We start from the raw sequence: 57,318 nt of genomic DNA on the forward strand, positions 1-57,318 counted from the left end.
GCTATGAGGTCGCGGCCTATGCGCCCGGCCAGTGGGTGCGCTTCGCCTTCAGCGGGCCGCGGGGCTTCCACGGCTTCCACTCGTACACCGTCCACCCCGGCCAGGAGGGCAGCACGACGGTCCTGCGCCACACCCTCGCCATGACCGCGCGCGGCCCAGCCCGCCTCACCTGGCCGCTGCTCTACCGCCCCCTCCACGACGCCGTCATCGAGGACAGCCTCGACCGCGCCGAGCGCGCCTGCACGGGCGACGTCGCGAGCTCAGCCCGCTGGAGTCCGTACGTACGGCTGCTGCGCCGGCTGGTCCGGCTCCTCCCGGCTGCCCCGCAGGTCAGACCCCATGCATAAGCATCGCTTGGGGAATTCCGTCAAAGATAAGCGATGGACGGGGAGATCGCCGGGGCCCATAGTGAAGGGCATGGAGAAGAGCCTCGGCGGCGCGGAGTTCGCGCCGCAGACGACGTATCTCAACACCGCCTCCAGCGGGCTCATCCCCGCCCGTTCCGTCACCGCCATGCGCGCCGCCGTCGAGGACGCGGCCGCAGGCAAGCCGCAGGAGGGCTTCGAGGCCGTCGAGGCCTCTCGCGCCACGTACGCCCGCCTCGCCGGGGTGCCGGTCACCCGCGTGGCCGCCGGGGCCTCGGTCGCCGTGTACGCCGGGCTGATCGCGACCTCGCTGCCCTCCGGCGCGGAAGTCCTCGTCGCCGACGGCGACTTCAGCTCCCTCGTCAACCCCTTCGCCGTCCGCCGCGACCTCACCGTGCGCAGCGCGCCGCTCGAGGACCTGGCCGATGCCGTACGCCCGTCCACCGCGCTCGTCGCCGTCAGCGCCGCCCAGTCGGCGGACGGCCGGATCGCGGACCTGGAGGCCGTACGGACCGCGGCCCGCGCCCACGGGGCCCGCACGCTCGTCGACGCCTCCCAGGCGGCGGGCTGGCTGCCGCTCACCGCCGCCGACTTCGACTACACCGTGGCCGTGGCCTTCAAGTGGCTGATGTGCCCGCGGGGCGTCACCTTCCTCACCGTCCCCGAGGACCTCGGCGGGCTCACGCCCGTCTTCGCGGGGTGGGTCGCGGGCGAGGAGCCCTGGGACAGCTGCTACGGACCGGTCGGGCAACTCGCCCAATCCGCCCGCCGCTTCGACGAGAGCCCCAGCCTCTTCTCGTACGTGGCCGCCCGGCACTCCCTCGAGCTCGTCGAGGAGCTCGGGCCGGAGACGATTCACGCCCACGACGCTGCTCTCGCCGACCGGTTCCGCACCGGCCTCGCCGGACTCGGACCGGGGCTCGGGCACGAGCCCGTGCCGGCGCCGGGGTCGCCGATCGTCGCGGTGCCCGGCCTCGGCCACGCCGCAGAGCGTCTCGCCGAGGCCGGGGTGTACGTCTCCGCCCGCGCCGGGAACCTCCGCGCCGCCTTCCACCTCTACAACACCTCGGCCGACGTGGACCGCCTGCTCGACGTGCTGTCCGGCGTCCGCCCCTGAAAGGGCAAGAGCGCCCCTGAACGAACGGAGCGCCCCTGAACGAACGGGAGCCCCGTCCGGCTGACGCACCCACGGCCGGACGGGGCTCCCGCGTTCCACGCGGCGCTGTGGCGCTGTGGCGCTATGGCCTCACTTCGCGGTCACCGCAGTCACCGCAGTCACCGCAGTCACCGCAATCACCACGTCGCGCTCACTTCACCCTCACTTCACGGGCGTGAAGTCGCGCGCTCCGATGAACTCCGGGCGCCGGATCGGCGCCGCGAACGGCTCCACGGCCTCGTTCTCCACGCTGTTGAAGACGATGAAGACGTTGCTGCGCGGGAAGGGCGTGATGTTGTCGCCCGAGCCGTGCATGCAGTTGCAGTCGAACCAGGTCGCGGAGCCCGCCTTGCCCGTGAACAGCTTGATGCCGTGCCGGCTCGCGAAGCCCGTCAGCGCCTCGTCCGACGGCGTGCCCGCGTCCTGCATCTGCAGCGACTTCTTGTAGTTGTCCTTCGGCGTGGCCCCCGCGCAGCCGAGGAACGTCCGGTGCGACCCGGGCATGATCATCAAGCCGCCGTTGGTGTCGTAGTTCTCGGTCAGCGCGATCGAGACGGACACCGTGCGCATCCGGGGCAGGCCGTCCTCGGCGTGCCAGGTCTCGAAGTCCGAGTGCCAGTAGAAGCCCGAGGCGCCGAAGCCCGGCTTGACGTTGATCCGGCTCTGGTGGACGTACACGTCGGAGCCGAGGATCTGGCGGGCCCGGCCGACCACCCTCGGGTCGCGCACGAGCTCCGCGAACACCTCGCTGATCCTGTGCACCTCGAAGACCGACCGCACATCCTGCGACTTCGGCTCGATGATGGAGCGCTCGTCGGCCCGGATGGCGGGGTCGGAGATCAGCCGGTTGAGCTCGGCGGCGTACGTCGCGACCTCGTCGGGGGTGATCAGCTGATCGATCGCGAGGAAGCCGTCGTGGTCGAAGTCGCGCAGCTCGGACGGCTGGATGGGGCCAGGGGCCCCCGGCTCCGACCAGACGACCGGGTCCAGACGCGGGGTGCTGACCTCTGTCGCGCCACGCGTCGGATAGAGATCGGCCGTTCGCTCGGGTGCGATGGTCATGGTGGTGCTCCTTCTCCTCTCGTACCGGCCCTGTCTTTCTGCTCCCCACGAGGGGATCTCTTGGTTCCCCAAGGGGAAGTTCAGTTGTCCGCGGGCTCGGTGAGCAGCGGGTACACGCCGTTCTCGTCGTGGTCCTCGCGGCCCGTGACCGGCGGGTTGAAGACACAGAGGCAGCGGAAGTCCTGCTTGATCCGCATCGTGTGCTTCTCGTGCCCGTCGAGCAGGTACATGGTGCCCGGCGTGATGATGTGCTTCTCGCCGGTCTCGTCGTTGGTGAGCTCGGCCTCGCCCTCGACGCAGACCACGGCCTCGATGTGGTTGGCGTACCACATGGAGGTCTCCGTACCCGCGTACAGGACGGTCTCGTGCAGGGAGAAGCCGACGCGCTCCTTGGCGAGGATGATGCGCTTGCTCTCCCAGGTGCCCGACGCGGACTTGACATGCCGGTCGGTGCCCTCGATGTCCTTGAAGGACCGGACGATCACGGTGATGGTGCCTTTCTGTCTCTACGGTCGGCGGTACGGGGCCGGCGGTCAAGGACGGCGTTACCTGGCCGCCGGCCAAGGGCCGTCAGGCCGTCTCGCGCACCGCACGGGCGAGGGTGCGCAGCCCCTCGTCCAGCTCCTCCGGGCTGATGGTCAGCGCGGGGAGCAGCTTGACGACCTCGCTCTCGGGACCCGAGGTCTCGATGAGCAGGCCGAGTTCGAAGGCGCGGGCCGCGATGGCGCTCGCGCGCGCCTTGTCGGCGAACTCGATGCCCCAGACCAGGCCCCGGCCGCGGTACTCGGCCTCCTCCGGGAGTTCGTCGACGATGGCGCGCAGGGCCTGCTCGACCTGCTCGCCGCGGGCGAGGGTCTGCTTCTCCATCTGGCCGTCGGCCCAGTACGTGTCGAGGGTCGCGGCGGCCGTGACGAAGGCCGGGTTGTTGCCGCGGAAGGTGCCGTTGTGCTCGCCCGGCTCCCAGATGTCCAGCTCCGGCTTGAACAGGGTGAGCGCCATCGGCAGCCCGTAGCCGCTGATGGACTTCGAGACGGTCACGATGTCCGGCACGATGCCCGCCTCCTCGAAGGAGAAGAAGGCGCCGGTGCGGCCGCAACCCATCTGGATGTCGTCGACGATCAGCAGCATGTCGCGGCGCTTGCACAGGTCGGCCAGCTCGCGCAGCCACTCCGCGCGTGCGACGTTGATGCCGCCCTCGCCCTGGACCGTCTCGACGATGACGGCGGCCGGCTGGTTCAGGCCGGAGCCCTGGTCCTCCAGCAGGCGCTCGAACCACAGGAAGTCCGGCACCTGGCCGTCGAGGTAGTGGTCGAACGGCATCGGGGTGCCGTGCACCAGCGGGATGCCGGCGCCCGCGCGCTTGAAGGCGTTGCCGGTGACGGCGAGCGAGCCGAGCGACATGCCGTGGAAGGCGTTGGTGAACGAGACGATCGCCTCGCGGCCCTTGACCTTACGGGCCAGCTTCAGCGCCGACTCGACGGCGTTGGTGCCGGTCGGGCCGGGGAACATGACCTTGTACGGGAGGTCCCGCGGCCGCAGGATGATGTTCTGGAAGGCCTCGAGGAAGGCCCGCTTGGCCGTGGTGGACATGTCCAGGCCGTGGGTGACGCCGTCGCGCTCGATGTAGTCGATCAGAGCGCGTTTCAGCACCGGGTTGTTGTGGCCGTAGTTGAGGGATCCCGCGCCGGCGAAGAAGTCGAGGTACGTGTGGCCGTCCTCGTCGTACATGTAGCTGCCCTGTGCGCGGTCGAAGACGGTGGGCCAGCCGCGGCAGTAGCTGCGCACCTCCGACTCCAGGGTCTCGAAGACACTCAGGTCGGGCTGGGTGATGGTCACAGCATGCTCCTGGGAGATGAGTGGGGGAGAAGAAGAAGTCTCGGGATGGCTCGGAAGTCTGGGGACCGGGAAGTCCGGGGAGGTCAGCGCTGGGGCGCTGGAGCCGCGATGGGGCCGATCCGGTACAGCACCTCGGGCTCGTGGCCGCCGTCGGGGAACAGCCCGCCGTCGAACAGCACCTCGCGGTCCACCTGGGCGCCGTGCCGCTCTGCATACGAGGTGAACAGGCGGTTCGACGCGGTGTTGTCGGGCGTGATCGTGGTCTCGACGCGGCGAACGCCCAGCTGCTGGGTGACCCGGGTGGTCAGCCCGTCGAGAAGCGCGGCGGCCAGACCGCGGCCGCGCTGCGCGTGATCGACGGCGACCTGCCAGACGACGAGGGTCTGCGGGCGCTCGGGACGTATGTAGCCGGTGACGAACCCGACGGGTTCGTCACCCTCGCCACGGGCCACCACCGACGTGGCCGCGAAGTCGCGACACCACAGGAGGTAGCTGTACGAGGAGTTGAGGTCGAGCACCTGGGAGTCACGGGCGATGCGCCAGATCGCGGCTCCGTCCTCGACCCGCGGGGTGTCGATCACGATCCCCTCCGGCATTTCGAGGAATTCACTATGGGCGCCTGCAAGGTCTGCTTGTGCGGCGGTCATGCAGATTCAATTTACCCAGTGCAATTGGAAAATGCATCGCCAGGCGGGGTTCCGCTACGCGCTGGTCTGTGGTATCGCGCGGGGGCGCGCGTGCGCGCTGAGCAGTTGCGAATCGTGGCGGTTTGCCCTGTAATTCTGGGGCGAAGCGGACACCTTGTGAAGTGTGTCACGCGTCTGTAACGGCTGCGAGATCCGCCCGAATTACGGTGCTTCACGCTAGTGAAAGTTTGGTGTTTGGGTTGCGGAAAAGCGGGCAGAAGAATACGGGAAGCTACGCTTCTGAGGAATTGGAATTGCGTCCGGAGAAGATATCCGGATTTCCGGTTGCGGGGAAGACCCGGTGGACTGGTGACCGGCGGCGGTGACTCAGCGCCGCCCAGCGCCCCGGCGCCCCGGGTGGCCCGGTGCCGCGCCGGGCAGGGGGCTCGTACAGTGCGTGCCATGAGCGAGAGCGCGGTGCTGCACATCAAGGGGCGGGTGCTGGTCGGCCCCGAAGAGGTCCGGGACGAGCTGTGGGTCGTGGACGGGAGGGTCTCGTACGAGCGGCCCACCCGCGCGCGGGAAGTACGGGCGACTTCAGGCTGGGTACTGCCGGGGCTGGTCGACGCACACTGTCACGTCGGCCTGGACGCCCATGGCGCCGTCGACGAATCGACCAGCGAGAAGCAGGCGTTGACCGACCGGGACGCGGGCGCCCTTCTGCTGCGCGACGCCGGATCCCCCGCCGACACCCACTGGATCGACAACCGCGAGGACCTTCCGCGCATCATCCGTGCCGGGCGCCACATCGCCCGCACCAGGCGCTACATCCGCAACTACGCGCACGAGATCGAGCCGGAGGACCTGGTCACCTACGTCGCGCAGGAGGCACGGCGCGGCGACGGCTGGGTCAAGCTCGTGGGGGACTGGATCGACCGCGGCACCGGTGACCTGAGCGCCTGCTGGCCGCGCGGGGCGGTTGAGGCGGCCATCGCCGAGGCCCACCGGCTCGGCGCCCGGGTCACCGCGCACTGCTTCGCCGAGGAGTCCCTCGCCGACCTGGTGGAGGCGGGCATCGACTGCATCGAGCACGCCACAGGGCTGACCGAGGAGACCATTCCACTGTTCGCGGAGCGGGGCGTCGCGATCGTCCCGACCCTCGTCAACATCGCCACGTTCCCCGCGCTCGCGGACGGCGGCGCGGCGAAGTACCCGCGCTGGGCCGACCACATGCGACGGCTCCACGCCCGCCGCTACGACACCGTGCGCGCCGCGTACGACGCCGGAATCCCGGTCTACACGGGCACGGACGCGGGCGGCTCGCTCCCGCACGGCCTCGTCGGATCCGAGGTCGAGGAGCTCGTCAAGGCCGGTATTCCGGTCACCGCGGCGCTGTCGGCGGCGACCTGGGGCGCCAGGGAGTGGCTGGGACGGCCGGGGCTGACCGAGGGGGCGCCGGCCGACCTCGTGGTTTACGAGACCGACCCGCGCGCGGACGTACGGGTGCTGACCGCTCCGCGGCACATCGTGCTGCGGGGGCGAGTGATCAGCTGAGGGGGCTCGGGGAGGGCGGTGGGTCGGGGGCAGTTCGTGGGTCGGGGGCCCGGGCGGGCCCGGAGGCCGGGTCCGGGGGCCGGGCCCGGAGGCCGGGTCCGGGGGCCGGTCCCGGCCGGTCCGGGGGCCGAGTCGGGGGGCCGGTCTCCGGGGCTGGGTCCGAGGGCCCGACGGGCAGTTGACGGAGCGTTACTCGGCTGGGGCGCGCGTCGTTTTTCTTGTTTGCGGTTGGGGGTCCGCTTTGTGTTGCAGGGGTGACGCACGGGAACGTCTGTGGCCTCGGATTCGAATATCAGGTGCGGAAACCACCCTTTGTGATGAACTCACGTCAGGTGGATGCCTGTTCACCCTCAGTGCGTGAGGATGGCGGGCACCGAGGCCGTCGGCGCTCTTGGTGTCCCCCATTGGCGGCGCCGCCGGCTCCATGTCTCTTGTGGGGGTTTTCTCACCGTGAACAGCTCTGCCTTCAGCATGCCCGTGCGCCGTGCCGCCGCCGTGCTGACCGCCACCGCCCTGGCCGCAGGCCCCGCGGCCCTTCTCGGCGCCGTGCCCGCGCACGCCACCGACGGGGACGGCGGCGACGGAAAGGCCGGTGCGGTCGTGCTCCGCACCGGTCTGGACGTCAACTTGCAAAACAAGACGGTCAACGTCCCGCTGAACGCCTCGCTCAACGAGGTGCGCGCGCCCGAGAGCGCGGAGAAGACCGCGCTGTCCGTGACGCTCGACGGAGTCGACCAGGGCAGGCCGGTCAGCGTGCTGCGCGCCGATGTGGCCACCGCCCGCGCCACGACGGACCGGCACAAGGCCGAGGGCTATGCCAATCTCGTCCACGCCAAGGTCCATGTGCCGGGTCTGCCGCTGCTGTCGCTGATCGAGGTCCAGCAGGTCACATCGAAGGCGGTGTGCGAGGCCGGCAAGCAGCCCACGGCGGAGTCGAACGTGCTCGGCACCGTGCTCGTGCTCGGCAAGAAGGTGACGCTCAAGGCGTCCGGTACGACCAGGGTCGATGTGCCCAACGTGGGCGAGGTGCAGCTCGACCTGTCGAAGACCGCGACCACTTCGCGTACGGCCGCGGCCACAGCCCTGGAACTGTCGGTCTCCGTCGACCCGCTGAAGCAGAACGTCGCCGAGGTCGACGGCCGGGTCACGCTCGTCCAGGCCACCTGCGAGAGCCCCGCCGCCGCTCCCGGTGAGGCGCAACCGCAGGAGCCGAAGCCCGAGGAGCCGCAGCCCGGGGGCGAGAAGCCGCAGGAGGAGAAGCCCGGCGTCAGCACCCAGACCAGCGAGGTCAAGGAGAAGGACAACCTCGCCGAGACCGGCGGCAGTTCCATGACTCCGTATCTCGCGGGCGGCGCGGCCGTGCTGATCGCCGCGGGCGGCGGAGCGCTGATTCTGACCCGCCGGAGCCGCCGGAGCTGATGCCGCTGGGCCCGATCCGGTGTCGGACGGGCCGGGTTCGCGGCCCGGGGGCCGGGCCCCGTCCCCGGGCCGGGGGTCCAGTCCCGGACCGGGTCTCGAGCCCGGGTCCCTGTCCCCGTCCCGGGCCCGGGTCCCGCCCCCGGGCCGCGCCTCCGCTCAGCGTTGGGCGAGGACCTTCGCCAGGGCCTCGGCGAAACGGTCGGTCGTGTCGCGGTCGCGCACGGCCACCCGCAGCCAGTCGGGGCCCAGGCCCGGGAACGTGTCGCCGCGGCGGACCGCGAACCCCACGTCGCGCAGCCGGTTCCGTACGTCATCCGCGCCCGCCAGCCGTATCAGGACGAACGGCCCGGCGGCGGGCTCGCACGCGTACAGGCCGTCGAACTCGGCCAGCCGGGACAGCAGATGGGCCCGGTCGGCGGCGATGCGGTGCGCGGCGTGCGCGGCCTCGGCGAGCGCCGGGGGCGCACTGCACGCCACCGCGGCGGTCAGCGCGGGAGCGGACACCGGCCACAGCGGCTGGTTCCGCTCCAGTGCGGCGATCAGCTCGGGTTCGGCCAGGACGTAGCCGATGCGCAGCCCCGCCAGGCCCCAGGTCTTGGTGAGGCTGCGCAGCACGACCAGGCCCGGCAGGTCCGCGCGCGAGGCCAGGGACTCGCGCTCGTCCGGCACCGCGTCGATGAAGGCCTCGTCCACGACGAGGACGCGCCCGGGGCGGGCCAGCCGGGCGAGTTCGTCCGCCGGGTGCAGTACGGAGGTGGGGTTGGTGGGGTTGCCGACCACGACGAGGTCGGCGTCCTCCGGGACCGTGTCCGGGCGCAGCCGGAAGCCGTCCCGCACGTCCAGGAGCACCCGCTCCACCCGGTGGCCCCCATCCCGCAGGGCGGCCTCCGGCTCTGTGAACTGCGGGTGCACGACGACCGGTCTGCGGGTCCGGAAGGCCCGTGCCACCAGCACGAACGCCTCCGCAGCCCCGGCCGTCAGCAGCACACGGTCCACCGGCAGCCCATGCCGTACGGCCACGGCCTGGCGCGCCGACCTCGGGTCCGGATAGACGGCGAGCTCGTCCAGAGACGAGGCGATCCGGGCCTTGAGCCAGGCCGGTGGGGTGCCGGCCCGGACGTTGACCGCGAGATCGGTCAGTCCGGCGCCGGCATCCCGTATTTCCGCGTCGCCGTGATGGCGCAGGTCGGGTGCGGGCGCGTCCGCCCGCACCCGGTGCGGGTCAGTGGGCGTGGGCATGGCCGTCGTGGTGATGGTGCTGGGTGCCGTGTCCGTGCCCGTGCGCATGTCCGTGTTCTCCGTGGACGTGACCGTCGCCGGCCGGGTCGTCGGGGTGGTGGTGCGGCTGCTGCGGCAGGCCCACCTTGCCCTCGAAGCCGGGCAGTGCGATGCGGTAGACGCAGGAGTCGCAGTTCATCCGCAGGTCGCCCTCGACCGCCTCCCGGTAGCGCTCCATGACCAGGTTCAGCAACTCGTCCGTCGGCCCGATGACATCGGCCGACAGCACCTCGATCTCGGGGTGCGCCGACGCCCAGCCCTCCGTCTGCATCCGCACCCGGTCGGGCAGGATGCCGGTGAACAGGAAGTACGGCAGCACGACGATGCGGCGCGCGCCGAGCTTCTGGCAGCGGTCGAGCCCTGACGGCACGTCGGGCGCGGCCAGCGACACGAAGGCGGTCTCCACGCCCGCGAAGCCGCGGCCTTCCCAGAGGAGTCGGGCGGCCTTGTGCACCTCGGCATTGGCGTCCGGGTCGGTCGAGCCGCGGCCCACCAGCAGTACGGTCGTCTCCGCCCGGTCCGCGGGCGTACGCGGCTGCGCGCCCAGTGCCTCGTCGAGCCGCCGCTCCAGGACCTTCAGCAGGCTCGGGTGGGGGCCGAGCGGGCGGCCGTACTGGTACGAGATCGCGGGGTGCCGCTCCTTCTCACGGGCGAGCGCGGCCGGGATGTCGCCCTTCGCGTGCCCGGCCGACACCAGCATCAGCGGCACGGCCGCGAGGTGGTGCACACCCTGCTCGACGAACTCGGCCACCGCGTCCGCGAGGGGCGGCGAGGACAGCTCGATGAACCCGCCCGCGACGGGCAGTCCGGGGTTGCGCCGGCCCAGCTCGCGTACGAAGTCGCGGAAGGCCTCGGCTCCCGCTTCGTCACGGGTTCCGTGGCCGGCGATGAGCAGCGCGGGCGGGGTGGTCACGAGTTCTCCTTGGTCGTGCGGGTGGTCTTACGGGTGGTCGTAGGGACGGGGCTGACCGATCTGGTGGGTTCCGTGTACAGCAGCGCATTGAGGGCGGCCGCCGCGACCGCGGAACCACCCTTCTCCGAGACGTTACTGACGGCGGGCAGACCACTCGCACGCAGGGCCGCCTTGCTTTCCGCCGCCCCGACGAAACCGACCGGCAGGCCGATGACCAGCGTGGGGTCGGCGCCGAGCAGGAGCAGCTCCTCGAGGGCCGTCGGGGCACAGCCGATCACCCAGAGCGCCCCGGGTCCCACCCTCTCGTACGCCAGGCGCACGGCGTGGGCGGATCGCGTAAGGCCGGGGCCGGACTTCGCCTCGCCCAGTCGGCAGACCGCCTTACGGGCGGTGATGCCCGCCGCCACCATCTCGACGTCGGCGACGACCGGGGCCCCGGCGTGCAGCGCGGCATGCGCGGCCTCGAGGGATCGCTCGTCGCAGACCAGGTCCGTGGCGTACTCGAGATCGGCGCTCGAGTGGATGACCCGCTCGACGACGGCCCGGGTGAGCGGCGGCAAGTGGCTGGTGTCGAGCCGCGACCGCAGGATGCGGAACGACTTCTCTTCGATGGGGTGGACGGTGCGGGTCACGGGGTGGTCCTCCTCCGGAGGGGACGGCGGGAGCGGGAGCGGGTGCGGCGAGGGCGGGTGCGCCGCGAACGCAGCGCGGACTCCCGGCGGAGCGCCGCCCCCGCCGCGGCGCTCTGCGCCCCCCGGCCTTTCCACTCGCGCCCGCCCCTGAAAGGCGCCAACGGGTGGAAGACCGCGCCGGAGGCGCGGGGAGGCCGCCAGGAGGCAGGAGCGCGCCGTGACCGACTGAAGGCTCGGGGAAGGGGCAATGCCGCTGGCTGGGCTGAGCGGGGCGGGCGGGTTGAGCGGGCTGGGCTGAGCGCGGGATGAGCTGAGCTGGGCGGGCTGGGCTGCCTGAGCGGGTGCTGAGCTGGGCGGGCTGGGCTGCCTGAGCGGTGCTGAGCTGGGCTCGGCTGTACGGTGCCTCGCGGTGGCTGACGGCCTCGCGCGCCGTCGGCCTTGCTGGGGGGCGCCGCCGCCTCTTCCTGGGGCAGGTCGTGCTCCTGGCCGCTGCCCGTCGGCGGGCGTCACGTCTGCCACCGGTAGCCGCGTGGGGTCACCATGCGGCCCGCCACCTCGCGGGCCGCGGTGTTGCCGACGACCACGACGGTCATCATGTCGACGGTCGCCGGGTCCAGTTCGGCGAGCGTCGTCAGGCGGCTGCTCTCGTCCACCCGTGACGCGTTCCGCACGATGCCGACCGGCGTCGCCGGCGCGCGGTGCTCGGCCAGGATGCCGAGCGCCTTCGGCAGCTGCCAGTCGCGGCCGCGGCTGCGCGGGTTGTAGAACGTCACCACGATGTCGGACTCGGCCGCGGCCCGTACCCGGCGCTCGATGACCTCCCACGGCGTGTGCAGGTCGGACAGGCTGATCGACACGTGGTCGTGGCCCAGCGGTGCGCCCAGGATCGCGGCCGCGGCGAGAGCCGCCGTCACGCCCGGCACACCGACGACGTCGATGTCGTCGGACGCCTCCGCGAGCGCGGGCGAGGCCATCGCGTACACGCCCGCGTCACCGCTGCCGATCAGCGCGACGGCGCGGCCGGCGCGCGCCTCGGCGACCGCCGTACGCGCCCGCTCCTCCTCGGCGCCGAGCCCGGACTCGAGGACGCGGGTGCCGGGACGCAGCAGGTCGCGGATCTGGTCCACGTACTGGTCGAGGCCGACGACCGTCGAGGCGCGGCGCAGCTCCTCGCGGGCCCGCGGCGTGAGCAGATCCCGGGCCCCCGGACCGAGACCGACGACGGCGAGCCTGCCGCGTGGGCGGCGGCGGGCCACGGCCGCCGTGGCCATGGCCGGGCGGTTCTCCGGCGCGGACTTCCGCTTGGGCACGAGGAGTTCGGCGCCTTGGCCCGCGGCCAGCAGCGCGGCGGCCTCGGCGACGCTGGGCGTGCCGATGGCGGCGAGCGGGGCGCCGGAAGGGTTGGGTACGTCGACGGCGGACAGCGCGTCGGCCGCGTACGTCCGCAGTGGCACGCCGAGCCGCTGCGCCGCCTCGACGAGCCCGGCCTCGTCCGCCTTCGCGTCGGCGGTCGCCAACTCGGCGACGGACCGCGCCGACAGCCCGGCCTCCGTCAGCGCTTCCCGGATCAGCCCCAGCACTTCCTCGGCCCCGACGCCGCGGCTGGCCCCGACCCCGACGGCCAGCGACGCCGGCCGCAGCACGGCGGCCCGCTCCCCGAGCGGGACGGTGCGGTCCGTGACCCACAGGACGGCGGTGCTGGTGGCGTCGGCGGTACGGGAGGCAGGGGCCGCGCCGGTCGCCCGGGCCGAGGCAGTACCGGCGACGACGGTGGTATCAGCGGTTACTGCGGTAACTGCCGCGCTGGTTGTGTCGGCCGCACCCGTGGTGTCGACGGCGGGGGCACTGTCCGCAGCGAGTCCGTCAGCTGCGCCGGGCGCATCGGACCCTGGACCGGCGACTGTGGCAACGGGGGTCGGCTGCTCCGCCTGGGGCGGGGGCGACACATCCCCCGGGGTGCCCGAGCCGGGGCCCGGCGCAGGATCGGTCGCCGCCGGGCGGACATGGGGCGGCAGGGCGGGCAGCGGCCACGGGGCGTCGGCGTGGAGGGCGACCGGGTCGCCGTCGAGAATCGCGCGGGTCACGGCCGCGACCGCGCCCTCGACGGGCCAACCCAGCGTGTCCAGGCCGGGGATACCGGCCGCGTCGGTCGCCGTCGTCACCACCGGGCGGCAGCCCGGCAGCGCGTCGGAGACGGCGCGCGCCAGCGCGTTCGCGCCCCCGCCGTGCCCGCCCAGCAGGGCCACCGCGTGCTGCTGGGCCTCGTCGACACACACCACGCCCGGGTCGACGGCCTTGTTGGCGAGCAGCGGAGCGACCAGTCGTACAACCGCACCGGTAGCGAGGAAGCACACCAGCTGCTCGCACTCCTCGAAGGCGCGCTCCACGGCTTCCCGCACCGGGCCTTCGTAGACCCGCGTGCGGTCCGGCCAGGCGGCCGCCAGCCGGTCGCGCGCGGCGGTGCCCGCCGCGGTGGCAGAAATGAGGCCGATCACGTTGGTGCTCCTTCGACAGCGATGCCCGTGGGGCGCATGCCCCACAGCACGAAGACGGGGTTGGTCGCGGCGAGCCGGGTCACTCCACCGGGCAGGGGTGCGAGGCGGGAGGACTGCAGGAGTACGCCGTCCGGTATGAGCCCGGCGTCGGCCAGCGCCGCCCGCACCGCGGGCACCCGGTCCAGCGCGGCGAGCGTGACGACGACGCTGCGCCGCGCCCGCCGCCCGCACTCCGCGACGATCGTGGGCAGCTCGCCGCCCCCACCGCCGATGAACACGGCGTCGGGCTCCGGGAGTTGATCCAGCGCATCCGGCGCGGTGCCGTGCACGGCCTGGACGTCCACGCCGTGGGCCGCGGCGTTCGCCCGGATACGCGCCACGCCGTCGGCGGTCTTCTCCACGGCGACCGCCGCCGCGCCCAGCCGGGCGCACTCCACGGCCACGGAGCCGGAACCGGCGCCGACGTCCCACACCAGGTCGCCCGCGCGGGGCCCGAGCCGGGCCAGGGCGAGCGCCCGCACCTCGTACTTCGTGATGAGCGAGTCCCGGTGCTCGAACTCCGCCTCGGGCAGCGCCCATTGGCCTGGGCTGCCCGACGGCCCTGCAATGGTCCGCAGGCCGGGGGACAGCGCACGGTCCTCGTCCAGGCAGAGCACGACGCTTACCGTGCCGGGCCAGTCGCGGGTGGCGGCCTCGGAGGGCGAGAGCCGCTCCACGCTCTCGCCGCCGGGTGAGCCGAGCGCGGACGCGACGACGAGTGTCCGCCTCGCACCCGCGCGCATCAGGGCGGCACCGAGCTCGGCGGGGCCCGCCCCTGGTCCGGTCAGCACAGCGGTCTTGGCGTGCGCACGGCACACGTTGACGGCGGTCCGGATGTCGCGGCCGTGCGCGCTGACCACGACGGCGTCGTCCCACGGCAGCCCGATACGGGCGAACGCGACGGCCACGGACGGCGCGCCAGGCCGCACATCCAGCGCCCCCGCCCCGAACCGCTGGGCCAGCACCCGCACAATCCCGAAGAACCCGGGGTCCCCGGACGCGAGAACGACGACGCTCGCCGCCGCGGCCGCTCCGCCAGAGACGGCGGCAGGGTGGTGGTGCGCTGCTGCAGTGTGCGACGTCATGTGCTCGGCCGCCGACGGCTGCTCCGCGTCTTCGGATGCAGTGTCGGATGCGGTGTGGGATGCGGCGTCGCCCGTGGACTCGGCCGGGATGGCGCGGGCCCGCCCGGGGGAGCCGGTGGCTTCGAGGCCCTCGGCGTGAGGGCGAAGGTTCGGTTCGAGGCCGGTTGACAGGGGTGCCTGCACGGTGGTCTTCGGGAGTTGCGAGGCGAGGCGGGCCTCGGCACGGGTCGCGGCGGGCTGCTGTTCGCGCGCGGCCGCTGCTTGGTTCCTGTCGCCAACCGGCTTGCCCAGCTGACCGGTTGGCGGCGGGGTCTTCGCGAGGTGTTCCTCGATCAGGTCGAGGGCCGGGGACAGAGGGCCGAGGACTACGCGAGCGGCCTGCGGGGGCAGTTCGGCCGCCTCGAGGTGGCGGCGGGCACCGACCACGAGTTCGGCGGTTTCGAGGGCTGCACGGCATTCAGGCGAAAGGGGCGCGCCCGTGCCCGTGCCGATGACCGTGATCATGCGGTCTGCCCCCGTCGCGCTCGTGTGGCCGCCGCGCGCTGTGCCGCAGGAAGCCCGAGCCGTTCCCGAAGTCCGGCGTGGCTGTCCGGGCCGCTTCTCGCGGGCTTGGGGTGGTGGTTCGTGCTCGCGCGGTACCGGGCAACGGATACCCGGGCACGGCCGTGCGCCGAGGAGTCGGCCCGCGCCGAACCGGCGCGCGCCGAGGTCCCGGCGGCGCCCGGCGCCGCACTGCACGGTGATGCGGCGGTGGCCATGGAGACCTCCTCCTCTCGGTCGGTGAGTCGGTGAGCGGTGAGCGGTGAGCGGTGAGCGGTAGTGGGGGGCGGGGGGATCGGTGGCGGGTGGTGGGTGATCGGTGGCGGGTGGTCGATGTTCAGTGCTGGGCAGTTGGGGACTGCGGGGAGTGCGGTTCAGCCCTCAACCGGTGCCGCCGTCTGCGCCGCCGCGCGCAGGGCGCGGCGCGAGGCCGGGTCCGCGCGGCGGAAACCGTGGAAGTGCCCGGGGTGGTAGAGGTGCGAGCGCGTGCCGGAGGCGGAGAGCGCCGACCCCACCAGGAACAGCGTGTGCTTCCAGAGCTTGTGGGCCTTGACGGTCTCCTCCAGCGTGCCGATGGTGCAGCGCAGGACCAGTTCGTCCGGCCAGGTCGCCTGGTAGGCGATGACCACGGGCGTCTCGGTCGGGTAGCCGCCCTCCAGCAGTTCCACCGCGAGCTGCCCGGAGCGGGCTGCCGACAGGAAGACCGCCATCGTCGTGCCGTGCCGAGCGAACTCCCGCACCTCCTCGCCGGGCGGCATCGGTGTCTTCCCGCCACCGAGACGGGTGAGGATCACCGACTGGGCGACCTCCGGAACGGTCAGCTCCCGCTGGGCTATGGCCGCCACCGCCGAGAACGCCGAGACCCCCGGCACGATCTCGACGTCGAGGCCGAGCTCGACGCACCGGTCCAGCTGCTCCTGCGTGCCGCCCCACAGGGCGGGATCGCCGGAGTGGATGCGCGCCACCAGCAGGCCGTCCCGTACCGCGCGCTCGTAGACGACCAGGACGTCCTCCAGGGACATCGCTGCGGAGTCCAGGATCTCCGCTCCCTCGCGGGCGTGCTCCAGAACCTCCGCCTGCACCAAGCTGGCCGCCCAGATGACCACGTCCGCCTCGGCGATGGCGCGGGCTGCGCGGAAGGTCAGGAGGTCGGCTGCGCCGGGGCCCGCGCCGACGAACGTGACCTTGCCGGTGGTCTCGGCGGGCATGGGATGGCTCCTTCGGGCAGCGGGGGTGTGACCAGGGGTGTCACCAGGGATGTCAGCGTGGGGATCGTCGGGAGTGTCACCGGGCATGTCGCCGTGAGTATCAGTGGGGATCTCGGGGGTCACAGCTTTCCTCCGCGTCCGCTGTCGCGCCGCGCGGGCGCGATCAGCGTGGACAGATACGGCAGCGGGCCGGACTCCAGCTCCGCCGCCGGCCGGATCGACTCCTCCGGCAGGCCGAGAGCCGAGCCCCACACCGCGCCGTCCGTACGGCCGGTCGCCTGCAGCGCCGCCGCGACTTCGCCCGCCAGCCGCCCGAACTTGTACGCCACCACCGTGCCCGGCCCTTCCAGAGCCTCCTTGAGGACGGCGGATCCCGCGGTCACCGGGACGAGTGTCAGCGGCTCCGTGCCCTCGGTGAGCACGGCGCCGCTGCGCGCGGCGAGGTCCTGCATCGCCGTGATGCCGGGCACCGTCTCGACGACCAGGTCCGGTATCAGCGCCCCTGCGGTCTGCGCGAGATAGGTGAAGGTCGAGTACACATTGGGGTCGCCGATCGTCGCGAACCCCACCGTGCCGTGCGCGCGCAGCAGTTCGGCCACCCGGTCGCCCGCCGCGTCCCACGCGGCCTCGCGACGGGCCCGGTCGCTGCGCTCGTTCAGCGCGAAGACCACGCGGACGACCTTGGCCGGGTCGACGTAGTGCAGCACGGTCGCCTCGGCGCGGCCCGTGCCGCCGTCCTCCATGACCGGTACGACGACGGCTTCGGCGTCCCGTAGCGCGTTCACACCCTTCACGGTCACCAGTTCCGGATCACCGGGGCCGACCCCGACCCCGATCAACCGGCAGGCATCTGTACGACGCTGCTGCTGCATGCTCCACACCTTTCGACGAACCTCCGGGCCATGCCCGGTGAAGCAGCCCAGTGCACGTGGACGTACGAGGCGTGCACCCCCTTCTGGACGAATCCCTCGACGCGCCGCCCGAAGCGACGGTCACGCCCGGCTCGCTCCTCGCACCCCTCGGCCCCGTCGAGCCCGGGCAGGCCCCACGCCGGTGCCGCGCCCGCGCCCGGCTCGATCACCGTCCGGTGGAACTCGTGGCCGCGCAGGCGGGTTCCTGCCGGGGCCAGCGCGCTGTCCGAGACCGCAACGGCCTCGCGGTAGCCCAGCGTCAACCGCTCCGACATCCGCGCCTCCGCGTCCAGCACGCCGCACATCGGCTTGCCGTCCAGAGACCGGGCCAGATACAGCAGCCCTGCGCACTCCGCCGCCACGGGCGCACCGGATGCCGCCAGGGCGGCGACGGCCTTGCGGAGGGGCTCGTTCGCCGAGAGCTCCGGGGCGTAGACCTCCGGGAAGCCGCCGCCGATCACCAATCCGGCGGTGTCGGGCGGGAGTTCCTCGTCCCGCAGCGGGTCGAAGGTCTGCACGTCGGCCCCGGCCGCGGTCAGCAACTCCGCATGCTCGGCATACGAGAAGGTGAAGGCCGGGCCGCCCGCGACGGCCACGACGGGCCGCCTGCGGCGAGCCGCTTCCCGCTCCTGTCCAACAGCGAGCTCCACCTGCGGGCGCCCCTTCCCGGAGCTGGGGCTTCGCCCCAGGTCCCCGGGCTGTGGGCAGTCGTTCCGCGGGGCTTGGGGTACTCCCCCTGGCTTCGCCGGGGGCGCCCCCACCCACTCGAAGCTCTGGGGGAGGGTGGGCACAAGCCGGCCACCGGCCCCCGCCCGAATGGGGCCTTGGGCGGAGCCCCGGTTCCGGGAAGGGGCGGGACGGGGGAGTGGCTCGCCGCAGGCGGCCTCGGCCGTCGGGTCCCAGGCGGATGCCGTCAGCGCAGGGGCGCTGCGCGCCAGCCGTAGAAGCGCTTCCAGGTCGCAGGCCACTCGTATGCGCTCGGCCAGTGCCGTCACCGACTCGACCGCCTCCGAGTGGCGCTCGGCCACCGGCACCAAGCCCAGGTGCCGCGACGGCGCGCGGACCTGTTCCGCGCGGCGCAGGGCGCCCATCACCGGCACGCCCGCCCCGTCCAGCGCCTCGCGGAGCATCGTCTCGTGCCGCTCGGAGCCGACCTTGTTGAGGATCACCCCGCCGATGCGCACCTCCGGGTCCCAGGAGGCGAAGCCGTGCACCAGCGCCGCCACCGACCGCGACTGCGACGAGCCGTCGACGACAAGAACCACCGGCGCACGCAGGAGCTTGGCGACATGTGCGGTCGACGCCAGCTCCCCTTGACCAGCAGCCCCGTCGTACAGGCCCATCACGCCCTCGACGACGGCGAGGTCCGACCCTGTCGCACCGTGCAGGAAGAGCGGTGCGATCAACTCGGGACCGCACATGTACGCGTCCAGGTTGCGGCCCGGCCGCCCCGTCGCCAGCGCGTGATAGCCCGGGTCGATGTAGTCCGGGCCCACCTTGTGCGGTGACACGGTGAGGCCGCGCTGCGCGAAGGCCGCCATCAGGCCCGTGGCAACGGTGGTCTTGCCGCTGCCGGAGGCCGGTGCGGCGATCACCAGCCGCGGGACGGCAGAGCCGGGCGAAGTCACCACTCGATGCCCTTCTGGCCCTTCTGCCCCGCGTCCATCGGGTGCTTGACCTTGGACATGTCGGTGACCAGATCGGCGGCCTCGACCAGTTTCTCCGGAGCGTTACGCCCGGTGATGACCACGTGCTGCGTGCCAGGGCGGTCCCGCAGCACCGACACCACCTCGTCGGTGTCGACCCAGCCCCAGTGCATCGGATACGCGAACTCGTCCAGTACGTAGAGCCGGTATGTCTCCGCGGCCAGGTCGCGCTTGACCTGCTCCCAGCCTTCCTTCGCGGCCTCCTCGCTCGACTCGATGTCGCGCTGGACCCACGACCAGCCCTCGCCCATCTTGTGCCATGAGACGGTCCCCCCCTCACCCGAGTCGCCGAGAACGCGCAGCGCACGCTCCTCGCCGACCCGCCATTTCGCGGACTTTACAAACTGGAATACACCGACCGGCCAACTTTGGTTCCATGCCCGCAGCGCCAGCCCGAACGCCGCCGTCGACTTCCCCTTGCCGATCCCGGTGTGCACGATGACCAGCGGCCGGTTGCGGCGCTGACGTGTCGTCAGCCCGTCGTCCGGAACCACACTCGGCTTCCCCTGCGGCATTACGCGGCCCTCCGTCCGTCTGTTGCTCCCCGTACATCGCGGACCAGCGCCGCGACGCTGTCCGCGCGCAATTCGTCCAAGGTCACGGCCGTGCCGCCCAGATCCCGGGCCAGCGCACCCGCGAGCCCCAGCCGCACCGGCCCCGACTCGCAGTCCACGACCACCGACGCCGTTCCCCCGGCGGCCAGGAGGCGGGCGGCGCGCCGCGCGAGTGCGATGGGATCGCCTGGCTGCCCAGAGCTGGCCGGTGCGCCGGCCGAAGTCGCGCCGCCCGAAGCCGAGTCGCCCGAAGCCGAGTCGCCCGAAGCCGCGCCGCCCGATGCCGTGCCGCGAGCGCTGCCTCCGCCCGCGGCAGTTGCCCTGCCATCCGTGACCACGATCAGCAACGGTCGCCGGGAGGGGTCACGGAGCTGCTCGATCCGCAGTACTTCGTGCGCTTTCAACAGGCCCGCGGCCAGTGGGGTCCGGCCGCCCGACGGCAGCGACTCCAGGCGGGCCGCCGCCGCATCCACGGATGAGGTCGGCGGTAGGACGAGGTCGGCGGACTTGCCCCGGAAGGTGATCAGACCGACCTTGTCGCGGCGCTGGTAGGCGTCCAGCAGCAGTGAGAGCACCGCGCCCTTGACGGCGCTCATCCGCTGCCGCGCCGCCATCGACCCCGAGGCGTCCACGACGAACAGCACGAGATTGCCCTCCCGCCCCTCGCGCACCGCTTGCCGCAGGTCGTCCCGCCGTACGACGAGCCCCGGACCCGACCGGCCCCGTGCGTGCTGGTGCGGGGCGGCCGCCTGCACGGTGGCCGCCAAGTGCAGCTTGGTCAGGGCACCTTGGGGGCGGCGCGCACCGGTCGTGCGCCCGTGCTCCGTACGGGCCCGGGAGCGTCGGCCCGCCGCGCCGTCACCCATCCCGGGCACGCTGAGCATCCGCGTCCGATACGGCTCGGCCGCGCCGACCGCCGCCTGCTCGCGGCCCTGGCCCGAGCCGGGCTCGCCGTCGTCGGACCCCTCCGCGTCGGCCCCCGTGCCACGCGCGTGTGGCCGCTCCCGCGCGCTGTCGTGGCCGGAGCCCGCGTCCGTGCGCGGCTCCGGGACCGGCGGCTCGGCGGACCGGCTGTCCTCGCCGGATGGCGGACCCGCGTCCTGGTCCGGCAGCGGCTGTCCGCCCCCGCCGCCGGGCCCGCCCTCCGGCCCGTCCGGCCCCCGGTCCGGGTCCGGATCCGAGTCGTCCCCGCCGCTGAACTGCTCGAGCGTCTCGTCGAGTTTGTCCTCGTCGAGACCCGGCGCGTCGAAGGGGTTGCGCCGCCGCCGGTGCGGCAGCGCCAGCAGCGCCGCCTGCCGCACGTCCTCCGCGAGCACGTCCGTACGCCCCGCCCACGCGGCCAGCGCCGTCGCCGTCCGCGCCGTCACGATGTCCGCGCGCATCCCGTCCACCTCGAACGCCGCGCACACCGCCGCGATCTGCCGCAGCGCCCCGTCCCCGAGCCGCACGGCGGGCAGCAGCGCGCGCGCCGCCGCGATCCGCTCCCGCAGCGCCTGCTCCTCACCCGCCCAGCGGGCGGCGAAGGCGGCCGGGTCCTCGTCGTACGCGAGCCGGCGCCGTACGACCTCCACGCGCGCGTCCGGCTCGCGCGAGGCCGCCACCTCCACCGTCAGGCCGAACCGGTCGAGCAGCTGCGGCCGCAGCTCGCCCTCTTCCGGGTTCATCGTCCCGACCAGCAGGAAGCGGGCCGCGTGCCGCACCGACACGCCCTCGCGCTCGACGTATGAGGCGCCCATGGCGGCCGCGTCCAACAGCAGGTCCACCAGGTGGTCGTGGAGCAGATTGACCTCGTCCACGTACAGCACGCCCCGGTGCGCGTCCGCCAGCAAGCCCGGCTCGAAGGCCTTCTTGCCCTCCGACAGTGCCCGCTCGATGTCCAGCGCGCCGACCAGCCGGTCCTCGGAGGCGCCGACCGGCAGTTCGACCATCCGGGCCGGCCGCGCGACACCGGGACCCGCCTCGTGCGGCCCGTCCGGGCACGCCGCGTCCGGAGCCGCCGGATCGCACGAGAACCGGCAGCCCGGCACGACATCCACCGGCGGCATCAGTGCGGCCAGGGCGCGTACGGCCGTCGACTTCGCCGTGCCCTTCTCGCCGCGCACCAGCACCCCGCCCACCGCGGGGGAGACCGCGTTCAGCAGCAGCCCGAGCCGCAGGTCGTCCATCCCGACGATCGCGGTGAACGGGTAGTTCGGGACACCGGAGCCGGCCGTCGTGGGTGTCGTGGTGCTCATGCGTCGCCCTCCAGATCGCCTTCGAGCGCGAGGTAGGTCTCCCGGAGGCGCTCCAGCGTCTCCGGGTCCGGTTCCGCCCACAGGCCGCGGTCCGCGGCCTCCAGCAGCCGCTCCGTGATGCCGCGCAGCGCCCAGGGGTTGGACTTCTCCATGAACTGCCGGTTCTCCGGGTCGAAGACGTACTCCGCCGACAACTTCTCGTACATCCAGTCGTCCACCACGCCGGCCGTCGCGTCGTAGCCGAAGAGGTAATCCACGGTCGCGGCCATCTCGAACGCGCCCTTGTAGCCGTGCCGCCGCATCGCCGCCATCCAGCGCGGGTTGACCACCCGGGCCCGGAAGACGCGGTGCGTCTCCTCGCCCAGCGTCCGCGTCTTCACCTGGTCCGGCACCGCGCTGTCGCCGACGTACGCCTCGGGGGAGCCGCCCGTCAGGTGCCGGACCATGGCGACCATGCCGCCGTGGTACTGGAAGTAGTCGTCGGCGTCGACGAGGTCGTGCTCGCGCGTGTCGACGTTCTTCGCCGCCACCTGGATGCGGCGGAAGGCGGTCTCCATATCACCCCGCGCCTGGCGCCCGTCAAGACCGCGCCCATACGCGTAGCCGCCCCACACCGCGTACACCTCGGCCAGATCCGCGTCCGAGCGCCAGTTTCTCGCGTCGATCAGCGGCAGCAGCCCGGCCCCGTACGCGCCCGGCTTCGAGCCGAAGATACGGGCCGTGGCCCGGCGCCGGTCGCCGTGCTGCGCGGTGTCATCGTCGGCGTGAGCGCGTACGTAGTTGGACTCCGCGGGCTCGTCCAGCTCGGCGACCGCCCGTACCGCGTCGTCGATCAGCCCCACCACATGGGGGAAGGCGTCGCGGAAGAAGCCGGAGATCCGGACGGTCACATCCACGCGCGGCCGGCCCAGCTCCTCCAGGGGCACGATCTCGAAGCCGGTCACCCTTCGCGAGGCGTCGTCCCATACCGGGCGGCAGCCGAGCAGCGCCAGGATCTCGGCAATGTCGTCGCCCTGCGTACGCATCGCCGACGTGCCCCAGACCGTGAGGCCCACGGACTTCGGGTACGCGCGCGTGTCGGCCAGGTAGCGGGCGATCAGCGAGTCCGCGAGCGACTGGCCGACCTCCCAGGAGAGCCGGGAGGGGATCGCCTTCGGATCGACCGAGTAGAAGTTGCGGCCGGTCGGCAGCACGTTGACCAGACCACGCGTCGGCGATCCCGAAGGCCCGGCCGGAACGTAGCCGCCCTCCAAGGCGTGCAGGACGTTGCCGATCTCGTCGGTCGTACGGGCCAGCCGCGGCACGACCTCGCGGCAGGCGAACTCCAGCACGGCCACGGCGTCCGCGCAGGAGGGGCTTGGGGGCGTCTCTCCAGAAAGCACAGCAGGCCCGCCCAGGACCTCGGAGACCAGACCGGGGGCCGCGGCGGCATCCCATCCGCGCGCCTCCAAGCCCTCCGCGAGGCGGCGGCACAGCTGCTCCAGCAGGTCGATCGCGTCCGCGGCCGTACGGGACGGTCCGTCGACCAGCTCCGTCAGCTCCACCGGCACCTTGACCGCCGCGCCCGGCTCGGCCAGCAGCTCCTTCTCCACCAGCCCGAAGTGCCGGGCGAGCGCGGCCCGCAGGCCAGGCAGCGCCTCTGCCCTGCCGCCCCACACCTGTGAGGCGCGCAGCACGGCCAGTACGAGGTTGACGCGGGCCTCGCCGGCCGGCCCGCCGCCCAGGATGTGCAGCCCGTCGCGGATCTGCACATCCTTGATCTCGCACAGGTAGCCGTCGATGTGCATGACGAACTCGTCGAACTCGTCGTCGTCCGGCTGCTCGTCGACGTGCAGGTCGTGGTGCAGCTCCGCGGCCTTGACCAGGGTCCAGATCTGCGCCCGCACGGCCGGCGCCTTGGCCGGGTCGAGATCGCTCACGAGCGCGTACTCGTCGAGCAGCTGCTCCAGCTTGGCGAGGTCGCCGTAGGTGTCGGCGCGCGCCATCGGCGGTACGAGGTGGTCGACGACCGTGGCGTGGCCGCGGCGCTTGGCCTGGGTGCCCTCGCCCGGGTCGTTGACGATGAACGGATAGACCAGAGGCAGGTCGCCCAGGACGGCGTCCGGGCCGCAGGACGCGGACAAGCCCAGGCCCTTGCCGGGCAGCCACTCCATGGTGCCGTGCTTGCCCATGTGGACGACGGCGTCGGCCCGGTAGGTGTTTTCCAGCCAGCGGTAGGCCGCCAGGTAGTGGTGCGAGGGCGGCATGTCCGGGTCGTGGTAGATCGCGATCGGGTTCTCGCCGAAGCCGCGCGGCGGCTGGATCATCACCACGACATTGCCGAACTGGAGCGAGGCGAGAACGATCTCGTCGCCGTCGACGTAGAGCGAGCCCGGCGGCTCTCCCCAGTGCTCCAGCATGCTGTCGCGCAGCTCGGGCTCCAGCTGCGCGAACCACTCCTGGTAGTCGGCCAGCGGCACGCGCGCGGGGGCGGCGGCGAGCTGCTCCTCGGTCAGCCACTCGACGTCGTGGCCGCCCGCGGCGATGAGTCGATGAATCAACTCGTCGCCTTGGTCGGGATGGCCCTCGACCGCGTACCCGGCGTTCCGGAGCGCGTCGAGCACCCGTACCGCCGAGGCGGGCGTGTCCAGGCCCACGGCGTTGCCGACCCGCGAGTGCTTCGTCGGGTAGGCGGTGAAGACGACCGCGAGCTTCTTCTCCGCGTTCGGCTTGTGCCGCAGCGCCGCGTGGCGTACGGCGATTCCGGCGACGCGGGCCGCGCGCTCCGGGTCGGCGACGTACACCGGTACGTCGTCCTCGCCCGTCTCCTTGAAGGAGAACGGCACGGTGACCAGCCGCCCGTCGAACTCCGGGATCGCGACCTGCATGGCCGCGTCCAGCGGGGACAGCGCGGCGTCCGACTCCTCCCACGCGGCCCGCGAGGAGGTCAGGCACAGCCCCTGCAGCACCGGCACATCCAGCTCTGCCAGCGCGCCCACATCCCACGCCTCGTCGTCGCCCCCGGCCGACGCGTCGCTCGCTCGCGTGCCTCCCGCCGCCAGCACGGTCGCCACGATCGCGTCCGCCCGGCCCAGCAGCTCGTAGAGGCCCTGGTCCGCGCCCCGGAGCGAACCGCAGTACACGGGAAGCGCGTTGGCGCCCTTCGCCTCGATGGCATCGCACAGCACATCGACGAAGGCGGTGTTCCCGGACAGGTGGTGGGCCCGGTAGAAGAGGACCGCGACCGTGGGGCGTGCGGCATCGCGCGCGCGCTCCCCTTGTGCGCCTGCTGTGTGCACGCCGAACGTCGGCATCTGCCGCGGCGGTTCGAAGCCCTCGCCGCTCATCAGCACGGTGTCGGACAGGAACCGCGCGAGCTCGGCGAGGTTCGACGGGCCGCCCTCCACGAGGTAGCGCAGCGCCTCGGCCACGACACCGGCCGGGACCGACGACTCGGCCATCAGCTCCGCGTCCGGCACGGATTCACCGCCCAGCAGCACGGTCGGCACGCCCGACGCGCGCAGCGCCGCGAGCCCGTCCTCCCAGGCCCGCTTGCCGCCCAGCAGCCGTACGACGGCGATGTCCGCGCCGTCGAGCAGGCCCGGCAGATCGGCCTCGGCATCCACGCGCGCGGGATTGCCGATCCGGTACGCGGCGCCGGAGGCGCGGGCCGCCAGCAGATCCGTATCGGCGGTGGACAGCAGCAGCACAGTGCTCACGGTGGCCCCTTCGATTCGTGCGTTGTCCTTCATGGCGCCCCCGGCGGAACGCTGTGACCCGGCATCCCCGGCGGAACGAACGGCAGCCCGGACGGCGCGCCGTCCTCGATCAACTGCAGCAGCGCGTCCGTATCGGCGTGTTCCTCGATCAGGTCGCCCAGGCGGTCCAGCTGCTCCTCGCGCAGCGCCCCGAACGACGTATCAGGAGCGGGTACGAAGCGGCGCCCGGCGTCCTTCGCGACGCGCCGCAGAAAGGCGCGCCGGAACCCGTCGCTCTCCAGCGAGCCGTGCCAGTGCGTGCCCCAGACGGGCCCGACCCTGCAGCCGTCGAGACCGCGGCCCCGGCCATCGGAGATGAACGCCTCGTCTCCGCCGGTCACCTCGGCCACGCCGTGGTGGATCTCGTAGCCCTCGACGCGCTCGCCCAGCGCCTCGCCCACCGGCCGCGCGAGGGTCTTCTCCGGCGCGAAGCGAACCCGTACGGGCAGGAGCCCGAGCCCGTCGACCGCCCCGGCCCGCGACTCGACGTCGTCCTCGATGCGCTCGCCCAGCATCTGGAAGCCTCCGCAGACGCCGAGCACCGGGCGGCCCTCGGCGGCACGCCGGGCGACGGCGGCGGCGATACCGCGCTCGCGCAGCCACTCCAGGGCGCGCACGGTGCCGCGGGTGCCGGGCAGCACGACCAGATCCGCGTCGGCCAGCTCCTCCGGGCGGTCGACGAACCGCACCACCACGCCCGGTTCCGCGGCCAGCGCGTCCACGTCGGTGAAGTTGGACATCAGCGGGACCGCGGCGACCGCCACCCGCAGCACGTCCTCGCCGTGCGGCGGGGCGACGACCGACTCGCGCACCGCGCCCCGCAGCGACACGCGCAGGCCGTCCTCCTCGTCGATGCCGAGCCCGTGCGCGTACGGCAGCACACCGAAGGTCCGCCGCCCGGTCAGCCCGCGCAGCATCTCCAACCCCGGCTCCAGGAGGGCGACATCGCCGCGGAACTTGTTGACCAGATACCCGGCGACGAGCGACTGGTCCTCGCGGCCGAGCAGCGCCGTCGTGCCGAAGAAGGAGGCGAAGACGCCGCCCCGGTCGATGTCCCCGACCACCACGACCGGCAGCCGAGCGGCCCGCGCCAGCCCCATGTTGACGATGTCGGTGCGCCGCAGATTGATCTCGGCCGGGCTCCCGGCCCCTTCACAGATCACTGCGTCATACGTGCCCCGCAGCTCCTCCAGGCACGCCACGACGGTGCCGAGCAGCTCCTCCTGCCGCCCTCCGTGGTAGCGGCTGGCGCTCAGCTCGCCCACCGGCTTGCCGAGCAGGACGACCTGGCTGCTGCGGTCGCTGCCGGGCTTGAGCAGTACGGGGTTCATGAGGGCCGTCGGCTCGATACGGGCGGCCGCGGCCTGCATGGCCTGGGCCCGCCCGATTTCGGCGCCTTCGCGTGTCACGAACGAATTCAGTGACATGTTCTGCGCCTTGAAGGGCGCGACGGATACGCCCTTGCGGGCCAGCCAGCGGCAGATGCCGGCTGTGACGACGCTCTTGCCCGCGTCGGATGTGGTCCCGGCGACCAGCAGCCCGCCGCCCCTGCGATTCATGACCGCTCCTTCCGGGCCCCGGGAACGCGCGCGTCCCGACCGCGCCGTCCCGCGAGCCCAAGCCGCCGTACGACCCCGCTCCCCGGCAACCCCGCCTCCGACCGCGCCGGTGCCGGCCCCTCCGCGCGCGGCCGCTGCGGCCCTGGACCCCTCAGCCCCGGACCCTCCGTCCCCGGGCGTTCCGCGTCCGGGATTTCCCACCCGCCCGCCCTGAAAGGGGCGTCCGGGTGGGAAAACCGTGCCGCAAGGCCGGTGTTCGCGGCGCGCCGGTCTCTCGCGCGGATGCGCGCTGCGTCGGCGGACGTGGCGCGCAGCGCGGTCCGGAGCGCGCCCGGCGCCGGTGGTGCGGCGCCAGCCCACGCCAGCCGTGCGCCCACGCACGCCGCCAGCGCGAGCGCGCTCACGCGCCGCGAAAGCCGTACCGCACGCTCGATGTCCTCCACCGCCACCGGGCGGTTGCCTTCCCCCAGCACAGGACGGTGCTCGACCCGGCCGCCGTACGCGAGGGTGCCCCCGAGCCGTACGCCCAGCGCGCCCGCGAACGCGGCTTCCACAGGACCGGCATTGGGGCTGGGGTGCTTGCGCGCATCGCGGCGCAGGACGCGCCACGCGCCGCGCGGGTCGGGACCCGCCAGTACGGCCAGCGCGGCGGTGAGCCGGGAGCCCGGGAAGCCCACGAGGTCGTCGAGGCGGGCCGAGGCCCAGCCGTAGCGCCGATGGCGCGGCGACTTGTGACCGACCATCGCGTCAAGGGTGTTGACCGCCCGGAACCCCACCAGCCCCGGCACGCCCGCCGCCGCGCCCCAGACCAGGGCGCCCACGACCGCGTCCGAGGTGTTCTCGGCGACGGACTCCACGACGGCGCGCGCGATCTGCCGCTCGTCCAGGGCCTGCGGGTCCCGGCCGCACAGGTGCGGGAGGCGGTCGCGGGCCACTTCGATGTCGCCTGCCGCCAGCGCGCCGCCCACGGCCCGCGCCTCGCGGCCGAGCGACGTGCCGCCCAGCACCGACCAGGTGGCGACGGCGGTCAGCGCCACGGCTGCCGCGGGGGAGCGGCGTACGGCGCGCGACAGCGCTGCTGCCGCGGCCACGGCGCCGCCCGCGCACACAGCGGCGTGCAGGGCGCCGTACGCGCGGTGGTCGCGCCACAAGCGCCGCTCGACGGCGGCCGCGGCCCGCCCGAAGGCGGCAACGGGGTGACCGCGCCGCGGATCGCCGGCGACGAGGTCGCAGGCGAAGCCCAGCGCGGCGCCGTACACGAAAGAGGCGTGTTCGGCACGCATCGGATCAGGACGCCGTCGTGCCTCGGAGGGAACGCGCGCGGGGGGCACGCGCGCGTAGGGAACACGGCCGTGGGGAACACGGGCGGCGGGAGAGCGCGACGACGGTTCTTGAGGAACGGCGGGTATGACGCGAACGGCGCGTACGGCGGCAGCCGGGCATGACGATATGTCCTCACTCAGGGTCCGCGCCCTGGCTCGACGTGACCGGCGGTGAGAGTCTCCTGGCTCCCGGATCGGCGCTTCCCCCGGCCTTCCAACCCGTCGCTAAGGGCCGTGACTTCTGGGGTGGGGGAGCGCTCCCCGGTGACAGTGGCGGGACCGCGCCGGATTCGCACCGGCTTCCTCTCCTGCCGCCGTTTGGCTCCGGCAGTCCACCACGGCCTGCGAACGCCCGTCAACTTGCCCCTTGACCTGCGGCAGGACCTCACACGCCCGCGGCCGGGGAACGACTGCGATCGTTCCCCGGCCGCGGGCACGAAGGGCTGCCGCCAACAGGGGCGGGTGGGGCCATCGTTGTCCCTGCGCGGAGACGGAAGCGGAGCCCGCTGCCGTCGCCCCACGTGCCCCCGCGCGCGTGGGGCGCATGACGAGCGGTGCCCGCGCAGGGGCGCATGGCGAGCGGCGCGGGGCTCCGTCAGGCGACGATCAGGTAAATCCCGTACGCGACGGCCGCAGCGCACAGCGCGTAGCAGGCGTACGCGCCCCCGCGCGCGAGGACCGGCGGTGCACCGGTCGCGGCGACCGTGCCGTCCGGCTGCGGCTGCGCCTTCCTGGAGCTGCCGACGATGCCGAGCGTGAACAGGCCGACCATCCCGACGGTGACCAGGAGGCTGACGCCGAAGACCTGGCCGAGTGCTGCCCAGTCGATGTCCATGCGGATGCTTCCTTCTTGCTCTCTCGACCGATCTCGATTGATCCCGGCGCCTAGGCCGTGACCTTGGCGGTGGCGGACTGGGACTTGGACTTGGACTGCGACTGGGGCGGCGCGCCGGCCGTCTCCTGGGCTCCGGTGGCGGCGGTGCCCACCGGCGGCGGGGAGACGGACTTGATGGCGGCCGTGACGACGCCCTCCGGCTCTGCGCCCTCGACGCCGTCGACGTCGTTGACGTTCGTGTGGTCGACCGGCCTGCGGCGCGAGGCGATCCAGATAGCGGCACAGGCCGCAAGCGCGAGCACGGCGACACCGGCGACACCCGCGGTGCCCTGCTTCGCCAGCAGCGCAGCGGCGCCGCCGACCACACCCGCGGCCGGCAGGGTCAGCCCCCAGGCCGCGAACATCCGGCCCGCCGTGGACCACCGCACCACGCCGCCCTTGCGGCCGAGCCCGGAGCCCATCACGGCGCCGGAGCAGACCTGGGTGGTGGAGAGGGCGAAGCCCAGGTGGGAGGAGGCCAGGATGGTGACCGCGGCGCCGGTCTGGGCGGCGAAGCCCTGCGGCGGCTGGATGTCGGTGAGGCCCTTGCCCATGGTGCGGATGATCCGCCAGCCGCCCAGGTAGGTGCCGAGCGCGATGGCGAGACCGGCCGAGGCGATGACCCACAGCGGCGGGGCGGCGTCCGGGGCGAGCGCGCCACCGGTGATCAGCGCCAGCGTCATCACACCCATGGTCTTCTGCGCGTCGTTGGTGCCGTGGGCCAGGGAGACCAGCGCGGCCGAGGCGATCTGCCCGGCGCGGTAGCCCTTGGCGGTGGCCTCCGGGTCGGCGTTCCGGGCGGCGCGGTAGGACAGCCGGGTCGCCAGCAGGGTGGCGATGCCCGCGACGACCGGCGCGGCGACGGCCGGGATCAGGACCTTCATGACGACCTCGTCGCCGTGGACGGCGCCGAGGCCCGCCGAGGCGACGGTCGCGCCGATCAGGCCGCCGAAGAGGGCGTGCGAGGAGCTGGAGGGGAGACCGGCCAGCCAGGTCAGCAGATTCCAGACGATGGCACCCACCAGACCCGCGAAGATCACTTCGGGCTGGATGCCGGATTCATCGACGATGCCTTTGGAGATGGTCGCCGCCACCTCGACCGAGAGGAACGCGCCGACGAGGTTGAGGACCGCCGACATCGCCACCGCGGTCTTGGGCCTGAGAGCCCCGGTGGAGATGGTGGTGGCCATGGCGTTGGCGGTGTCGTGGAAGCCGTTCGTAAAGTCGAACACCAAGGCCGTGATGATCACGATCCCGATGAGAAGCGTGATGTGTTCCATTCACCCAGGCAATCAGTTTGATGGTCAGTGGCTGCCGTGACCGTAGGGATGTCGAGTGAACGGAAGGTGAACTGGATGGGGCGTTGGGGTGCTGTCGTATCCATGGAGGTTGGATCTCGGCCGGGCGCAGAGCGGCACAAACCGACTGGTGGTGCCGCCACCGCTGAATTCTGTGAAACAGATCACTGTCTTTGAGGTGAACTTTGGAGTCGCTGCACAGCCCCTCGGCACCCCTGGTGGAGGCCTGGGCCGACGTTGTCGCCACGGCCCGCCGCACGGTGGCCGACGGCCTGGTCGTGGGCACCTCGGGGAACGTGTCCGCCCGCGTCGGGGACACCGTTCTCGTGACCCCGACCGGCGTGCCGTACGACCGGCTGGCTCCGGACGACCCCGTCGGCGTCGACCTCTCTGGCCGCCAGGTCCTCGGTGAACTCAAGCCCACCAGCGAGCTGCCCATGCACCTCGCCGTCTACCGCAACACCGGCGCCGCGGCCGTCGTCCACACCCATGCCGTCCACGCCACGGCCGTCTCCACCCTGGTCCCCGAGCTTCCGCCCATCCACTACATGACGGCGGCGCTCGGCGGACCGGTGCGCGTCGCCCGATACGCGCTCTACGGGAGCGACGAATTGGCCGAGAACATGCTCCGCGCGCTCCGCGACCGCAGCGGATGTCTGCTGCAGAACCACGGCACCGTCGTCCACGGCGACAGCCTCGACGAGGCGTACGACCGCACTGCGCAGCTGGAGTGGATGTGCAGGCTCTGGCTCGCCGCGCGCGCCGTACCCGGGCGTGAACCCAGCCTGCTGTCCCCGGACCAGCTCGCGGAGGTGGCGGAGAAGCTCCGCGGCTACGGCCAGGGCGACGGCGAGGGCAACCGCCGGCGCGACGGCGAGCGGAGCTGACCCCGCCGCGTCCCGGACCCGCGAAGCTGTCCGGGACCCGCGAAGGTGTCCGGGACCCGCGTAGGCGTCCGGGACCCGCGTAGGCGTCCCGGACCCGCGTACGCGTACGGTGTCCGCCCGCTGGCCGCTCGCTTGGCACCCGACCACACTGGTACGGATGCGCCTGCGTACAGCGGCGGCCGTGGCGGCCGCCACCCTCCTCGGTGCCGGCGCGGCCGCCGTGGCGGCCGGGCGGTACGCCTGTGACGCTGCCCTGAAACCCTCGCGCGTCCGGCCGCTGCCCACCGACCCGCAGCTCACCGTCCACGGCTCGGCCGCCGACCAGATCACGCTCACCCGCAGCCTGGCGTCGCTGCGGCCCGGCACGTACGGGCTGACCGGCGGCGACCGGCACGCGATCGTCGGGGCGGTGCTGAGGAACTCGCCGCACCCCGCGGACTCGGTCGTACGCCGCCTCGAGCGGGTCACATACGGCACGCTGGAGCCTGGCGACCGGATGTGGCTCACCCCGCAGGTCTACATCGGGAATCCGCGCGACGCCCTGGGACTCGACCACGCCGACGTGGACGTGCCCGGCGAACTCGGCGCGCTGCCCGCGTGGTTCGTACCCGGCGCCCGCGACACCTGGGTGATCACCGTGCACGGCCTCGGCACCAGCCGCGAACACCCCATGGTCGTCATGCCCTTCCTGCACCGGCACCGGTTCCCGATCCTCGACCTCGCCTACCGCGGCGACCTCGGAGCCCCCCGCTCCCCGGACGGCATCGGCCACCTCGGCGACACGGAGTGGCGCGACCTGGACGCGGCGATCCGCTACGCGGTGCGGTACGGGGCCGAGACGGTCGTGCTGTACGGCTGGTCGACGGGCGCCACGATGGCGCTGCACGCCGCGGCCGAGTCCGCCCTGCGGAACCGGATCAAGGGCCTCGTCCTCGACTCGCCCATCCTGGACTGGCAGGCGGCCGTACGGGCTCTCGCCGCGGCGGACGGCGCGCCGGGGCCGCTGCTGCCGCTGGCGGTACGGGCCGCCCAGGGGCGTACGGGTCTGGGCAGCGGGCGCCTCTTGGCGTCCGCCGACCCCGACCGGCTGTCCGTACCGGTGCTGATCATGCACGGCCCGGACGACACGATCGCTCCGTGGGACGCTTCGCGCGCCCTCGCGGAACGCCGTCCGGATCTGGTCACGCTGCTCCCCGTCGAACACGCCCCCCACGCGTCGATGTGGAACGCCGACCCCGAGTCCTACGAGGAAGCCCTCCGCCGCTTCCTCACCCCCCTGATGTAGCCCCGCCCCCACCTGCCCCTTTAGGGACGGGCGAACGCCCGCACGTCCCACCCACCCGGGTCGGACGGCCGCATCCCACCCACCCTTTAGGCCCGGTCGGCTGGCCGCAGTTCCCACCACCCACCCGCCGCCCCTTCAGGGGCGGGAAGTCACGCACCGCAGGCGCGGCACGGGGCGGGCTGCGCCACGCGGGCGTCCACGCGGGTGCCCCGACCGTGGCTCGCCGCACGGCGCTGCCGTCCAGGGATGCCGCCGTCCGGGGGTGCCGGGCCGGGTCCACCCGCCCTTTATGGGTGGGCGGGCGGGAAGTTGCGCACGCAGGCGCGGAGGACGGCCGTCGTGGCGGTCAGCCCCTGCGCGGCGCGGAGCCCCGTCCATCCGGGGCCGAGGTCGTGAGGAATCCGCGCGAGCGGATTCCGATTGGGCTTTCGGGCCGTCAACGGGAAGACTGCTCCCGTGACGTCCCGTACCCCGCGCGACTCCCGGCTCCGCCTTGTCCCCCGACGACCGATGTCCGCCGCCCGCCGGGCCGTGACGAACCGGCGCGCCCGGCCCGCGCCCAGGCCGCCCGAGGGCACGCCGCCGCGGGCCGAACTCGCCCGCCAGGCACGGACGGAGCTCGCCGGAGCCGTGCGGATCGCCCGCTGGGCGGACGCCGAGCGCGGCCGCGGCGCCCGCCTGCGGCCCGGCGGCAGCGGCGCGCTCAGCCGCGACGCCGCAGAAAGCGCCGCGGCCGCACTGAACCTGACTTCACATCAGGTACTGGCCGACTGGGACCGGGCGCGGCTCGCCGGGCTCATCGAGCTGTACGGCGAAACCGCCCGCCCCGGCTGGCGGCTGCAGGCCTGGGACCGGGACGACAGCGCCGCGCTGCGCGGCTGGGTCGCGCTCTTCGACGCGTGGTCGCTCGCCCACCCCGCCCCCTCGGCCTTCGCACCCACCCCCGTCGCGGAAGTCGTCGAGGCCGCGCCCCAGCTCCTGTCGCTCCTCCAGCTCTCGGACGGCGCCGTCTCGGTCTCCGCCCTTCAGGACCTGCTGGAGAAGCGCGTCGCCGAACTGCGCACCGAGCGCTGCGAGGTGCCCTACCCGGACAACAGCGCCTCCGACACGGTCGCCTCCGACACGGTCGCCCCCGACACGAGCACCCCATACACGCGCACCCCCGACACAAGCACCCCCGAGACCGAGCTGTCCCACGCCGACGGACCTCGGCCCGGCACCCTGCTCGACTGGGCGCTCGACGCTCTCGCCTCCGTCGGCGCGCTGACCGTCGAGGACGGCCAGGCCACGCTCACCCCGCTCGGCAACTGGGCCGTGTGGGTCAAGCTCGAGCAGATCTGCGTGGCCGCGCAGAGCCCCGCGGGGAACATCGAGTGGTCCGCGGAGGACATGCTGCGCGGCTGCGCCCGCCTCACCCCGGGCCCGGCCCGCGACGAGTACCGGGCCTGGCTCGCCGCCCGCCCGGCCGCCGCCGCAGTCTCCGAACTCCTCGACGCCGCCCGCGGCGACGACGCCCTGCTGCGCGGACTCGCCTTCGAGGCGCTGCGCGTGGTCGGCGGGCCCGCCGAGCCCGCCGTACGGTCGGTCGTCGACGAGCCGCGCCTGCGCCCGTACGCCCTGATGTGGATGGCCGAGCAGGAGGGCAGCGACCCGGAGGACCTGCTGGCGGTGCTCACCCGTGAAGAGGCCACGTGGCTGTGGGTCGACACCGCGGCCGCCGTCGCCGACCACGGCGAAGCCCCGCTGCTCGTACGCCATCTCGACTCGGCGGTGCAGGGCACGGTCCCGGCGCTGCTCGACGAGGTACGGGCCGTCGGCCACCCGCGCACCGTGCAGGTCCTCGTCGCCCTGGCGGCCGCCCACCCCGACCCGGCGCTCGCCAAGGCCGTGCGCCGGGCCGCCTTCCAGGTGCACACGGGAGAGGCCTGAAGGGCCCGGGCAGTCACGCCGCAGGAGCCCGGCAGTCACGCCCCAGGAGACGCGGCAGGAGCACCGGCCGTCACGCCCCAAGAGCCCTCGCAGTCACCCCGCGCCGCCGGCCGGGGCGGTGGCCGGGGCGTACGTGCCGAAGCTCCACACGTTGCCCTCGGCATCCCGCGCCATGTAGTCCCGCGAGCCGTAGTCCTGGTCGGTCGGCGGCATCAGGATCTCCACGCCGTGGGAGGCGGCCTTGCGATGGTGCGCGTCCACGTCCTCGACGGCGACGTAGATGCCGGCGGGCCCGGCGTTCCGCATGGTCTCCGCGAAGACGCCCGCTCTGCCCTTCGACCCGAGCATGACCACGCCGTTGCCGTAACTGAGCTCCGCGTGGGCGACGATGTCGTCCTCGCCCGTGTAGACCGCGTCCGCCTTGAAGCCGAAGGCTTCCGTGAGCAGCTTGATCGCCGCCTGCGCGTCCTCGTACAGCAGCGTCGGGTAGATCGTCGGCCGGGCCGCACCGGTGTCTGCCATGACGTTCACTCCTCCGGAACCTGTGGAACCGCTCCTGGATGCGCGCTGCCCACCCACGAGTATGGGTGAAGTGCGTCACCTCGTCCTGCTGCGCACGGCGGCGGGGAGCCGCGCTGCCTGCGGGATCGCGTCGGCCACCGGGAAAATGCGGTTGCACGCCCCCGCTAGACTCCCTGTCATGGCAATTCTCCTTGTGCATTAGGCGGCGTCGCCGACCGTACGCCCGCACGTCCGTCCCGACGCCCTCATCTGCTGCCCTGGAGTCTTTCCGTGATCACCGCCACCGGCCTCGAGCTGCGCGCAGGCGCCCGCATCCTCATCGAGTCCGCCTCCGTCCGTATCGCCAAGGGCGACCGCATCGGCCTCGTCGGCCGCAACGGCGCAGGCAAGACCACGCTCACCAAGGTCCTCGCCGGTGAGGGCATCCCCGCCGCGGGCACCGTCACCCGTACCGGCGAGGTCGGATACCTCCCGCAGGACCCGCGCACCGGCGACCTCGACGTGCTCGCCCGGGACCGCATCCTCTCCGCGCGCGGCCTGGATACCGTGCTGCGCAGGATGCGCGAGAACGAGGACCGGATGGCGAGCGGCCAGGGCGCCACCCGCGAGCGCGCGATGAAGAAGTACGAGCGCCTGGAGACCGAGTTCCTGACCAAGGGCGGGTACGCCGCGGAGGCCGAGGCCGCGACCATCGCCGCCAGCCTCAACCTCCCCGACCGGGTCCTCGGCCAGCCGCTGCACACCCTCTCCGGCGGCCAGAGGCGCCGCGTCGAGCTGGCCAGGATCCTGTTCTCGGACTCCGACACCCTGCTGCTCGACGAGCCGACGAACCACCTCGACGCCGACTCGATCCTCTGGCTCCGGGACTTCCTCAAGACCTACCGCGGCGGCTTCATCGTGATCTCCCACGACATCCAGCTGGTGGAGACGGTCGTCAACAAGGTCTTCTACCTGGACGCCAACCGGTCGCAGATCGACATCTACAACATGGGCTGGAGGCAGTACCAGCTCCAGCGCGAGGCCGATGAGAAGCGCCGCAAGCGCGAGCGCGCCAACGCCGAGAAGAAGGCGGCGGCCCTCAACGCCCAGGCCGACAAGATGCGGGCGAAGGCCACCAAGACCGTGGCCGCCCAGAACATGGCCCGCCGCGCCGAGAAGCTCCTCTCGGGCCTCGAGGAGGCGCGGCAGTCCGACAAGGTCGCCAAGCTGCGCTTCCCCGACCCCGCGCCGTGCGGCAAGACCCCGCTCACCGCCGCGGGTCTGTCCAAGTCGTACGGCTCGCTGGAGATCTTCACCGACGTCGACCTGGCCATCGACAAGGGCTCCCGGGTCGTCATCCTCGGCCTCAACGGCGCGGGCAAGACGACGCTGCTGCGGCTGCTCGCCGGGGTCGAGCAGCCCGACACCGGCGCGGTGACGCCCGGGCACGGCCTCAAGCTCGGCTACTACGCCCAGGAGCACGAGACCCTCGACCCGGACCGTACGGTCCTGGAGAACATGCGCTCCGCCGCGCCAGACATGGACCTGGTCGACATCCGCAAGACGCTGGGGTCGTTCCTCTTCTCCGGCGACGACGTGGACAAGCCCGCGGGCGTGCTGTCCGGCGGTGAGAAGACCCGGCTCGCGCTCGCGACCCTCGTGGTCTCCTCCGCGAACGTGCTCCTCCTCGACGAGCCCACCAACAACCTCGACCCGGCCAGCCGCGAGGAGATCCTCGGCGCGCTGCGCACCTTCAGCGGTGCGGTCGTGCTGGTGACGCACGACGAGGGCGCGGTGGACGCGCTCCAGCCGGAACGCATCATTCTGCTGCCGGACGGAGTCGAGGACCTGTGGGGCGACGACTACGCGGATCTCGTCGCGCTCGCCTGATCCACTTCTCTCCTGTCACCTGATCCACTTCTTCTGGATCATTCGGCCGATGCGTGATCCATCATCTGAGTGAGCCGGGGTCGTACCTCGGCGTGCCGCAGCCGCGAGGTCCCGACTTCGTGATGTATGCACCCGCCGACTCGTCTCCGGCCCGTCTCCGAGCGCGGGCGCCCCGCTGACCTGGACCTTCGCCGCCGGATGCGCACAGTGACGAATTCCGGGACCGTACGGAATCGAAGCGTCCGGATGTGTCCGTGCGGCTCTGCGGGACAAAGGTTGTCGCACGGACCTTGCCGAATGGGTGGCCAGGACGCCCTCAAGGGGTGATCATGAGAGTCCAGAGCGCACTTCCCATGAGGAGGCACGGGTGGCCGAGACTCTGAAGAAGGGCAGCCGGGTGACCGGCTCCGCGCGCGAAAAGCTCGCGGCTGACCTGAAGAAGAAGTACGACTCCGGTGCGAGCATCCGGGCGCTGGCCGAGGAGACCGGCCGCTCGTATGGGTTCGTTCACCGGATGCTGAGCGAGTCCGGGGTGACCCTCCGTGGTCGCGGCGGAGCCACACGGGGAAAGAAGGCTCCTGCGTCCTGACGAGGCATCTCCCGGCAGGAGTGGGGCAGTACCACCCGGTCGGTCCGGTGATCGCCCGGGTGGTTACTGTGCAGTAAGGTCGACGGCGAACTCGTCGACCGCATGACTGCGGCCCATCCGGAGGCACCCATGACCCTGCTGGACAAGGACGGCGTACGGCTCACCGTCGACGACGCGGCAACCGTCGCCACGGTGACCCTGGCCAACCCCGACAAGCGCAACGCCCAGTCTCCCGCACTGTGGCGCGCTTTGGCCGAGGCGGGGCGCCTGCTGCCGGGGAGCGTACGCGTGGCCGTGCTGCGCGGAGAGGGCAAGTCCTTCTCCGCGGGGCTCGACCGGCAGGCTTTCACCCCGGAGGGCTTCGACGGCGAGCCTTCGTTCATCGAGCTCGCGCGCGGCTCCGACGCGGAGCTGGACGCGGCCATCGCCGAGTACCAGGAGGGGTTCACCTGGTGGCGGCGGAACGACCTCATCTCCGTCGCGGCGGTTCAGGGGCATGCGATCGGCGCGGGCTTCCAGCTCGCGCTCGCCTGTGACCTGCGCGTCTGTGCCGACGACGTGCAGTTCGCCATGCGCGAGACCAGCCTCGGACTGGTCCCGGACCTCACCGGCACGCACCCGCTCGTCGGGCTCGTCGGCTATGCCAGGGCGCTGGAGATCTGCGTCACCGGGCGGTACGTCCAGGCCGCGGAGGCCGAGCGGACCGGCCTCGCCAACCTGGTCGTACCCGCCTCGGAACTCGACGCCGCTGTCGCGGACTTGGCCGCGGCCCTGCTCGCCGCCCCGCGCGACGCCGTGATCGAGACGAAGGCACTGCTGCGCGGTGTCGCTGACCGCACGTACGAGGAGCAGCGAGCGGCCGAGCGGGCCGCGCAGGCGCGGCGACTCCGCGATCTCGCGGGTATCGCCGACTGACGGCCGACTGACGAGGGCGCTGCCGCCGCTCTCCCCGGGCCCCGGCTCGGGCTCCCACCTAAGTCCGGCCCGAGCCGGCCTCAGTCCGGACCGGCTCGGGTTGCCGGCGTCGCGCGAGCGACTCCTGGCCGCCCCGCGGTCAGGAGCGCCTGGCCGGATTCACGGCTGCTCGACCGCCGTCACGACGACGGCCACCGTCACCGGCGCGGCCGTGTCGGCGGCCGCCGCCGCGGTCACGGCTGCCCGTACCGCGCGGGCGACCTCCAGCGCGCGGTGACTGGCGGCGACCGCCAACTGCACCTCGACGTGGCGCCGTTCGGGAGCGTCCTCGTCCTGGATCCGCACGGGCCGGGCGGGCCTGCCGAGCACGGGCGCCAGCCGGGTCACGCCCGGGACGGCGGTCACCGCGTCGGCCACGTGGCCGTACGGGCCGGGCTCCGCGCCCCGGCTCCGGTCCGCCTCCGCCTCCCCGGCCGCTTCCGGTTCCCGCATGCCCTCCGCGGCGTGCGATACCTCCAGCAGGTCGGTGACCCGCAGATCGACTGCCGTCGTCTCCAGGCCGAGGCTGTGCTCCGCGGCCCCGAGCAGCGTCTCGCGCAGCCGCTCCGCCGACTCCGGCAGCGGCAGCCGCGTCCATGCCGCGAAGTCCGCGTCGATACGGAGCGGTCCCGGCGGCAGGGCGCTCGCGGGCCGCGGGACCGCGGGCGTGGCCGCCTTCGCCGGGTCCGCGAGGCCGATCCGGAGCCGGCCGAGCCGTACGTCGTCCAGCCGGGTCGCCGCCCGCCGCAGCACCTCGCTCGCGGCGCGCTCCGTGATCCAGGCGCCGTCCGCGGGGCCGCCCAACGGCAGCAGTCGGCCCAGACCGAGTTGCTGCCGTACCGCGTCCGTCCATCCTTCTGCCACCGGTGCTCACCCCTTCCCGGCTGTCCCCACGATCCAGGATGCTCCACACAGCGTGCCGTCCCACGCCTGCCGCATCCCTGGAGCGGCACGGGGCATTCACACTTAGTGTGGGCAACGGAGCGGAATGCCGCTTCTCTCCTCCGAAGGGACGACCGGCCATGTCCGAGACCGCACAGCGGAACCGGCCCGAGACGCCCGAACCCCCCTCCGTCGGCGAGGCTCCCAGGAAGACCCTGGGCACCAAGCGCGGCGGAGGAGATCCCGCGATCCGAGGCCGTACCACCATCGCCGACGGCGTGGTCGAGAAGATCGGCGCGCTCGCCGCCCGCGACGTCATCGGCGTCCACGCGCTGGGCAGCGGAATCTCCCGCACCTTCGGAGCCGTGCGGGACCGGGTGCCGGGCGGGAGGCCCGCCGTCACCCGCGGAGTCAGGGCCGAGGTCGGCGAGGTGCAGACGGCGCTGGACCTGGAGATCGTCGTTGACTACGGCGTCTCGATCGCCGACGTCACACGGGCCGTACGGGAGAACGTGATCTCCGCGGTCGAGCGGATGGCCGGCCTCGACGTCGTGGAAGTCAACATCGCGGTGAGCGATGTGAAGCTGCCGGACGAGGAAGAGGAAGAAGAGGGACCGCGCATCCAGTAGCCGAAGCCGAAGGGGACCGGACTGGACCGGGCGGCACAGGCGCAAGAGAAGGAGCGCACGATGAGCATGGCCGTGGTCGGCTTGATCGCCGGCATGGCGCTGGGCTTCGCCGGGTACTTCGGCGGGTTCGGCGCCTTCCTGCTGGTGGCGGCGCTGGGCGCCGTCGGATTCGTCGTCGGGCGGTTGCTGGAGGGCGACCTGGAGCTCGGCGACTTCTTCCGCCCCCGCGCGCGCGGCGAACGGCGGCGGTGAGCGCCGGTGCCCGAGGATGCCGCCGCGGTGGCGGCGCCGGTGCCCGATCCGGAGCCCGTGGCCGCAGGCGAGCGGGGGGCGACGCGTATCGCGGACCGGGTCGTCGCGAAGATCGCTGCCCGGGCCGCCAGGGAGGCGCTGCGCGATCTGCCCGAGGCGCACCACGTGCCCGCCGGCCGCTGGCCGCAGGCGACGGTGTCCGTACGGCCGGCGCCAGGTCAGGGCGGCGCCCGGCCCCCGTTCGCCGAAGCGCGCGTGCGGGTGGCGGTGGAGCTGGGCTACCCCTGTGACATCGGTGCGCGGTGCGGCGCTGTGCGTCATGAGGTCTCCGAGCGGGTACGCGCTTTGGCGGGCATGGATGTGCCCGAAGTCTCCGTATCTGTGGAACGGCTGCACTCCGAGCAGTCGCGGGCGGCGGAGCAGGGGAGGGTCACATGAGCGACCACGATCCGGACGCGAAGGGCGGCAACGGCGGTACGCAGCGGATGCCCACGGTGGAGCGCGAACCGGCCTCGGGCGGCGGGTCGTCCGACCTCGAGCAGTCCGCGTCGGCCGCGGACTACGACGGCGGAGGCGGCGAAGGCCAGCCGCGGCGCTTCTGGTCCGAGCGGCGCGTCCCGGCGGGGATCGTCGCGGCCCTCGCGACCGCCGGCGTGGGGCTGCTCCTCTACGACGTCGCCGCGGTGCGGGCGGGCCGGACCGCGATGGAGTGGCGCCGCCGGCTCGCCGACGAGCTGGCGGAGCGCCCGCTGGACAACCCCTGGATGATCGGCGGCGCCGCGGTCGCGATGGTGCTGGGGCTGTGGCTGCTGCTGCTCGCGCTCGCCCCTGGACTGCGCGGGCTGCTGACCATGCGGCGGCCCTCGGGGGTCGCGGGCGCCGATGACGTACGGGCCGGACTCCACCGTTCCGCGGCCGCGCTCGTGCTGCGCGACCGGGCGATGGAGGTGTCCGGCGTGCAGTCGGTACGGGTCGACGTCAGCCGCCGCCGGGTCAGGGCCCGCGCCCTGGCCCACTTCCGCGACCTCGACGAGGTGCGCCGTGACCTGGACGATGCGATGGCCTCCGGTATCGGGGAACTGGGCCTGGTCCGGCAGCTCGACCTGTCCGTGCGCGCACGACGCCCGGCGAAGAGGTGACCTGACCCATGCTCAGGACCGTCAACCGCGTACTGCTCGCACTGGCCGGGCTCGGGCTCTTCGCTCTGGGCGGCGCGGTGCTGATCGGCTCGATCGACCTGTCGCGGCACTGGGGGTTCGATCTCCCGGGCTGGTGGCCCTTCAGGGGGCCGGACGACGTCGTGCTGGGCGAAGAGGGCCGCACCCGCTTCCGGGACGACGGCTGGTGGTGGCCGACCGTCTTCGCGGTGCTGACCGTGCTGCTCGTGCTGATGCTGTGGTGGTTCCTCGCCCAGCTGCGGCGGCACCGCCTCGGTGAGGTTCTCGTGGACAGCGGGGACGGGGCGGGGGCGCTGCTGCGGGGGCGTGCGCTGGAGGGTGTGATGGCCGCGGAGGCGGAGTCGCTGGACGGCGTCTCCAGGGCGAACGTCCTGCTGACGGGCCGCCGTCGTACGGCGCCAGAGGCGCGCGTGGCGCTCCTGCTGGAACCGCATGCGGCGCCGGCCGACGCACTGGCCCGGCTGACCGGGGAGGCCCTGACCCACGCGCGCGAGTCGGCAGGCCTGGACCACCTCCCGGCGGAGTTCCACCTCCGCGCGGCCCGCCACCCGGCAGAACGCGTCCTCTAGCCCCGGACGCCGCCCCGGCGGCGCGCGTGTTCCGCTGCCCGCGCCGGGCCCGCGTGCCGCGCACCGTGCTTGGCCCTCCCGCCCACCCGCCCTGAAAGGGCGGGAGTGGAATCCAAGTCCCGGCCGGAGGCCCGGGGCGGCGGCGGGCGCCGGTGGGGCGAATGACCGCCGGAGGTGGTCAGAAGCCGTGGCGGGCGCCGCCGTCGACCTGGAGCATCACACCCGTGACGTACGACGCCGCCGGCGACAGGAAGAACGCCGCGGCCTTCCCGAACTCCTCCGGCCTCCCATAGCGCCGCAGCGGAATCGCCGCCGAGCTGCGCGCCCGCGCCGCGTCCGGATCGCCGGAGAGCGCGTCCAGCTCGCGTATGCGGTCCGTGTCAATACGCCCCGGAACGAGCCCGATGACCCGGATGCCCCGCGGCCCCAGCTCCACAGAAAGGGACTTGGCGAAGCCCGCGAGCCCCGGCCGCAGGGCGTTGGAGATCGTCAGCCCGGGGATCGGCTCGTAGACCGACCCCGAGAGGACGAAACCGATCACGCCGCCCTCCGGCAGCTCGGCCGCGGCCGTCCGCGCGAGCCGTACCGCTCCGAGAAAGACGGACTCGAAGGCCGCCTGCCACTGCTCGTTCGTGTTGTCAGCGCCCATCCCGGGCGGCGGCCCGCCGACGCTGATCAGGATGCCGTCGAAGCCGCCGAAGCGGGCGCGCGCCGTCGCGATGAGGCGGTCGGCCGCACTCGGGTCTGCGTTGTTCGCGGCAAGGCCGGCCGCGTTCGGTCCGAGGACCGCAGCCGCAGCCGTGGCGGCCTCCTCGTCGCGGCCGCTGAGCACCACCTTCGCCCCATCGGCGACGAGTTCACGCGCCGCGGCGAGGCCGAGCCCGCGCGTGGCCCCGGTGACGACGTACACCCGGTTCTTCAGTTCAAGATCCATGCCCTCATGGTGTCCTATCGGTCCGGGACGGCGCGAGGGCCGTGTCCACAGGGCCGTGTTCACCGGGCCCGACCGGGTCGGTCAGACCGGGACGGATGCCGTTTCCTGCGCCGGCTTCCGCTGCGCGGCGAGGCGGTCCTTGCGCTCGCGGCGGACCAGGACGACCCAGCCGACCGGGACGCCGGCCGCGAACAGCCACCACTGGATCGCGTACGCCATGTGCGGGCCGATGCCGCTGTGGTCCGGCGCCGGCACTGTCTCCGGCCGGCCGGCCGGGTCCTTCGGAGAGGTCTTGGTGAGCTGGACGTAGCCGCCGAGGAGCGGCTGCGGGAGCGCCCCGGCCCGCTCCCTGCTGTTGATCATCATGACCTGACGCGGCGGCAGGCCCTGCTTGTCCTTGATGCCGCTGTTCGCAGCCGTCTCGTCGGGCATGAGACGGCCGGTGACCGTGACCTGCCCGCGGGGCGCCGCCGGCACCTTCGGGAACTTCGTGAGATCGCCGCCGGCCGGGATCCAGCCGCGGTTGACCAGGACCGCCCGGCCGTCCTTCATGATCAGCGGGGTGACGAGGTAGTAGCCGATGGTCTGCTCGTCGGCAGCGGTCCGCTGGCGGACCACGACCTCGTGTTCGGTGTCGTACGAGCCGGTGGCGGTGACCGTGCGCCAGGTGTCGGAGCCGGGCACCTCGTGGCCAGGGGAGGTGAGCCTGCCGACCGGGACGGCCGGGGCGTCGAGGCTCCGGGCGACCTGCCCGTTCCGGGCGACGCGGTGCTCGTGGCGGTGCAGCTGCCAGAAGCCCAGCTCGATCATCACGGGGATGAGCGCAAGCGCAACGAGGGTGAGGATCACCCACTGCCGGGACAACAGGAAGCGGTACACCCCACGACCGTACAACTCGGTCGTGGGGTGCATGTCGGGTGGGGGTTCTCCTGCGGCCGGGGTCCGGGACCTGGGCCGGGAGGGCCGGGGCTGCCCGGAGGGCCGGGACTGCTCACACGTGGTCGACGACTCCCACCTTCCCCTCCTCGCGGGCGCAATGGGCGCAGCAGTAAAAGTGGCCCTCGGCCTCCACGCCCTGGCCGATGATCTTCACATTGCAGTGCTCGCAGATCGGGGCCATCCGGTGGATGGCGCAAGCGAAGCAGTCGAAGACGTGCACCGCGCCCTGCGCGTGGACCTCGAAGGTCAGACCGTAGTCGTTTCCGCAAACCTCACATCGTGCCATGCGCCACAGGGTGCGGGTGCGGGTCGCCGGAGGGGGAGCGGGCGGCGGGCGCGTCGTCCGCCGTTCACTCGGACGAGGGTGCCGGGGCCACGTCCTGGAGCAGTTGCATGAACGCCGCCTCGTCGACCACAGGGGTGCCGAAGGCGCGGGCTCTGTCGGCCTTGGAGGTGCCCGAGCCAGGGTCGTTGGTCACCAGCAGGCTGGTGAGCCGGGAGACGCTGGTGGCGATGTGCAGCCCCGCGTCGAAGGCGCGGTCCTCCAACAGCTCGCGGTCGACCGAGGTGTCGCCGGAGAACGCCACCCGCATGCCCTGGACGAGCCGCTTGCCCGGCTCGTACCGCCCCGGGTTGGGGAACGGGCACGCGGGACGCCGGCGGTTCGGACGCCAGCTGCCCGGGCGGTACGAGCGCTGGTGGCCGTTTGCTCGCGGGGCGTCCGACCACTCGGTGAGCGGCTGGCAGCCCAGCAGCGGCAGCCGCACCCCCGCCCCCGCCGCGAGATGGAGGCTCGGCCGGAACGCCTCGGCGAGCACGCGCGCGTCGTCCAGCGCGTGGTGGGCCTGCCGCTGCACGACGCCGTAGTGCGCGGCCAGCGACTCCAGCTTGTGGTTGGGGAGGGGGAGCCGGAGCTCCTTGGCGAGGGCGATGGTGCACAGCCGCTGCCGGACGGGGGCCGTGCGGTCGGCGCGGGCGTACTCACGGGCGATCATCGACCAGTCGAAGACGGCGTTGTGCGCGACGAGCACGCGTCCATCGAGGCGCTCGGCGAGGGCGTCGGCGATCTCGGGGAAGAGCGGTGCGCCGGCGAGCACATCGCTCGTCAGGCCGTGGATCCAGACCGGGCCCGGGTCGCGCAGCGGGTTGACCGGCGAATACCAGTGGTCCTCCACATTGCCCTGCGCATCGAGCCGGTAGACCGCCGCCGAGACGATCCGGTCGTCGCGCGCGAGCCCCGTCGTCTCGACGTCCACGACGGCGTACCCCCGCGGATACGCCTCCGGCCACGCGTCCGCCGGTACGGGCTGCGGCACGGGCACGGGCATGCGTACGGGCACAGGCGCGCTTTCAGGCACCGGCACCGGCACCGGCACCGGCATCGGCCGCGGCACCGGGGGCGCGGACTGCTGCTGCGCGATGGACGGTGCGGCTGCCGTGCGGTCTTCGAGCATGGTCCATGAGAATACGGCCCGCCTCTGACAGAGCCTCTAACGGGCTGCCCGCCGTGCGGGGGAACTGGTATGACGGCGCGTCAGGCCAGACTCGGCCGAGTCATGGTCCTGCGAGCACGGCGGCTTCTGGGGTTCGGTGAGCTCCGACGGTGGCCAGGGCGAGGCGGTGCGCGTGCCGTACGCGGACGGCACGCTGGTCGGGCTCCCCGCCGAGGCGGCCTCGGACGACCGCCTGCTCGCCGCGCTCCAGCCTGACGGTCGACGTGGAGGGCGTCCCGGGCGGCTACAAGGCGATGGACGAGCGGACGGCGCTGAAGGTGCTGGTCAGGAACTGACGCGGCGCGGGGGGCCTGGGGTGACCAGACGCTCGGGCGGGATGAGGTCGGCGTTCAGGACCTTGGTCCCGCCGGTGATGGAGATAACTAGGTTGGGCATTTCGGCCAGCGGCGCGAGATCGAGCGGGGCGGTGTCCGGCCCTTGGCACGCGGAGAGCAAGAGGTCCGCGAGCAGGGGAAGGTCCTGCAGCGGCGCGAGTCCACGGGGGATCGTACAGCCCACCAGCCATAGAGTGCCGAGCCGCTGATGAGAGGTGATGTCTTCCAGGTCGAGATCGCTTAGGAAGCGCAACTGGAGCAGTTCAAGTTGGCTGATGCCCTCGAGCAGGGCCAGTTGGGAGCCCTGTCTTTCACCCGTGAGGGTGAGCCAATTCAGATGCGGCCAGCGCTCCATGCCATGGAGCCGTACATGCACGGCCATGTTGTAGAGCCCGAGGCCTGTGAGCTGCGGGCCGACCGGAAGAGACTCCAGACTGCTCATCGGAACCTCGAAGTCGAGGTCGAGACGGGTCAGTTTGCTGATCGGGCGCAGGGGAGCCAAGCTCAGCCACGGGTACAAGCCTTGGAGACGCAGAGTCTCGATACTCGTGGCTTCCAAAGGGGCGAGGTCGGCAACTTCGGGACATTGCGTCAGCGAGAGACCGCGCAGCGCCGGGAACCGCTGGACGAAAGACAGGTCGCTGATTGTCCTGTTCCTGATGATGTGCAAAGACTCGGTGAATTTCCCGAGGTGATCGAACGGTTGCAGGTCACCATTTGCGGTTACGCAATTGACTTGGGGGAGCCTGGGTAGGGCTTCCATCTGTTCCTGCGAATCCACCGTGAGGAATACACCGCGCAGTGCTGCACGGGACAGCACAGCGTCGATATAGGCGTGGGTGTCGAAGTGGCTCCACGCCCGGGTGACAGCGACTCGTACTCTCTCGTCACCGCAGAATCTGGCAATCAGCGCCATGGCGGCGGTTCCACCGATCAGCGCGGCCGTTCGCACAACGGCCCGTGCGGACCACTCGTCCTCGACATTCTCCGGTCCGGGCAGCAGATCGAGGACCAGCTCACCCGCCTTCGCCAGCTCCTCCGCCTCCTCGTCGTTCCACGGCGGGATCAGCTCAGCCAGCCGTCCCTCCACCTCCCCCCGGACCTCCGGATCCAGCTGCGGCGCGTGTTCCAAGCACGCCGCCGCCAGCAGGTTCAGGCGGTTTCGGGACAACTTCACGCGGTCCGCTCGCTTCAGGATTCCGCGTAGCAGCCGTACCCGCTCCGCCGGGCGGGCGTGGCCCACCGCCATGCGGATGACGTCCTCCCACTGGTCGTCGTGGGCCCTGCCCACCAGGAAGCCGAAGTCACGCGCCTCCACCGCCGCCTTCGCCGCCAAGTGGTCCTGGAACGTCCGGTGCACGAAGCCCACCGAGCCCGGGACCGGCTCGCGCAGCAGGCCGCTGCGGATCAGCAGGTGCCGGAAGACCTGTTCCGCGCTGCCCTGCTGCCGTACCTGCGGCATCGCGGCCAGCGACTCGTCGATCATTTCGATCGCCTCGCCGCACTCGGCCTCGACCTGGCCGTTCCTGATCAGCCAGTACGCCAACTGCTGGAGCAGCAGCGTCTGTTCGTCCTTCGTCAGCTCGACGCCCTCGACCCCCGCGATCTCCCGCTCCGTGTCACGCCGTACGAGCAGCATGTCCAGCGCCGCGTCGTACAGCTCCTTGCGGGCGCGCGGCAGATGCATCCGGCGGTCGCGGTTGAGCGCGCACAGCAGGGCGCACATCAGCGGATTGGTCGACAGCCTGCCCAGTTCGCGGCGGGTGCCGACGGCCTGGAGAAGGGACTCCTCGTACGTGTCGAGCGCCTCCCGATCACCGCCAGGCCCGCACTCCTGCCGCGCCGCGTCGTGCCAGTGGGTGATGAAGGAGCGTGCGTCCTCGCGCGTCATGGGCAGCAGTGAGCGCGCGCGGAATCCGCACTGCGCCAGCCAGTCCTCCGGGACCGCCGACGGCCGCGTGGTCACCACGTACCGTGCGTCGGGGAAGGCCGCGACCATCGTGCGCAGCCAGTCCTCCGTACGCTTCCGCAGCCGCTGCGGCACCTCGTCCACGCCGTCCACGAGCACGAGCGCGCGGCCCGAGGAGAGGAGATCCTCCGCCCACCCCACCGGGGCCGCTCCTGCGAGCGGGTTGCCCATGGCCGTCAGGAAGTCCTGGGGGAGCGGCAGCGCATCCCGGCCGCCCAGGGCCCGCAGCCGCAGGACGAACGGTACGCACGCATTCCAGTCGGCGAGCTGCGTCCCGAAGCTGCGCCGCGCGGCGTTCGTCGCGAGCCACTGCACGAGCGTGCTCTTGCCCGAGCCCGCAGGGCCGCGGAGCAGCAGCCGTGAGGAGTCCGCGAGGGCCTGTTCGATACGGACCGTCGGGGCGGCGAATTCACGGCGGAACGCCGTTTCGGGGGCCTCATTGTTCACGCCGAGGCTGATGTACGCCGTGTCGAGCGCCCACTCGGCTCCGGCGCCGCTCAGCGTCACTCCGAACAGCTGCAGCCTGCTGTGCGTGGCCACCACGACATCGGCGTAGCGCGACTCGAACCGTGCCGCCTCGCCCGCCGGGCCGGGGCCAAGACGCCGCCGCACCTCCTCCACAGCCTGCTCCGTACGGCCCGTACGGCGCACCAACTCCACCTGGCTCCGGGCCGGGAACGTCGGCAGTGACGATGCGTACTCCACGATGTGAAGGCAGCACAGGTCCAGGAGGCGGTCGAAGAGCGCATTCCCGGCTTCGCCGAGCGCGGCACCGGACCGTACGCCGTTCGCACGGGCCAGCACGTGGTCCCGTAACTCCCGTGGCTCCAGATCCAGTTCCAGCAACAGGTCCTGATCCAGCGGACCGGCCGCGGAGAAGACGTCGCCGACGGCCGCGACCGCCGCCGACCGCTCGTGCTCAGGAGCCTTCGAGCACGCCTCCCCGCACACCTCGCCCAGGCGGCCGGCCAGGGAGTCGACGAGACGACCTGTCTCCTTCTCACTCAGGCGAGCGGGCCTGCGCCCGATCCCACCCGGGCTCGCGGGCTTCTCCGCCAGCCCGGCCCCCGGCCTTTTCGTCAGCAGCGATTTCGCCAGCGCGCTCACGACCGTGGTGGCCAGCCGTGTCATGACGACATCGAGACCCTGCACCCGTACAACTCCCCCAGCGCGATGGGCGGCACCCCAGAAGCGCAGGGTACCGCCCACCCATCGCTGCCTACGTCACTTCTCCACCGCGTCCAGGGCGTCCGCGATCCCCGCCCCGTAGAAGCCGTTGTCGCCCTCGCTGCCCTCACAGACCGCGTCCGCCTTGCCGTCGCCGTCGATGTCGTACGGGTCCTGGCAGGCGCGGTCGTCGGCCTCGAGTTTCAGGAGGCCCTTGACCACGGCCGGGGAGGCCTTCGGGTGGGTGCTCTTGATGAGCGCGGCGACGCCCGCGACGTGCGGGGACGCCATGGAGGTCCCGGCCATGTAGCCGTAGGTACCGCCCGGCAGCGGGCCGAGGATCTGGCCGCTGACCGCGGGCGGGGCCGGGGGCTGGTAGCGGGTGCTGTCGCCGCCCGGGGCTGCGATGTCGATAACGCCCAGGCCGTGGTTGGAGAACGAGGACTTCAGCCCCTTGGCGCCGATTGCGGAGACGGTGACGACGCCCGGCAGCTGGGTCGGTATGTCGAGGCACTCGCTTGGATCGATCTCGCGCTCGACCGGCGTCGTGTCGTTGGGGCTCACCGGGTCGGTGATGGAGTCGGCGGCCAGGTCGTAGTTCTCGTTGCCCGCCGCGGCGACGTTCACCGCGCCCTTGCGCTCCGCGTACCGCGTGGCCCGCGTGATGGCCTCGAGCAGCGCCTTCTGGTCCGGGTCGTCGGAGCAGTTGAAGTACCACGGGTCGGTGTAATAGCTGTTGTTGGTCACGTCCACGCCGTGCTCCGCGGCCCAGATGAAGCCGCAGACGACCGCCTCGGTGTAGAAGAACCCGGCTTCGGTCGACACCTTGATGCCGGAGACCTTGACGCCCGGGGCGACGCCGGTGACGCCGACGCCGTTCTTCGCGGCCGCGATCTCGCCCGCCACGTGTGTGCCGTGCGGACTCTCCTGGGCTCCCGGGCGCCAGGCGCCGTCGGCCGTATCCGGCTTGCCCGTCACGCAGTTGACGGATGCGGCGCGGTCGAAGTTGGGCGCGATGTCCGGGTGGGTGTCGTCCACGCCCGTGTCGATGACGGCGACGGTGACCTTCTGGCTGCCCAGTGACTTCTCGTGCGCCTTGTCCGCCTTGATGGCGGGCAGGTCCCACTGGAGCGGCTGCAGCGGGTCCTGGCCCGCCTCGGCCAGCTTGGCGGCTTCCCTGGCCTGCTCGGCGGTCAGCACCTTCGGCGTGCCGGTGTCGGTCGTGCCCTGGGCGGGCAGCGGCGCCGTACGGGTCGCGCCCGCGGACGAGACCCCCCGCACCTTCCGGATCTCCTTGGCGAAGCCGGAGTTGGCGGAGTGGACGACGATCACGCCGATCTGGTCGTAGGCCTGCACGATCGTTCCGCCGGCCCTGGCGATCGCCTTCTTCAGGGACGGGGATGTGCCGGAGCCGGGGCGGACGTTGACGACGTAGCTGAGCTGCTCACCGTCCGCGGTGGCGGCCGGCGCGGCGGCGGTGGTGCCCGGGTCGGTGGCCGAGTCCTCCAGCGGCGCGGCGGACGCGGCTGCGGGGAGGAAGGCGAGCGCGGTGGTCAGGGCCATGCTCACGGGTATCGCGGCTGCGCGGCGCGAGCGTGCTGCGGGGCGCGGCGTCATGGTTTCTCCACTTCGGTCGTGGGAGGTCGTGCCAATGGAGGTGGGAGGTGCGGGGCGCGTCACTTCTCGACCGCGTCGAGCGCGTCGACGATGCCGAAGCCGTAGAAGCTGTTGATGTGCTGCGTGCCCGTGCACTCGGCGTTGACCTTGCCGTCACCGTCCGGGTCGTACGGCTCCGTCGGGCACCCGGGGTTGTCCGCGTGGGCCTTGAGCAGCCACTGGATCTCCTGCGGGCTCGCGTCCGGCCGCTTGCTCTTGATGAGCGCGGCGACGCCCGCGACGTGCGGCCCGGCCATCGAGGTGCCCTGCAGGTACGCGTAGTCGCCCCCGGGCATCGTGGACAGGATCCGGCCGTCCTTGGCCGGGGCCTCGGGCACCTGGTACTTGTCCCCGCCCGGGCCTGCCACGTCGATCTGGTTCAGGCCGTAGTTGGAGTAGTACGACTTGAGGGCCTTCGGGCCGGTCGCGGAGACCGTCACGACGCCCGGCAGCTGGGTCGGGATGTCCAGGCACTTCGACGGGTCGACGGTGCGCTCGACGGGTGTCGTGTCGTTGGGGCTCGAGGTGTCGGTGAGCGACTTGGCCGCCAGGTCGAAGCTGGAGTTGCCCGCGGAGGCGACATGGATCGCGCCCTTACGGCCGGCGAACTTCGCCGCCCTGCTCACCGCCTCGACGATGGCTCCCTGGTCGGGGTCGTCCTTGCAGTTGAACATCCACGGGTCGATGTAATAGCTGTTGTTCGTGACCTCGATGCCCTGGTCGGCCGCGAACATGAAGGCACAGACGACGGCCTCGGCATAGAAGAGGCTGGTCTCCGCCTCGCTCACCTTGATGGAGGAGACCTTCACGCCCGGCGCGACGCCCGCGACGCCCACGTTGTTGCGGGCCGCCGCGATCTCGCCCGCCACGTGCGTGCCGTGGTAGTCGTCCTCGGTGTACGGCCGCCAGGCCCCTTTGCCGGTGTCCGCGAGGCCGCCGACGCAGTTGGCGGACTGCTTGGCCGAGAAGTTCGGCGCGAGGTCGGGGTGGGTGTCGTCGACGCCCGTGTCGATGACCGCGACCGTCACCTTCCGGCTGCCGGGGTTCACCTCAGCCGCCTTGTCGGCCCTGATGGCCGCGATGTCCCACTGCAGGGACTCGAGCGGCTCCTGGCCGGAGGCCCTGGCGGCCGCGAGGGCGGCGGCGGAGCGGGGCTCCCGCACCTTCTCGGGCTTGCCGACCTCGGTGGTGCCGGCCGCCTTGAGCGGCGCGGTGCGGGTGGCACCCGCCGACTGGACGCCCTCGGCTGTGCGCATGGTCCTGGCGAAGTCGGGGTTCGCCGAGTGGACGACGATCACCCCGATCCGGTCATGGGCGGTGACCACCGTGCCGCCGGCCTTGGCGATGGCCTTCTTCACCTTGCCGACCGTGCCGGCGCCGGTCTCGGTGTTCACCACGTACGAGAGCTCGGGCCCGGCTTCCGCGGCGGAGGCCGGCGCGTCCGCGGTCTGCGGGGCGGCGGCCGTAGCGGAGCCGGGAAGGAAGCCGAGGGAGGCGGTGAGCGCGAGCCCGACCGGCACGGCGAGCGCGCGCCTGCGTCTGGACCGGAGAGGAGCCATGGGTTCTCCACATCATCCGTGAGACCGTCCACGCACGGGTGTGCGCATGGACGGGTACATGACGACGGAAGCTAGCGCCGATGCGGTGATCTGATCAATGGATTCCGGTGAAAAGCCCGGATTCCGCTTGGCCCTGGCCCGTCCGGCTGAAAACGTCACCCATGCGGACGCGTCGAGTCCGCTGCGGCTTCAGCGACCTGACGGATCGACACGCGGGCGCTGCAGCGCCTCGATGCTCAGCGGCGGCAGCGGGACCCGGGGGCCGTACCACCTGCCGAGTTCGCCCGCCCCGATGCGCGGCTCGGTCCGTGTAACCGCGACCGGACCGGGCAGCCGCACCATGCCATAAGGCCGGCGGGCGGGCGCGGGGGACGGGAGGTTCGACGGATCGCTCACACCGGGGTCAACGAACCGGAAAGCGGCGGGTGTCGGTCACGATCGACCGATCCTGTGGAATTCAACCAACCCCCCTGTCGGATCACGTCACACGGGCCTACGATGCCGAATCCGGTGCGTGATCAAGCTCACCCCAGCAGCAAGCCGCAACGACCAAGCTCCGTCAACCGAGTTCAACCGAGCCGCATCCACGGGAGATCCCTTGTACACCGACCCGAGTCCCGCAGGGGAGGGAACGCCAGGCGCCGAGCCGTACCGCGAAGTGCAGGCGAGCCCCGAGTTCGCAGAACTGCGCCGCACCTACCGCTCCTTCGCCTTCCCCCTCACGGTGGCCTTCATCGTCTGGTACCTGCTGTACGTCCTGCTGTCCAACTACGCGGGCGGCTTCATGGGTACCAAGGTGCTCGGCAACATCAACGTCGCCTTCGTCTTCGGCATCGCCCAGTTCGCCACCACCTTCCTCATCGCGTGGTGGTACTCGCGGCACGCCGCCGCCAAGCTCGACCCGCGCGCCGAAGCCATCAAGTCCCGCCTGGAGGGCGGCGAGGCCACCACGTCCCGCCTGGAGGGTGACGCATCATGAGCCCGACGATCCAGCTCGCCGCCGAGGGCGCGGGCGAGCACCGCGGCCTCATCATCACGCTCTTCGCGGTCTTCGTCGCCGCGACCCTCGGCATCACGGTGTGGGCCGGGCGCCAGACCAAGGGAGCGGAGGACTTCTACGCGGGTGGGCGCCAGTTCAGCGGCTTCCAGAACGGCCTCGCGATCTCCGGCGACTACATGTCGGCGGCGTCCTTCCTCGGTATCGCGGGCGCCATCGCCATCGCGGGCTACGACGGCTTCCTCTACTCCATCGGCTTCCTCGTCGCCTGGCTGGTGGCCCTGCTGCTGGTCGCCGAACCCCTGCGCAACTCGGGCCGGTTCACCATGGGCGACGTGCTCGCGTACCGCATGCGGCAGCGCCCGGTGCGTACGGCCGCGGGCACCTCCACCATCGTGGTGTCCATCTTCTACCTGCTGGCCCAGATGGCCGGCGCCGGTGCCCTGGTCTCGCTGCTGCTCGGCATCACCAGCGAGACCGGGAAGATCCTCATCGTCGTCCTCGTCGGCGTCGTGATGATCCTTTACGTCTCCATCGGCGGCATGAAGGGGACCACCTGGGTGCAGATGGTCAAGGCGGTGCTGCTGATCGCGGGCACGCTGCTCATCACGTTCCTGGTGATGCTCAAGTTCAACTTCAACATCTCCACCCTTCTCGGGGCGGCGGCCGAGAACAGCGGGAAGGGGGCCGCCTTCCTGGAGCCTGGCCTGAAGTACGGGGTCAGCGCGACCTCGAAGATCGACTTCATCTCGCTCGGCATCGCGCTGGTGCTCGGCACCGCGGGCCTGCCGCACATCCTGATCCGCTTCTACACCGTGCCCACGGCCAAGGCCGCCCGGAAGTCGGTGAACTGGGCGATCGGCATCATCGGCGCCTTCTACCTGATGACCCTCGCCCTGGGCTTCGGCGCGGCCGCACTGATCAAGCAGGAGACGATCATCGCGTCCAACCCGGCGGGCAACACGGCGGCTCCGCTGCTCGCCCAGGAGATCGGCGGCGGCGCGGACTCGACCGGCGGCGCGATTCTGCTCGCGGTGATCTCGGCGGTGGCCTTCGCGACGATCCTCGCCGTCGTCGCGGGACTCACCCTCGCCTCCTCGTCCTCCTTCGCGCACGACCTGTACGTGAACGTCATCCGCAAGGGCCAGGCCTCGGACAAGGAGGAGGTCGCGGCGGCGCGCTGGGCGGCCATCGGGATCGGGGCCGTGGCGATCGTCCTCGGCGTCTTCGCACGCGGTCTCAACGTGGCGGGCCTCGTCGCGCTCGCCTTCGCGGTCGCCGCGTCCGCCAACCTGCCGACCATCCTCTACAGCCTGTTCTGGAAGCGGTTCACCACCCAGGGCGCGCTGTGGTCCATCTACGGCGGTCTCGCCTCGTCCGTGCTGCTGGTGCTCTTCTCGCCGGTCGTCTCGGGCAAGGAGACCTCGATGTTCCCGGGCGTGGACTTCCACTGGTTCCCGCTGGAGAACCCGGGCCTGATCTCGATCCCGCTGGGCTTCCTGCTCGGCTGGCTCGGCTCCGTCCTGTCCAAGGAGCAGCCGGACGAGGGCAAGTACGCGGAACTGGAGGTCCGCTCCCTCACCGGATCGGGAGCCCACTGAGCAGCTCGGTCGCCGAGCAGCTCGGTCACCCTCCGTGCGCGGCCGCGTCGTAGGGATCTACGATGCGGCCGCGCCGCTGCTTGTGGCATCGGGCCGATGCTGATGTCACAGCCGTCGCGTAGGCTCGAGAAATCGCAAGAACTGCTGCTGCCGGAGCGGGGAGGGCCCAGTGCTCATTGACACATACGGTCGCGTGGCCACCGACCTGCGCGTATCGCTCACCGACCGGTGCAACCTCCGCTGCACCTACTGCATGCCGGAGGAGGGCCTGCAGTGGCTCGGCAAGAGCGACCTGCTCACGGACGACGAGATCGTCCGGCTGATCCGTATCGCGGCCACCGACCTCGGTGTCACGGAGGTCCGCTTCACCGGCGGCGAGCCCCTGCTGCGCCCCGGACTGGTCTCCATCGTCGAGCAGTGCGCCGCCCTCGAGCCGCGCCCCAAAATGTCGCTGACCACCAACGGCATCGGCCTCCAGCGCACCGCGCGGGCCCTGAAGGACGCGGGCCTGGACCGGGTCAACGTCTCGCTGGACACCCTCAGGCCCGACGTCTTCCAGGCCCTGACCCGCCGCAAGCGCCACCAGGACGTGCTGGACGGACTCGACGCGGCCCGCGCCGCCGGCCTCACCCCGGTCAAGGTCAACGCGGTGCTGATGCCGGGGCTCAACGACGACGAGGCCCCCGACCTGCTCGCCTGGGCCGTGGAGCACGACTACGAGCTGCGCTTCATCGAGCAGATGCCGCTCGACGCCCAGCACGGCTGGAAGCGCGACGGCATGATCACCGCAGGGGACATCCTGGCGAGCCTGCGCACCCGCTTCGACCTCACCCCCGAGGGCGAAGAGGTCCGCGGCTCCGCGCCCGCGGAGCGCTGGCTGGTCGACGGCGGCCCCGCCCGGGTCGGAGTCATCGCTTCCGTCACCCGCCCGTTCTGCCGGGCCTGCGACCGCACCCGGCTCACCGCGGACGGCCAGGTCCGTACGTGCCTGTTCGCCAGGGAGGAGTCGGACCTGCGCGGTCCGCTGCGGTCCGGCGCGGGCGACGAGGAGATCGCGAAGCTGTGGCGGCTCGCGATGTGGGGCAAAAAGGCCGGTTCCGGTCTGGACGACCCGTCCTTCCTGCAGCCCGACCGTCCGATGTCAGCGATCGGCGGCTGACTTCCGCTCCCATTCCTCGAACGGCACGACGTCCTTCAGGAACCCCCGTACGCCGAGGAACTGCGACAGGTACTCGCGGTGCTCCTCGCAGGCCAGCCAGGTCTTCCGGCGCTCCGGCGAGTGGATCTTCGGGTTGTTCCAGGCCAGCACCCACACCGCGGCGGCACGGCAGCCCTTGGCCGAGCAGATCGGTGATCCGGCGTGCGAGGTGTTCGATTCGGCGTTCACAGGCACCAGTAAACAGGGCCCGGACATGGCGACGCCGGGCAGCCACGGGGGGAGCCGCCCGGCGTCGGTCCGTCGCTCCGACGGGGGATGCGGAGCGCGTACGCAGTATGTCACGGGGGACCCTGGCCAGTGCACTGGATCCACACGATTGATCTGAGCTTTTCTTGAGCTTTGCAGACTGCGGTCACACCCGCCCGGAATCAGCTCTGGTCACGCGACCGCTCGTTCTCCTCGGCCCCTGTCGTCTCCGGGACGCGCTCGTGCGAGCCGTCCTCCGAACCGGAGCCCAGCATGCGCCCGGTGGGCGTCGTGATGAAGGAGTCGGGGACTGAAGGGGCGTTCTCCCGGCCCGCGTTGGCGATCACCACGGCGATATACGGCAGGATGAAACCCAGCACAAGGGCGACGATCGCCACATGCCGTTCGACGTTCCACAGCGCCACGGCCAGCAGGAACGACACGGTGCGGACGGTCATCGAGATGACATAGCGCCGCTGCCGGTGCCGCACATCGTCGGCCAGCCCCGCGCGCGCCCCGGTGATCCGGAAGACCTGGGGGCCGCTGTGCTTCCGCATCCGCTCCACCACCTGCGACTCAAGCCGGTCCCGCCCGGTCCCGGACACCTCCACCGTACGCCGCTGGTCAGCCGCGTACGAGACCGGGCCGGGCGGTGCGGCGCCGCTGCCTCTACAGCCCCTTCAGCTCGGCGATCTTCCGCCCCGCCTTGAGGTAGACGCTGCCCGATCCGGCGGCGAGACCGGCGTCGGCGAGGGTCTGGGCCACGGCCTCGGCGAGCGGCCGGGTCGCCGCGGCCTCGTCCAGCACGAACGCCTGCTGGCCGCCGTCCGCCTCGACGACCAGCCGCAGGCCGTTCTGCTTGGCGATCCGGCGGGCGGCCGACGCGCTCGGGGTGAACTCCAGCACCCTCGTCAGCACCGACGCCACGCTCTCCGCGCCGTGCTGCGCGGCGTCGACCGACGGCAGCGACCCGACCTCCGTGAAGCTCTTCTTCGAGAACTGCGCGACGAAGCCCGCGCGGGCCGCCATCGCGGAGTCCACGTCGTAGAGCGCGGCCACGACCTCGCCCGCGAGGACCTTCTTGAGATCCATGGGGTGGAGCGACCTGTCCTCGATCCGGGACAGCGCGAGCGTGATCTCCTCGTCGGTCCACTCGGTCCAGGCCTTCAGGTACGGCTCCATCAGCCGGTCCGGCACGGACATGATCTTCCCGAAGACATCGTCGGCTGACGCGGTCAGACCCACATAATTGCCCTTGGACTTGGACATCTTGGCGCCGGTGCCGTCCGTGCCCTCGATCAGCGGCATGGTGACG

The 57,318-nt window shown here is 72.4% G+C and carries 47 protein-coding genes, 3 pseudogenes and 1 riboswitch (1 of these 51 only partly in view); of the genes and pseudogenes, 19 read left to right on the forward strand and 31 right to left on the reverse strand.

Going from position 1 to position 57,318, the window contains the following annotated elements; translation table 11 throughout:
- Positions 1 to 2: 2 nt before the first annotated feature.
- Together ACTWQC_RS01275 and ACTWQC_RS01280 are read left to right on the forward strand one after the other, a co-directional pair.
- A pseudogene (locus ACTWQC_RS01275) lies at positions 3 to 347 on the forward strand (SRPBCC family protein); the annotation flags it as partial.
- A 70-nt stretch (positions 348 to 417) separates the two neighbouring features.
- Positions 418 to 1,482: an aminotransferase class V-fold PLP-dependent enzyme gene (locus ACTWQC_RS01280; protein WP_443313570.1), complete on the forward strand. Its 1,065-nt coding sequence runs from the start codon at positions 418 to 420 to the stop codon at positions 1,480 to 1,482.
- A 201-nt stretch (positions 1,483 to 1,683) separates the two neighbouring features.
- On the opposite strand, the gene thpD is transcribed toward ACTWQC_RS01280, so the two are convergent.
- The 4 genes from thpD to ectA form a co-directional block, all read right to left on the reverse strand.
- Positions 1,684 to 2,583, reverse strand: a complete 900-nt coding sequence (gene thpD / locus ACTWQC_RS01285; RefSeq protein WP_443313571.1) for an ectoine hydroxylase — start codon at positions 2,581 to 2,583, stop codon at positions 1,684 to 1,686.
- A gap of 80 nt (positions 2,584 to 2,663) precedes the next feature.
- Positions 2,664 to 3,068, reverse strand: a complete 405-nt coding sequence (locus tag ACTWQC_RS01290) for an ectoine synthase (protein WP_443313572.1) — start codon at positions 3,066 to 3,068, stop codon at positions 2,664 to 2,666.
- An 85-nt stretch (positions 3,069 to 3,153) separates the two neighbouring features.
- On the reverse strand, positions 3,154 to 4,419 hold the full coding sequence (gene ectB, locus ACTWQC_RS01295) for a diaminobutyrate--2-oxoglutarate transaminase (protein ID WP_443313573.1): 1,266 nt from the start codon (positions 4,417 to 4,419) through the stop codon (positions 3,154 to 3,156).
- A gap of 83 nt (positions 4,420 to 4,502) precedes the next feature.
- A complete protein-coding gene (gene ectA, locus ACTWQC_RS01300) occupies positions 4,503 to 5,066 on the reverse strand; it encodes a diaminobutyrate acetyltransferase (protein ID WP_443313574.1) in 564 nt (187 codons plus the stop codon).
- A gap of 441 nt (positions 5,067 to 5,507) precedes the next feature.
- Between ectA and ACTWQC_RS01305 the strand changes: the two genes are divergently transcribed.
- Positions 5,508 to 6,599, forward strand: coding sequence for an amidohydrolase family protein (locus ACTWQC_RS01305; protein ID WP_443313575.1), 1,092 nt, complete (start codon positions 5,508 to 5,510; stop codon positions 6,597 to 6,599).
- A gap of 471 nt (positions 6,600 to 7,070) precedes the next feature.
- Complete coding sequence (locus ACTWQC_RS01310; RefSeq protein ID WP_443313576.1) at positions 7,071 to 8,018, forward strand: SCO1860 family LAETG-anchored protein; 948 nt, start codon at positions 7,071 to 7,073, stop codon at positions 8,016 to 8,018.
- Positions 8,019 to 8,174: 156 nt separating this feature from the next.
- Here the strand turns inward: ACTWQC_RS01310 and cobC are convergent, their stop codons facing one another.
- The 15 genes and pseudogenes from cobC to ACTWQC_RS01385 all read right to left on the reverse strand — a co-directional run bounded on the left by cobC (position 8,175) and on the right by ACTWQC_RS01385 (position 30,385).
- The gene (gene cobC, locus ACTWQC_RS01315) at positions 8,175 to 9,257 is read right to left on the reverse strand and encodes an Rv2231c family pyridoxal phosphate-dependent protein CobC (protein WP_443313653.1); all 1,083 of its coding nucleotides are present in this window, start codon (positions 9,255 to 9,257) and stop codon (positions 8,175 to 8,177) included.
- The gene (locus tag ACTWQC_RS01320) at positions 9,241 to 10,209 is read right to left on the reverse strand and encodes a sirohydrochlorin chelatase (RefSeq protein WP_443313577.1); all 969 of its coding nucleotides are present in this window, start codon (positions 10,207 to 10,209) and stop codon (positions 9,241 to 9,243) included. Before ACTWQC_RS01320 ends, cobC begins: the two co-directional genes overlap by 17 nt.
- Positions 10,206 to 10,841 carry a precorrin-8X methylmutase gene (locus ACTWQC_RS01325; protein WP_443313578.1) on the reverse strand — a complete coding sequence of 212 codons (636 nt, stop codon included), beginning with the start codon at positions 10,839 to 10,841 and terminating at the stop codon, positions 10,206 to 10,208. Before ACTWQC_RS01325 ends, ACTWQC_RS01320 begins: the two co-directional genes overlap by 4 nt.
- A 506-nt stretch (positions 10,842 to 11,347) precedes the next feature.
- Entirely contained in the window at positions 11,348 to 13,336 is a 1,989-nt protein-coding gene (cobJ, locus tag ACTWQC_RS01330) for a precorrin-3B C(17)-methyltransferase (RefSeq protein WP_443313579.1), read from the reverse strand.
- Entirely contained in the window at positions 13,333 to 14,550 is a 1,218-nt protein-coding gene (cbiE, locus tag ACTWQC_RS01335) for a precorrin-6y C5,15-methyltransferase (decarboxylating) subunit CbiE (RefSeq protein ID WP_443313654.1), read from the reverse strand. The genes cobJ and cbiE overlap by 4 nt, the downstream gene beginning before the upstream one ends.
- Positions 14,551 to 15,374: 824 nt before the next feature.
- Positions 15,375 to 16,208, reverse strand: a complete 834-nt coding sequence (cobM, locus tag ACTWQC_RS01340; protein WP_443313580.1) for a precorrin-4 C(11)-methyltransferase — start codon at positions 16,206 to 16,208, stop codon at positions 15,375 to 15,377.
- A 119-nt stretch (positions 16,209 to 16,327) separates the two neighbouring features.
- A complete protein-coding gene (gene cobI / locus ACTWQC_RS01345) occupies positions 16,328 to 17,080 on the reverse strand; it encodes a precorrin-2 C(20)-methyltransferase (RefSeq protein ID WP_443313581.1) in 753 nt (250 codons plus the stop codon).
- Positions 17,044 to 18,747 (reverse strand): cobyrinate a,c-diamide synthase, encoded by a 1,704-nt coding sequence (locus ACTWQC_RS01350; protein WP_443313655.1) that lies wholly within the window; start codon positions 18,745 to 18,747, stop codon positions 17,044 to 17,046. Before ACTWQC_RS01350 ends, cobI begins: the two co-directional genes overlap by 37 nt.
- A complete protein-coding gene (gene cobO, locus ACTWQC_RS01355; protein ID WP_443313582.1) occupies positions 18,744 to 19,340 on the reverse strand; it encodes a cob(I)yrinic acid a,c-diamide adenosyltransferase in 597 nt (198 codons plus the stop codon). Before cobO ends, ACTWQC_RS01350 begins: the two co-directional genes overlap by 4 nt.
- Positions 19,340 to 21,613 carry a putative cobaltochelatase gene (locus tag ACTWQC_RS01360; protein WP_443313583.1) on the reverse strand — a complete coding sequence of 758 codons (2,274 nt, stop codon included), beginning with the start codon at positions 21,611 to 21,613 and terminating at the stop codon, positions 19,340 to 19,342. The genes cobO and ACTWQC_RS01360 overlap by 1 nt, the downstream gene beginning before the upstream one ends.
- Positions 21,610 to 25,311, reverse strand: a complete 3,702-nt coding sequence (gene cobN, locus ACTWQC_RS01365; RefSeq protein WP_443313584.1) for a cobaltochelatase subunit CobN — start codon at positions 25,309 to 25,311, stop codon at positions 21,610 to 21,612. The genes ACTWQC_RS01360 and cobN overlap by 4 nt, the downstream gene beginning before the upstream one ends.
- A gap of 29 nt (positions 25,312 to 25,340) precedes the next feature.
- Entirely contained in the window at positions 25,341 to 26,909 is a 1,569-nt protein-coding gene (locus ACTWQC_RS01370) for a cobyric acid synthase (RefSeq protein ID WP_443313585.1), read from the reverse strand.
- Positions 26,910 to 27,268: 359 nt separating this feature from the next.
- Positions 27,269 to 28,192 (reverse strand): annotated as a pseudogene (locus ACTWQC_RS01375) (cobalamin biosynthesis protein); the annotation flags it as partial.
- A gap of 214 nt (positions 28,193 to 28,406) precedes the next feature.
- Positions 28,407 to 28,537, reverse strand: a riboswitch (cobalamin riboswitch).
- 289 nt (positions 28,538 to 28,826) lie between these two features.
- A complete protein-coding gene (locus tag ACTWQC_RS01380; protein WP_443313586.1) occupies positions 28,827 to 29,066 on the reverse strand; it encodes a hypothetical protein in 240 nt (79 codons plus the stop codon).
- 50 nt (positions 29,067 to 29,116) lie between these two features.
- Entirely contained in the window at positions 29,117 to 30,385 is a 1,269-nt protein-coding gene (locus ACTWQC_RS01385; protein ID WP_443313587.1) for an inorganic phosphate transporter, read from the reverse strand.
- A 203-nt stretch (positions 30,386 to 30,588) separates the two neighbouring features.
- On the opposite strand from ACTWQC_RS01385, the gene ACTWQC_RS01390 reads away from it, so the two are divergent.
- From ACTWQC_RS01390 to ACTWQC_RS01400, 3 genes are all read left to right on the forward strand, one after another.
- Positions 30,589 to 31,290 carry a class II aldolase/adducin family protein gene (locus ACTWQC_RS01390; RefSeq protein ID WP_443313588.1) on the forward strand — a complete coding sequence of 234 codons (702 nt, stop codon included), beginning with the start codon at positions 30,589 to 30,591 and terminating at the stop codon, positions 31,288 to 31,290.
- A 157-nt stretch (positions 31,291 to 31,447) separates the two neighbouring features.
- Positions 31,448 to 32,575: an alpha/beta hydrolase gene (locus tag ACTWQC_RS01395; protein WP_443313589.1), complete on the forward strand. Its 1,128-nt coding sequence runs from the start codon at positions 31,448 to 31,450 to the stop codon at positions 32,573 to 32,575.
- Between the two features lie 456 nt (positions 32,576 to 33,031).
- Positions 33,032 to 34,504, forward strand: coding sequence for a hypothetical protein (locus tag ACTWQC_RS01400; RefSeq protein ID WP_443313590.1), 1,473 nt, complete (start codon positions 33,032 to 33,034; stop codon positions 34,502 to 34,504).
- Between the two features lie 93 nt (positions 34,505 to 34,597).
- Here the strand turns inward: ACTWQC_RS01400 and ACTWQC_RS01405 are convergent, their stop codons facing one another.
- Complete coding sequence (locus ACTWQC_RS01405; protein WP_443313591.1) at positions 34,598 to 35,026, reverse strand: VOC family protein; 429 nt, start codon at positions 35,024 to 35,026, stop codon at positions 34,598 to 34,600.
- A 270-nt stretch (positions 35,027 to 35,296) separates the two neighbouring features.
- On the opposite strand from ACTWQC_RS01405, the gene ACTWQC_RS01410 reads away from it, so the two are divergent.
- The 3 genes from ACTWQC_RS01410 (at position 35,297) to ACTWQC_RS01420 (ending at position 38,399) form a co-directional block, all read left to right on the forward strand.
- On the forward strand, positions 35,297 to 36,895 hold the full coding sequence (locus ACTWQC_RS01410; protein WP_443313592.1) for an ABC-F family ATP-binding cassette domain-containing protein: 1,599 nt from the start codon (positions 35,297 to 35,299) through the stop codon (positions 36,893 to 36,895).
- A 367-nt stretch (positions 36,896 to 37,262) separates the two neighbouring features.
- A complete protein-coding gene (locus tag ACTWQC_RS01415; RefSeq protein WP_055472015.1) occupies positions 37,263 to 37,484 on the forward strand; it encodes a helix-turn-helix domain-containing protein in 222 nt (73 codons plus the stop codon).
- 129 nt (positions 37,485 to 37,613) lie between these two features.
- Positions 37,614 to 38,399, forward strand: coding sequence for an enoyl-CoA hydratase/isomerase family protein (locus ACTWQC_RS01420; protein ID WP_443313593.1), 786 nt, complete (start codon positions 37,614 to 37,616; stop codon positions 38,397 to 38,399).
- Between the two features lie 159 nt (positions 38,400 to 38,558).
- On the opposite strand, the gene ACTWQC_RS01425 is transcribed toward ACTWQC_RS01420, so the two are convergent.
- Complete coding sequence (locus ACTWQC_RS01425; protein WP_443313594.1) at positions 38,559 to 39,302, reverse strand: nucleopolyhedrovirus P10 family protein; 744 nt, start codon at positions 39,300 to 39,302, stop codon at positions 38,559 to 38,561.
- Positions 39,303 to 39,460: 158 nt separating this feature from the next.
- Between ACTWQC_RS01425 and ACTWQC_RS01430 the strand changes: the two genes are divergently transcribed.
- The 5 genes from ACTWQC_RS01430 to amaP are packed head-to-tail and all read left to right on the forward strand — an operon-like array spanning position 39,461 to position 41,948.
- Complete coding sequence (locus ACTWQC_RS01430) at positions 39,461 to 39,949, forward strand: Asp23/Gls24 family envelope stress response protein (protein ID WP_443313595.1); 489 nt, start codon at positions 39,461 to 39,463, stop codon at positions 39,947 to 39,949.
- Between the two features lie 60 nt (positions 39,950 to 40,009).
- A complete protein-coding gene (locus tag ACTWQC_RS01435) occupies positions 40,010 to 40,201 on the forward strand; it encodes a hypothetical protein (protein WP_443313596.1) in 192 nt (63 codons plus the stop codon).
- Between the two features lie 6 nt (positions 40,202 to 40,207).
- A complete protein-coding gene (locus ACTWQC_RS01440; RefSeq protein WP_443313597.1) occupies positions 40,208 to 40,639 on the forward strand; it encodes a hypothetical protein in 432 nt (143 codons plus the stop codon).
- Positions 40,636 to 41,340 (forward strand): DUF6286 domain-containing protein, encoded by a 705-nt coding sequence (locus tag ACTWQC_RS01445; RefSeq protein WP_443313598.1) that lies wholly within the window; start codon positions 40,636 to 40,638, stop codon positions 41,338 to 41,340. Before ACTWQC_RS01440 ends, ACTWQC_RS01445 begins: the two co-directional genes overlap by 4 nt.
- Positions 41,341 to 41,348: 8 nt before the next feature.
- Positions 41,349 to 41,948, forward strand: a complete 600-nt coding sequence (gene amaP, locus ACTWQC_RS01450; RefSeq protein WP_443313599.1) for an alkaline shock response membrane anchor protein AmaP — start codon at positions 41,349 to 41,351, stop codon at positions 41,946 to 41,948.
- 178 nt (positions 41,949 to 42,126) lie between these two features.
- On the opposite strand, the gene ACTWQC_RS01455 is transcribed toward amaP, so the two are convergent.
- The 4 genes from ACTWQC_RS01455 to ACTWQC_RS01470 form a co-directional block, all read right to left on the reverse strand.
- Entirely contained in the window at positions 42,127 to 42,882 is a 756-nt protein-coding gene (locus ACTWQC_RS01455; RefSeq protein ID WP_443313600.1) for an SDR family oxidoreductase, read from the reverse strand.
- A gap of 81 nt (positions 42,883 to 42,963) precedes the next feature.
- On the reverse strand, positions 42,964 to 43,761 hold the full coding sequence (locus tag ACTWQC_RS01460; RefSeq protein ID WP_443313656.1) for an SURF1 family cytochrome oxidase biogenesis protein: 798 nt from the start codon (positions 43,759 to 43,761) through the stop codon (positions 42,964 to 42,966).
- A gap of 112 nt (positions 43,762 to 43,873) precedes the next feature.
- Positions 43,874 to 44,107, reverse strand: coding sequence for a hypothetical protein (locus ACTWQC_RS01465; RefSeq protein WP_443313601.1), 234 nt, complete (start codon positions 44,105 to 44,107; stop codon positions 43,874 to 43,876).
- Positions 44,108 to 44,171: 64 nt separating this feature from the next.
- Entirely contained in the window at positions 44,172 to 45,149 is a 978-nt protein-coding gene (locus ACTWQC_RS01470) for a DEDDh family exonuclease (RefSeq protein ID WP_443313657.1), read from the reverse strand.
- A gap of 232 nt (positions 45,150 to 45,381) precedes the next feature.
- On the opposite strand from ACTWQC_RS01470, the pseudogene ACTWQC_RS01475 reads away from it, so the two are divergent.
- Positions 45,382 to 45,522 (forward strand): annotated as a pseudogene (locus ACTWQC_RS01475) (IMP dehydrogenase); the annotation flags it as partial.
- A gap of 77 nt (positions 45,523 to 45,599) precedes the next feature.
- Here ACTWQC_RS01475 and ACTWQC_RS01480 read toward each other — a convergent pair.
- The 3 genes from ACTWQC_RS01480 to ACTWQC_RS01490 all read right to left on the reverse strand — a co-directional run bounded on the left by ACTWQC_RS01480 (position 45,600) and on the right by ACTWQC_RS01490 (position 52,000).
- On the reverse strand, positions 45,600 to 48,770 hold the full coding sequence (locus tag ACTWQC_RS01480) for an NACHT domain-containing protein (protein WP_443313602.1): 3,171 nt from the start codon (positions 48,768 to 48,770) through the stop codon (positions 45,600 to 45,602).
- A 72-nt stretch (positions 48,771 to 48,842) separates the two neighbouring features.
- Positions 48,843 to 50,402 (reverse strand): S8 family peptidase, encoded by a 1,560-nt coding sequence (locus ACTWQC_RS01485; RefSeq protein WP_443313603.1) that lies wholly within the window; start codon positions 50,400 to 50,402, stop codon positions 48,843 to 48,845.
- Positions 50,403 to 50,461: 59 nt separating this feature from the next.
- Positions 50,462 to 52,000, reverse strand: coding sequence for a S8 family serine peptidase (locus tag ACTWQC_RS01490; protein WP_443313604.1), 1,539 nt, complete (start codon positions 51,998 to 52,000; stop codon positions 50,462 to 50,464).
- Positions 52,001 to 52,598: 598 nt separating this feature from the next.
- Between ACTWQC_RS01490 and ACTWQC_RS01495 the strand changes: the two genes are divergently transcribed.
- From ACTWQC_RS01495 to moaA, 3 genes are all read left to right on the forward strand, one after another.
- Complete coding sequence (locus ACTWQC_RS01495; RefSeq protein WP_443313605.1) at positions 52,599 to 52,979, forward strand: DUF485 domain-containing protein; 381 nt, start codon at positions 52,599 to 52,601, stop codon at positions 52,977 to 52,979.
- Entirely contained in the window at positions 52,976 to 54,598 is a 1,623-nt protein-coding gene (locus ACTWQC_RS01500; RefSeq protein WP_443313606.1) for a solute symporter family protein, read from the forward strand. Before ACTWQC_RS01495 ends, ACTWQC_RS01500 begins: the two co-directional genes overlap by 4 nt.
- Before the next feature lie 169 nt (positions 54,599 to 54,767).
- Positions 54,768 to 55,757, forward strand: a complete 990-nt coding sequence (gene moaA / locus ACTWQC_RS01505; protein WP_443313607.1) for a GTP 3',8-cyclase MoaA — start codon at positions 54,768 to 54,770, stop codon at positions 55,755 to 55,757.
- On the opposite strand, the gene ACTWQC_RS01510 is transcribed toward moaA, so the two are convergent.
- The 3 genes from ACTWQC_RS01510 to tyrS form a co-directional block, all read right to left on the reverse strand.
- Complete coding sequence (locus ACTWQC_RS01510; RefSeq protein WP_443313658.1) at positions 55,740 to 56,012, reverse strand: hypothetical protein; 273 nt, start codon at positions 56,010 to 56,012, stop codon at positions 55,740 to 55,742. The two genes, moaA and ACTWQC_RS01510, sit on opposite strands and share 18 nt — an antisense overlap.
- A 173-nt stretch (positions 56,013 to 56,185) precedes the next feature.
- Positions 56,186 to 56,560: a DUF3099 domain-containing protein gene (locus ACTWQC_RS01515; RefSeq protein ID WP_443313608.1), complete on the reverse strand. Its 375-nt coding sequence runs from the start codon at positions 56,558 to 56,560 to the stop codon at positions 56,186 to 56,188.
- 112 nt (positions 56,561 to 56,672) lie between these two features.
- Positions 56,673 to 57,318 carry the end of a tyrosine--tRNA ligase gene (gene tyrS, locus ACTWQC_RS01520; protein ID WP_443313609.1) on the reverse strand. 773 nt of this gene lie beyond the right edge of the window, so only the last 646 of its 1,419 coding nucleotides appear in the window; the start codon falls outside the window, past its right edge; its stop codon occupies positions 56,673 to 56,675.

Origin of the sequence: Streptomyces sp. 8N616 (assembly GCF_052246385.1) — a bacterium.
Classification (GTDB): Bacteria; Actinomycetota; Actinomycetes; order Streptomycetales; family Streptomycetaceae; genus Streptomyces.

What these genes read in the sequence shown, in the direction of transcription:
- ACTWQC_RS01280 (WP_443313570.1), top strand. Translation starts at nt 418, where the DNA reads ATGGAGAAGAGCCTCGGCGGCGCGGAGTTCGCGCCGCAGACGACGTAT.
- thpD (WP_443313571.1), bottom strand. Translation starts at nt 2,583, where the DNA reads ATGACCATCGCACCCGAGCGAACGGCCGATCTCTATCCGACGCGTGGC.
- ectA (WP_443313574.1), bottom strand. Translation starts at nt 5,066, where the DNA reads ATGACCGCCGCACAAGCAGACCTTGCAGGCGCCCATAGTGAATTCCTC.
- ACTWQC_RS01305 (WP_443313575.1), top strand. Translation starts at nt 5,508, where the DNA reads ATGAGCGAGAGCGCGGTGCTGCACATCAAGGGGCGGGTGCTGGTCGGC.
- ACTWQC_RS01310 (WP_443313576.1), top strand. Translation starts at nt 7,071, where the DNA reads ATGCCCGTGCGCCGTGCCGCCGCCGTGCTGACCGCCACCGCCCTGGCC.
- cobC (WP_443313653.1), bottom strand. Translation starts at nt 9,257, where the DNA reads ATGCCCACGCCCACTGACCCGCACCGGGTGCGGGCGGACGCGCCCGCA.
- cobM (WP_443313580.1), bottom strand. Translation starts at nt 16,208, where the DNA reads ATGCCCGCCGAGACCACCGGCAAGGTCACGTTCGTCGGCGCGGGCCCC.
- cobI (WP_443313581.1), bottom strand. Translation starts at nt 17,080, where the DNA reads ATGCAGCAGCAGCGTCGTACAGATGCCTGCCGGTTGATCGGGGTCGGG.
- cobO (WP_443313582.1), bottom strand. Translation starts at nt 19,340, where the DNA reads ATGCCGCAGGGGAAGCCGAGTGTGGTTCCGGACGACGGGCTGACGACA.
- ACTWQC_RS01360 (WP_443313583.1), bottom strand. Translation starts at nt 21,613, where the DNA reads ATGAGCACCACGACACCCACGACGGCCGGCTCCGGTGTCCCGAACTAC.
- ACTWQC_RS01370 (WP_443313585.1), bottom strand. Translation starts at nt 26,909, where the DNA reads ATGAATCGCAGGGGCGGCGGGCTGCTGGTCGCCGGGACCACATCCGAC.
- ACTWQC_RS01380 (WP_443313586.1), bottom strand. Translation starts at nt 29,066, where the DNA reads ATGGACATCGACTGGGCAGCACTCGGCCAGGTCTTCGGCGTCAGCCTC.
- ACTWQC_RS01385 (WP_443313587.1), bottom strand. Translation starts at nt 30,385, where the DNA reads ATGGAACACATCACGCTTCTCATCGGGATCGTGATCATCACGGCCTTG.
- ACTWQC_RS01395 (WP_443313589.1), top strand. Translation starts at nt 31,448, where the DNA reads ATGCGCCTGCGTACAGCGGCGGCCGTGGCGGCCGCCACCCTCCTCGGT.
- ACTWQC_RS01405 (WP_443313591.1), bottom strand. Translation starts at nt 35,026, where the DNA reads ATGGCAGACACCGGTGCGGCCCGGCCGACGATCTACCCGACGCTGCTG.
- ACTWQC_RS01420 (WP_443313593.1), top strand. Translation starts at nt 37,614, where the DNA reads ATGACCCTGCTGGACAAGGACGGCGTACGGCTCACCGTCGACGACGCG.
- ACTWQC_RS01430 (WP_443313595.1), top strand. Translation starts at nt 39,461, where the DNA reads ATGTCCGAGACCGCACAGCGGAACCGGCCCGAGACGCCCGAACCCCCC.
- ACTWQC_RS01435 (WP_443313596.1), top strand. Translation starts at nt 40,010, where the DNA reads ATGAGCATGGCCGTGGTCGGCTTGATCGCCGGCATGGCGCTGGGCTTC.
- ACTWQC_RS01445 (WP_443313598.1), top strand. Translation starts at nt 40,636, where the DNA reads ATGAGCGACCACGATCCGGACGCGAAGGGCGGCAACGGCGGTACGCAG.
- amaP (WP_443313599.1), top strand. Translation starts at nt 41,349, where the DNA reads ATGCTCAGGACCGTCAACCGCGTACTGCTCGCACTGGCCGGGCTCGGG.
- ACTWQC_RS01455 (WP_443313600.1), bottom strand. Translation starts at nt 42,882, where the DNA reads ATGGATCTTGAACTGAAGAACCGGGTGTACGTCGTCACCGGGGCCACG.
- ACTWQC_RS01465 (WP_443313601.1), bottom strand. Translation starts at nt 44,107, where the DNA reads ATGGCACGATGTGAGGTTTGCGGAAACGACTACGGTCTGACCTTCGAG.
- ACTWQC_RS01470 (WP_443313657.1), bottom strand. Translation starts at nt 45,149, where the DNA reads ATGCCCGTGCCCGTGCCGCAGCCCGTACCGGCGGACGCGTGGCCGGAG.
- ACTWQC_RS01485 (WP_443313603.1), bottom strand. Translation starts at nt 50,402, where the DNA reads ATGACGCCGCGCCCCGCAGCACGCTCGCGCCGCGCAGCCGCGATACCC.
- ACTWQC_RS01490 (WP_443313604.1), bottom strand. Translation starts at nt 52,000, where the DNA reads ATGGCTCCTCTCCGGTCCAGACGCAGGCGCGCGCTCGCCGTGCCGGTC.
- ACTWQC_RS01500 (WP_443313606.1), top strand. Translation starts at nt 52,976, where the DNA reads ATGAGCCCGACGATCCAGCTCGCCGCCGAGGGCGCGGGCGAGCACCGC.
- ACTWQC_RS01510 (WP_443313658.1), bottom strand. Translation starts at nt 56,012, where the DNA reads ATGTCCGGGCCCTGTTTACTGGTGCCTGTGAACGCCGAATCGAACACC.
- ACTWQC_RS01515 (WP_443313608.1), bottom strand. Translation starts at nt 56,560, where the DNA reads ATGCGGAAGCACAGCGGCCCCCAGGTCTTCCGGATCACCGGGGCGCGC.